The sequence below is a fragment of the Halopenitus salinus genome (genome assembly GCF_042662125.1).
Taxonomy (GTDB): domain Archaea; phylum Halobacteriota; class Halobacteria; order Halobacteriales; family Haloferacaceae; genus Halopenitus; species Halopenitus salinus.
Map to the genome: position 1 here is coordinate 1 of NZ_JBHSXL010000009.1, position 57,097 is coordinate 57,097.

Sequence of the window (57,097 nt, forward strand, 5' to 3'; positions counted from 1 at the left end):
ACAGCTTCAAACAGCGCTCAGCAATCGTTTCTTTGACTCACTCAACGAGCTTACAACAGCGATTGACACCGCTCTTGAACAACTCTCTATTCCAAAAGTGAGTAACTATTTCTAACATCTACTATAACTATCCAGGGAACCCCCCGTATTCTTCCCGTGTTATATCCAGCGCGTGTCCCACATGCCGCTTCGATCGGAGCAGGTTTGGCGAATCGATCTGTACAAAAGCTATTCCGCATCAGTCATCGAAAGTGAACTATGGTGAGCGACGAGCAGACGAGACGGACGGTCCTGGGATGTCTCGCGGGCGGAACGCTCGCCGGCATCGGTGGCTGTCTGCAGGTGTTCTCGGGGGACGAAACCCGTTCCAACCCCGAACGCGAAAGCTGGAAGACTGTCTCGCCGAACCCGTTCACCGCGGTTTCCCAATCCCGGTCTCCGGTGGCCACTCTCGGCGGGCCTGATCGATCGGAATCGTTCGGGCAGGTGGTCGCTACGACGGGCGATGCCGTCCTTGTCGGCGTTCCCCAGGCTGCTCGCGATGGCGTGGAAAAAGCCGGAATGGTGGCCGTGTTTGAGCCGTTGGAGAACGGTTGGGACCAGACGACGACGCTGACTGGTCGGCAACGGAAACGCGACTACTTCGGCGGGCAGATCGCGGCCAGCGAGTCGACGCTGCTGGTCGGCAACGAGTACAACTACTCGGGGACGTCGCGGATCCCCGTGTCGGTGTTCGAGCGATCGAACGGTGACGGCTGGCAGCTGCGACGGAGCTAACCGAGGGCGTCTACATCGAATCGATGGCGGTGGACGATGATACGGCCGTCCTGCGGACAGCGGACGGCGACGGGCTCGTAGACGTCTACGAACGCGAAAGCGGGGAATGGGGACGGAAACAGACGCTGTCTGGTGCTGACCGGGACGACGGACGGGCCGTCAGATCAACCGCGATCGATGGCGAGACGATACTGGTCGGAATGCCGCCGAAGTCAGGACCGAAACGTCGGCGCGCCGAATCGGGTGTCGTTCACGTCTTCAGCCGATCGAGCGGTACCTGGGGCCACCGAACGACCCTCTCCGGAGCGACGGGGGGAGACCACTTCGGCTGGTCGGTTTCGGTGGGTGATGGGACGGCATTGATCGGCGATTACAGCAACGATACAGCGTACGTGTTCGACCGTTCAGATGGACGGTGGTCTCGCGAACGGATGTACACTGCCCCCAGTGGCCATTCCGATTGGTATTTTGGTAACACTGTTGTGATGGATGGTGATGCGTTGCTAGTCGGCGCACCGCACGCTCGGTTCGACGACTCGGTCGGTGCGGTTTACGAACTGGATCAGCCGTCTAGTACGAACGATCCGCGAGGGGTATATTTCACTGCGCCCGGTTCATCCGAGCGGTTCGGCGACGCGATAGCGACCACAAACGGGACGATGATCGTCGCAGGCGAACGTTCCGAGGGGAGAGCGGTCTACATCTACGAGCAATGACTCCCGTCGCTCCCGGAACGTGGGTTTTCCGTATGCAGCAACCCCCGGACGACGTGGTCGAACCACTTTAGTCTTCAACAGCTCGTGGGTCCAGTCCCGATGTTGGCGGTGTTTCGACGGACGGGACTCAATGGGTACCAGCCGTTCAGTCCTTGGGTTCGATCTTGCCGGCAAACGTCTGGAACTCGATCGTCTCGGCAGGGATGTAGAAGGTATCCGTACAGAACTCATAGACGTTGTCCGGCGTTTCGCCGTGCCAGAGGAGATAGGCAAACTCGTCTTCAACGATCGTATCGATCACTTCGATCGTCGACCCCTCCTGTCCGAACTCGTCGAAGATGTCCGCGAACAGGCCCTCGATCTCAGTCATCCCGCGAAAGACGCCGAGGTTCGTGACGACGGTCGACTCCTCCGCGTAGTCGATCATGACCTCGTCTAAATCCTGAGTGGCGAACGCCTCCAAGTGATGGTCGAGTACGGCTTCGGTATCGCTCATTGGAAATCCACGTGAGAGTATGACAATCAATAGCAATAAGTATTGACCATCTCACACGACGGGGACACAACGATCATGAAAAGGAGATACTGCTGCCACGACAGTACTATTAATCGTGCGGATTCCGGATGGGTTGGGGCGGACTAATTTCGAGGTGCGCTAGTTCGCTTCTCCCCCGATTTCGGCCGCTTCACGCCTTCTACACGGGGCTCGTGAAAATAGAATGAGCGACAATCACGACCTCGATCCGATCGATCCGAGCACCGCGCGCGAGCTGTTTCTCGACCACAAGGCGACCCACTGTACCGAGAAGACGGTTCGGAGTCACAAGTACCGATCCAAGCACTTCAGCACGTGGTGCGACGAGAACGGCATCGACAACATGAACGACCTCTCCGGCCGGGACCTCCACAAGTTCCGGCTCTGGCACATGGAGGAGCACGACATCAACAAGATGTCGCTGCGCCACCAGATGTGCTCGCTGCGCGTGTTCCTGAAGTGGGCCGCTTCCATCGAGGCCGTCCCGCCGAACCTCTACGACAAGGTCATGGTTCCGACGCTCAGCCCCGGGCAACGGCAGCGCGACGACATGCTCGAGGCCGATGCGGCCGAGGCGGTCCTCGAACACCTCTGGAAGTTTCACTTCGCCTCCCGGGAGCACGCCATCATCGCGCTGCTCTGGGAGACGGGCATTAGACTGGGCGCGGCAAACTCCATCGACCTGAGCGACGTCAACGTCGACGACGGATACATCAGACTTGTGCACCGACCCGAGGAAGGAACCACTCTGAAGAACGGTAAGAGCGGCGAACGGCCCGTCGCGATTACCGACGAGCTCGCCGAGGTGCTTCGGGCGTTCGTCGAGCACGACCGTGCTGACGAGGTCGACGACTACGGCCGAGAGCCGCTCTTCACGAGCTGTTACGGTCGCTTGAGCCGAACCGGGATCCGTCGGGCAGTATACAAGACGACCGCACCGTGTTTCAGGGACGCCCCGTGCCCGGGTTGTGAAGACGACTCCGATACTCCCTGTCCGGAGTCCGTGAGTCCGCACGCGATTCGGAGAGGCAGTATTACGCACTTCCTGACTGAGGACGTGCCGACGGAGGTAGTAAGCGATCGAATGAACGTGAGCCGTGACGTGCTCGAACAGCACTACGATCGGAGATCAGAGGAGGTCAAGCTAGAGCAGCGACGAGGGTATCTCGAGAACATCTGAGAGTCTCTCGGTAGCTCCTCCAATTTTTAGAGTAGTACGACACTATGGAGGTAGATATCTTGTACAAGAACGAATTTCGTTGTTCTATCTCTATTGATACACTCCGCATCCAGTAGGAATCGCGTGCTATTCACGCCTTGATCCGGTAAGACACGTTTCCGGACGTCATACGTATCTCGGGGGGAATCCTTTTATCAACGATCTCCTAATTGGTAGGATAATGCCCCTCCTTCAAGGCGTCCCCGTCGGTCCAGAACTGTTGATCATATTTATCGTCACCGGGATATTCCTCATCCCAGCACTGGTCGTGACTGCGCTCATATATCGGGACGCAAAGGAACGGAACAGCAGCCATACGCTCGCGTGGGCGCTCGGCGCGTTTTTCGGAGGCATCATCGTCTGGATTCTCTATTTCGTCGTTCGAGATGAAGTTGGAACGGGGAGCCGATCTGCAAGCAACGGAACATAACCCGAAGAAATCGGGTGACGGAACCGAATCAGTCGGTCTTGTTGGAACCCTCACTCGGTGATAGTTCTCTGAGACCGTGCTGAATACACAGCGCAAATTCAGCAATTCTGATAGCCTGACCGACACTACATTTACCAGCAATAAGGATAATTGAATTCAGTATGCCGTTCGGTATTGATAACGTATTGAAAATGGCGCCACCTATGCTGTTTTGGCCTGCAGTAGTTGCATCACTTCTTTGGGTTGAACTGGGTGAGTTCATTTACATAGCTTCTTTTTTTGGTTTGGTAGTAACGGGCGGTATTAGCTATGTCTGTGCTAGAAGAGTCCGGGAATATCATGAGCGAGGTAAATATAAAATGTTTGGTAACATCAATTTAGATTTAATGTATGAATGGAAATTTAGAATGTTTATTGAAGAGTACAGTCCGCTTGCAGCAGCTTCCCTTCCAAAGACCTCCGGTCCCTTGGTGATCGCATTTATTTCCTTGTCCATAACATTTCTATAGTAACCGTTAGAACTTTTTGCTCGGAGACTGCTGTAAGAGATAGTGGAACATCTCGACGAGATCTCCGTCAAGGAATTGCAAGACGCTCTTGACGACGTGGACGGAAAGAAGCCGACACAACGGCTCTTAGCCGCAATCGCGTACAAGAACGGTGTCACGCAGACCGAGCTAGCCGAGTGGTACGATGTTCAGCGGCGGACGATCTACAGCTGGCTCAAGCGACTCGACACCGACGAGTCGCTTGAGCAAGCCGTTTCTGACGATAAACGAACTGGGAGAAACCGTAAACTCTCAGAATCACAGCAAGAAAAATTCGAAGAAACCGTTCACGAATCACCTGAAGAGGTTGGGATCGACGCGCCGGCGTGGACGCCGGCGCTTGCCCAACAGTATCTCGAAGAAACGTACGGCGTCGAGTATTCAATCCCCAGCTGCCGGCGGCTGTTGAAAGAAGCGGGATTGAGCTATCAAAAACCACGCCGCTCAGCCGCCGAAGCCGACGAAGACGAGCAAGAGGAGTTCCACGAAGAGCTCAAAAAAAGCGGCGGGAAATGGACGCCACCGTAGTCTGTATCGACCAAACCAAGAAATCCGTCCAAGTTGAGCCGCGTGCCGCGTGGTTTCCACAGGGCACGCGGCCCTCTGTCGAGCTTTCAGGCCAACGTGAGTGGACGTGTCTGCTGGGCGCGATCACCGAGGACGGTGATCGCTTCTTCTCTCGATTTACCGAATACGTCACGGCTGAACACGCGAAACATTTCATTTTGGCATTATGCGAAGAATTCGAAGATGACTTGATCGTCGTGGTGGACGGAGCGCCGTATTTTCAGGCGTCGGCGGTCACGGACCTGGCGGCCCGTGACGACCTCGCCTTCGTGACGTTACCCTCGTATTCACCGGAGTTGAATCCGGTCGAAGAATGCTGGAGACAGCTGCAAAAGGCTCTTAGCAACCGCTTCTTTGACTCGCTCGATGAGCTAACAACAGCGATCGACACCGCTCTCGACAAACTCTCTGTTCCTAAAGTGGGCAATTACTTCTAGTGCCTACTATATCATTTCCTTTATTTTGGTTTAAACTAGTTTTACATATCTATTACAACCCAGAACCAATGTCGGGAATAGTTATACTGGCTGTTATGCCATTCCTATTTTTGGGCGTTGTTGTTGGTGCTATAATCTTCCATTTTGATGAATAGATGCTCTGTATTCAGCACGTCACTCCTGTCAATATCAGTGGATTTCAACAGATCCAAAAATCTGTGTTATGACCTCCCAAACCACTATATATCGTCTCTCATATTACGCCCGTATGAATCGAAAAGTACTCGCAGCGGTTGCAGTAGCTCTTTTAGTAGGGCTTTCAGGATGTGCGACGATATCAGTGACTGCAGAGGTAGGGGATGCGAACACGATCGAACGGTATGATCTGAATATCACGACCTCGACGACAGTCTATGGCTGGCTGAATGAAGCAGCTAAGGAAGAGGGGTATGAGAGCCTCCGCGATCAAATGACGGATGATGTTGATGTGGAGTCTGATCGTATCGAGTATAGTGAGGAGATCGATGGAGATGAAGCGACGATTAACATCCAGCTATCCGAGATACCGAGTTCGGAGATGGATGCGATTACACTCGAAGAGGATGATGGTGAACTCACATACACAGATACTGCATTCGTGAATGAGTCTGCACAATCTGAAGAAACATCAGAACTCGGTGGAGAGGCTATGTCTGGCTTGGTTCTCGATTATACTCTACATATGCCTGGCAATATTGTAGAATCTAATGCGGATGAGGTAGATGGTAATACCGCAAATTGGACACGGACAGGGGGAGAAGCATATACAAATACACACATTGAGGCGCGCAGTGAGATGCCGAGTGCACTTCCAGTAACTGGTTTCGGAATCGTCGCTGCAGGCCTCGGTATCCTGATGTTTACCTTGCTACTCACTCGTACCCGTAAACAGTAGCACGAACTCGTGGTTGATGTCGACGACCTCAAGGACGCCCGCGTGTTCCTCGGCCGCGCGCTAGTCGAGCTCCCGGAGGACGTCCCCGGACGGGCTGCCGCCGAGGATACCCAGCTGATTCTCGAGGAGGTGCTCGATAAGCGCCCAGACTGAGCGATAGGATGAGGCAGGTGAGAAGCCGCCCTAGATAAGCAAGAGGAATCCGATGAGGATCCCGGCGAAGAACGCTAGTATCAGGAAGTTCCCGTACCACCGGAAGATCAAGAACGTCCCTTTCATGGCGGGGTTGTCTCGGGCATCCCGCGAGAGGTACTCGAGCGTTCCGTGACCTCTGACGAGATGGAGGATCGCCTCGGGTAGCGCGACCAGGAAGAAGACGTACGGAAACACGACGACGCCGAACACACCGAGCACAGCGCCGATATAGAACATCGACTCCCGGGACGTGTTGCTCGATCGATCAGCCTCTCGCTCGAGATCGACGTCAGAGCCGGCGACCTGCGTCTCCCCGATGTCGTCAAGCGATGTCCCGCATTCCGAACAGTACTGCGCTATGTCGGTCACGGCCGTCCCGCACGCGGGGCACTTGGGCATACGGTCATGAGCGGACTGTCAGATACTAAAGGTTCGGCCGGCTGTTTCTCTCTTCGCGACATCAAGTGGATGAGGCGGCTAGCCCCGGATGTGATTTCGTTCGTCTTGAGGATGGTGTATTTGAGGACTTATATTGAAGTACTGGTGGTATAATTATCTCTAGATATGAGACTCGAAGATCTTGTCGATCAAAACTGGCACCGGTTTGAGCGTGATCGGTTCATAAAGGCTGATACAAAACTCCAGGTTGGCGATTTCGACCCAGAGGAGTTCAAACATGATGGATTCGACAATCGAGAGGCCTATCTCGAGACACACGTCCCTGCGCTCGTATCCGAGACACGTGTCCGGGAGGAGCTGAACAACTTCACACCACCCCGTGTCGGCGAGATCAATGATTCGGCTTATCAAGCACTCACTATCCGATACGGTATCCTCCGGCAACTGATCCAGCAGTCCGACTACAGCATGGAGAAGGACGAGCTTCTGGATGAGGTTCAGGCCTGGCAGCGCGACTTGATTTCGTCATATGATGATGAATCATTCGCAGAGTCCGACGATCTACTTCACCTCTCGAAAGCAGCGGTCGATTACAAAGACCAGATCGATGACTCGGAGCTTCATATGGTGTATAGCTACTTTGAGCTACACAACCGCTCCTGTGAACACAAACGCGATTACTTCACGTGGCTCGACTTCTTCCAGCGGCTTTCTGCAATCGGACGATTTCCCAAAGTCTCCCGGTCAGAGAACCCCGAACACGCACTGAAGACGATCGAGAAAGGGCTCTGGTCGCTCCAAGAGCAGGCACTCGTATATGAAGTCAGCCCTGATGACGGCGGTGAACTCGTCGGCATCCCAGATGATTACATCGATTACGTTCAGGACTGGCTATACTATGAGATGTCTGAGTCGAACTTTCAGCGGATGCTGGATACACTCGATGTTTTCGACCGGCAACAGGTTCTCATCGACGCTCGTGAGGTGTTTGATGTCACCGGAAAGAACTATGGTAAGAACGCGAACCGTCGCGAAAACATCGTCAAATCGGGTGTCTACCCCAGCGAGTTGCTGAAAGAAGTGGTCCCGAAAGACGACCTGAAAGCGATCGTGGACGAGTACGGCTTGGATGCTCACAAGCGAAGGACTGACGAGATGGTGTCGGCGATTATCGAGTACTTCGAGCAGTCCCAGAAGACGGTTGACGATGACGATCCCGCCGTTGAGTTGTACTTAGATACCTACGAAAAGATCGCCGATGGGTCGGTGACCGAGATACCACCGCAGATCCAGGATCTCGTTGACGCAGACAACCCTCGTGAGAAGATGGATATTCTCTTCGAGGACGCCACAGCCGAGATCTTTAGCGAGGTGTTCAACCTCGAGGGGACGAACCAACTCGGTCAGCATTCGAGTGGTGTCGTCGCCGACGGTGAAATCGAACAAGATGAGGAGTGGTTGCTGTGGGACAACAAACGTCGACGTCAGAAATTTCGGCTCGGGAGCAGCACTCGAAGCAAAATAAAAAATTACATCGACACGAAAAGCCAGCAGCACGATGTCGAGTGGTTCCTGATCATCGCGCCTGATTTCACTGAAAAAGCGGAATCGGATGCGTTACAACTGGAGATGCAGGTTGGAACCCATATCAGGTTAGTCCGAGCACGCGATTTCCAAGAGCTAGCAACGCTCTGGAAAGAAGACTACGCACAGGAAGACCGAGAATTACCCTTGTCAGTGTTCCGAGGATCGGACGCGTTCGACGTGGAACATGCGGAGAAGCTCCTCGATACACAGTTCTCGTAACCTATGCACCGAGACGAGCCACGCCGATCGCGAGGAACTATACGAGCAGTTCCGAGAGGGAGCCCTTGAGGCGCTGATCATCTCCCGCGTCGGTGACGAGGGGATCGACCTGCCCGACGCGGAGGTGGCCATCCTCGCGTCAACGATGTGCTCCTCGAGGTCACAGACTGGCCAACGTGCGGGTCGGACGATGCGGCCGTTCGGCGACTCGCAGGTGTACTTGCTGCTGACGAAGGGGTCCGGCGAGGAGGACTGGGGTCGTGAGTCAACGCAGTATCTCGCCGAAAAGGGCATCGACATCACGAAACGAGAGGTTGGGAGTGTCTGACGATGGCGAGTGACATCTCAGCCCCATACTTAATTACTCTGGGGGCGTAGCATCGTGTATGACTGAATCGGCTGCCAACCAGATCGCGGATTCACTCTCATCCGAGGTCGACCTCGAGGAGACGCTTGAGGAGCTTGACGAGCTTGAAGAGGAAGCTGGATGGAGTCCGATCGACTTTCGAGAACCTGACGAGCGATCGTCAGACACCTCCACTAAGTCACGGGATCCGGAAGACGAGTTGCTCGATCGCAGTTAATGGATCTTTTCGATTCGAATATCTGGCTACACGGGTGTCTCTTCCGGGATTCTGAACCAGCAGACCTTGTCAATGAGGCTGCACGTGGTGAGCGAGATGTCTATGTCTCGGCCTACATCTTTAATGAGGTGATAAGCCGATTAGAGAATCCGAAGTCACGATACGAACCAGATCATATCGAGCGCGCAAAGCAACTGTTCACACAAATTGCTGTCCACTCCCCGTCTGTTGATATGCCGTCGCAGTCGAGTGTAGAGCGAATGGACCATCGGCAAGAAGCGATCGCACCTTCAAACTCGTTTCTCGGAGAATTGTTAGACATTCAGGCGAAGGACGCCCCGGTACTCGTTGCTGCGTGGGGACTAAATCGCCACATCGACCTCTACACGTGCGACCGAGCGTTTGCAGCGTGTGACCTTTCCAAATACGGTATCGACTATATCCCGATCTACCACGTTGAGCCACCCTAGATCATCGCTCAATTCGGCTGTCGATCGGCAGCAGCACCCGTCCCCACAGCTCGTTGAGCGGGGTCGGCACGGGTATCGAGTACTCGATGAGCGTGTTGTCGAGGACACTTCGTAGCGTCAGTCGTCATCCCTAATACCGGGATATTTAGACCTCGCTTGTCATTCGTGTTGTCGACGTGCTACCTCAACAACTGCTTTACATCCTCACTGGCGCTTTGTTTAGTGCAATCTCGACATACGTGCTGAGTACTCACCGCGAGTACAGGCAGTCGAGACGGACGCGACGCGCGCTTTACGGTGAGATGGAGTCGATGGAAGAACTCTTGAAATCGCTTGCGGAGGAAGAAAACGATATACGGTCAGTTCGAATACAGATTGAAGATCAAGTATCGACGAAGATGTACGATCAACACCTCCCGTATCTTGGTCGGTTAACTGATGACGAGATCGGCCATGTTATGGCATTCTATCGGCAGATGAGCTACATTCTCGACTCACACCAGACTTATAATCAAGCACGGGAAGCAGACACTCCAGATAATCGAGACGAACGAAAAAGGCAGAGTAGAGAGGAATGGTTTTCATCATATAATATCAGCCTCTCCGCAGAAAATGCACTTTCCAACCTACAAGACGCTCGAAATGTAAAGGAGGATGTCAATTTCTTTCGGTACGTAGTTGGTAGCTGAAACCACCGGTCTACCGGCCATCCGCAATCCATAGTCCAGCCGATCTCTATTACCTTAAGGGGCGAGAGATCATCGAGAAGTAGAACCGTGACGACGAAATGTGGGTCAACCTGAATGTCGACGGGTTCATCGAGGTCCGCAAGACAGCTGCTCAACGAAAGAAGACCGAGCATCTGATGAATGAGCTGTAGGGTTACTTGACACCTATTGGATCACCCATCACTCATGTTCTGGGGGCGATAGTATTGACATATGAGCGGAGATGAGGTCGATGTATACGGTGTGCTGGATGTGAATGACGAAAATGAGGTTCTTGCTCCGGACTGGTTCACTACCGATGGGGACTGGTTGGTTGTAACGCCGAACTCGACACATCAGGCGGGAGCGAGTGATCTCAACGTTCCAAGATCAAACGATATAGAAGAGGTAGGTCCATTCCCGATTTCCTTATCCGATTGGGAGGGGGTTGGGTTAGCACCGCCTGATCGAGAACATCTGATGCGTGTGAAGAACGAGGTTAAAGAAAAACTCCCTCCAGACAAGATTCTGATTGAAGTAAATGGAGAGCGACGGTTCTATCGAGTTCCTCGTGAAGATCCGCTCGGTTGAGAGAGTGACGATTGCGACCGACAATGCTCAACCGACGCTGTTTTTACACACAGATCAGGAGGAAAGATACAGCCCGTCGACAACATCCACCCACACCACTCTCACCACCACATCACCACTCACCACCGTCGCCGCCGGGCTGTGCTTTTCTAGTTCATTTCGACAAAGAGACTATATGATCACCAACTGTGAGTTCATTTATGCTCCTCCATTTTGTCGCAGATGACAGGTATGGGTATTATTTCCCAGATGAATCGGAATTTGACGAAACTTGGCAAGCAGCACAGAATAATCCCGAGAAAGAGTTCCATATCATGGCGAGCCTCCGGTCGGTGTTTGGTTGGATAGACGTAGCAGAAGATTTTGGCGATTCACCTGATGAACAGATCCGGGAATTGGTAGAGAATTCAAGTACCGGAAGTAGAGCCCTAGTTGCGGCCGGGGCCGCTGTTGAGTGGGATAAGAGAGACGAACAGGGATATAATAGCCGGGAAGCGTATAACAATGGACGAGCTGCAATCGCATTGCTAGATCTAGAGTATGAATATGCTCTGCGCCAAGGATGGCATTCTGTTGCAATTTTTTGTCTCCAAGCTATCGTAGAATTTGAGAGTCAAATCGATTCTGCAGGCCGATTAGAGGTTGAAAGGGCCGTTGAACTAATCGATAGGGTCACCGCTACGTCAGATATTCACCTAGGTAATTTACGTCGCTTGCTTCAGTTACTATTGGACAACGAATTTCTTCTCTCCCCGGATTCCCCTCCCGAAAAAAGGACATTTGGTCTGTGTGTGCAAGTGGTAAATGAATTGTCTGACAAAGAGCAATATTTCCAGGAACGCCAGGTGCTTAGCCATACTATGGAGTTAGCTGATGTGCTTAATATTCCCACCCAAGATCTTAAAGAACGCTATGTTGAGACCTATCGACTAAGCGCAGATCTTCAATCAGAAAGAGGGGCTGGTCTTGAAGCTAACGAGCTTGCAGAGGCCTTAGAGGACGAGGCTGTACGTGAATATCTATCTGATGACGAAATGCGGGAGTTGAAACAAAGGTTGCGATCCGCAATCAAATCTGCATCTCGTGAATTAAAACGAGAAGGTGCGGTCGTCGATTCACCCCGTCAGCGATACCTGCACCAAGATAGTGTAATCAAATTTGTTCGACAATTCAATCAGATCAAGTATGTATATAATACAGATGCAGCATTATTCTGGTTGTTAACTCGGGACGAACTTGTACCAGCGTTTCGGGAGGGTGGAGATACTTATGGTCTTCATAACGCACTCTCGAAAACTATGTATTCACTACAGGGACACTATATTGAGTTTGACCCCAAGGAGGCAGATCTTCCAGCAAGATACTCCATTGAGGCCCGAATTGCGACGTCAACTCTAATCGGTGTACTTGACAAGTTAATCTATGAAGGCGACCTAATGGAGGTAGACATTTACAGATTTATAAACTCGATACCGGATCTTGATTCTGACAATTTGAGTTATCTAACTCGGATTGTCACAAATGTATTCGAAGAAAACCATATGGAGGCTATTCATATTGGAGGTACTCAGATAGAGGCGGTACTATACAACCTTCTCCGTGAGAAAGGTGAAGATGTGGATGCTCTTATGGACGAAGGGACGGGGACTCGTACGCTCGGTAGCCTTATCCCGAGACTAAAAGGATATGTCGACGAGGATTTTCTGGAGTATATTCGATATATGTATAATGAACCCATTGGACAGCAATTTGGCGGAAATATCCGAAATAGGGTCGCACACGGGCTACTACGTTCGGGCGAAAATAATAGGTTGATCTCGTTCATCATTTTGAGCGATATACTCCGAGTACTCGCCCGTGTGAATCGTACTACACATCACGCTAAATATGGCATCCCTGAAACATTGCTAGTCCCAAAACTAGGCAGGTACATATTCCCAGTAGTCATCCGACCATATAGTTGGTCACGACTACCCGAACAGGAGAAATTCCTGAGATACGTGAATGGCGGACGAAATCTTCAGGAGATCTCGGAGTACTTCCAGATACCACACCAATTAGCGTTGGTTCGTGTACGTCTCTCCGAAGCTGAAGGGAGTGTCAGCTTTGATGAAGAATCAACGACAGTAGAACGTATCTAACTGCGGTCGAGACGTCCACACCTACCGGTCCCTCGGGTGTGACTCCGACAGCTAGATGGATCCACCTTCTGAAAGCAGAGAGTTCCACGCGGAACGAGTCATTCCCAAGGAGCATCATATCGAGGATCTCGGGACAGTCGACATCGATTGAACAACGCTGCATAGGGATTTATTCGCAAAGGATGATATGCTGAGTTATGGTCGATTCATACCTCGTACGTTCCCTGAAGCGTGTTCATGATCAAGCAGCTGAAATGCTGGAGGTGAAAGAACCTACCTCTTCAGAGACGGTAGCTGAACAGTTTAATCAGATTCTCGAGGACTTCCTGGATGAATATCCAGATAACGAACGTATACATCAAATTGATCCGGTAGAAGGGACAAGGGCATCACTACGGCGTGTGCAGACAGTTGAGGCTGCAAATGAGGATATTCGGAAAATCAAACTCCAAACAGAGCAAATTGCAGATATATTCGATTTAGATGTTGCTGATTTTGAACAGATCGATGAAGTCACAGAGATGCGCCCGATCATTATCCAGCAAAATACCGATGTAACTCAGGAAACAGAGGTCACACAATCACAGGCATACACTCAAATCATCAGTCAAGTTGACGATGCAATGCTTGAAGATGAGGAGGCAGAGGATTTGAAAGACCTAATTCGTGAATTCAAGAATGAAATCGAAGATGCGAACACAGATGAGTCTCGTCTTCGCGACCTCGTTGGGCGAGCAAAACAGTATGGTGCTGGTATCGGAACACAGGTTGGTGCGAAGCTGACTATGGAAGGACTGCAGGCTGGTTATGACCTCATTCCATGATGTACGATGGCGACGTCGACGATTTTGAGGCCGCCCACGTATTCCTCGTGAGGATCCGCTCGGTTGAATCACCTTGAACCTGGGTCAGACCGTGACCATCTTGGCAATATGTTTATATCATGTTCGTCCTTGTTATTGTATGTCAAGCGATAACGATCGGGGGTGGAATATCGTTAATGGTGTTCCGCGATCTGCGATAGTCACATGGCTTCTTGGTAATAGTAAAGATGGTCAGCTAGGAGTTGGTGACCTGATTCTACTAGTCACGATCGGGATAGTGATTGGTTCTATCACCGGTGTTATCTAATTGATTCAGCTATTCTGGAGTGGTCACTGATCGGTGTCCTTTTTATCACCTACAAAGGAACAAAACTCGCAGCCGGCCGGTGACTTTCCACATCACCACAAACTACCACACCACTCACCAGGTTCGGTCGGCTGCTTCTCTCTTCGCGACGTCACGAAGACCTATCCACGTTGCTCACGAACGAGCGCGTATGTCCGAGGAGCCACGCCAGTCTCGCGAGCGGCCATCCAAGAAGTTCGTTCGGAGCGTCGTCAAGCACAACCGTGGGTCGCCGGCGACGTCGATCAGCGTGATCGCGACGCATGGCTACTACGACGGGTCGCAGGTTGCGGACGTCCTAGAGGAGCTCGTCGACGAAGGCGAGATCGTCGAGCGAGACGGGAAGTACTGGGTGGCTGAAGACGTCGACGATGCCGAGTGACGACGTCGACGCGATCGTGGAGCTGGTTGCCGAGCATCCTGGATGCACAACTGACGAACTCGTGGACGTCGTCGACGAGAAGGAGGTTGCTTCGGAGCAAGCACGCGAGTTACTTGAGATCGCCCTGAGACACAACCGTGTTCTCGAAGCGGACTCGAAGTACTGGGCAATCCGAAAAGGGGAGTACGCGTTTCAGGAGTACGACCATCCAGAACCGTAGAGGTTCAGTACCGGTGTACTGAGTGATGAAAGATGTTTGTGTCCCTCGGTCGGCTTCACGGACACATCGACGCGAAGCATCACGGATTCGGGGCGTTCAACCTGATCCCAAACCCCTTCGCAATCGGGGACTTTTCCCACAGTATGGAGATGATCGATGTACATTTGCTCCTGATAGGGCATAAATGCAGTTTTAGATAAACTGTTGGATACACTCTCTGTCTCGGTCACACCCTTTCTGACCGAGGTTGAGTAAGTGACAAACACACTGCTGAATAGATCCTCTGTATTCAGTACGCCTCTCCTGTCAATTCCAGAAGATTTCAACAGAGTCAATCAGTCCTTATTCTCGTCCACAGGTCGACCGCCGTCCGTCATCGCGTACTGAGAAAGGTTTGCTTCGAGCGCTTCCCGTCTCCGACGCGACTTCCGTTCCTCCGTCCGCTGGTCGTAGTGCTTGTCCAGAACGGGCACGGAGACGTCGACGCGGTCACTGAGCAGTTCCTTCGGAAGGCCGGCGTCGAGTTGCGACATGATTGCCCACTTCCGGAGCGGATGTGTACTGAACGAGGAGGGACAACTGGCAGCCTCGGCGTTCTGGACTGCATCGCAGTCGTCGATCTCCCGGTCGTGGGGACACTCCGGTGCGTACTCGCACGGTCGACTCAGCTTGTAGAAATCCCGCCGAATGGTCGTCGTCGAGACACGCCCGTTCGTCGTCGTGAAGAGTGGTTCGCGATCGAACGTATCGGTACCGTCGTTGCGGTTGTGACCGATGTAGGCCTCGAGCAGGTCCACCAGCTCCGGCGGGATGTTGATGATTCGCTCCCCGTCCGCGCCGTTCTTCAGCGGCGTCCCGTACACGTCCGACGATTCGGGGCGATGCTGGAGGTGGATGACCGCCTCCGTTGTCTCTATATCGTGGAGGTCGATCGCTCGAAGCGCCCCGAGGCGGATGCCGACCTCGGCCACGAGTTCGAACTGGGCGTGACGGCGAGAGGCGTATTCGAAGCGGTGATAGAACGATCGAATGGCTTCGACGGCTTTGTCCTCGGGGACGTCGGTTCGGACTTCCTCGTTGGGCGGCACGTTGGGCAGTGGGACGCGGTCGGCCAAATCCTCCTCGACGGCGTCGATCGTCTCACAGAACCGGAGGAAGCGTTGGATAACCGCGAGCGTCCCGTTCAGACTAACCGTCTTGATGTCGGTCTCCGACTTTCGCCAGGTCTTGAACGCCACGAGATCCCGACCACCGAGGTCATTCAAATCGGCAAGGTCCGCTTCTTCCGTCCAGTCGTGGAAGATGTTGAGCGCGGAGCGATGCGTGTACCGGGTCGCCTTCCGGAGTTCGTCGCGACGGTGATCGAGATACCAGTCGATCGCGTCCTCCGGTGTGATTGGTTCCAGTTCTCTACCGGCCATCATCCGTCTCAATCTCTCCCTAGTATAAATACGGTCCAATTAATTGGGATTGGTGAAATTGTCAGAATTGGTGGCTGGGTAGAATAATTGGTGAACTGGCTTCCGGAAATTCGACTTCTCCGACAGAATGCTTGCTTCAGCTCCCGTCTCCGCATTCAGGCGCGTGAGTGGTGTCCCACTATTCGATAGCTAACTTGCTAACCAGGTCGTGACCTGGTGCTGTGTCGTCCCGGCGCGTCACGACTTTGGTTGTTGAAGTGATCTCGGGTACCCAGCCCTTGGTAATCCTGGATTATCGTCCAATGGCAATTTCGCGACATGGACGTTAGCAATCTCGGGATACGGACGTTGGCAATTTCGGGATACGGACGTTGGCAACTTCGGGATACGGGCATTGGCAATTTCGGTATTCAGATATTAGCAATTCCGGGATTGCTGGTGATGGCAAACGGCGGACTGCTACTGTCGGCAGTCCCTGATTATATAGGGACTCGGATTGGAATCCACGACGTGCATCGAGACTTGGAGTTGCGAATCAGGGGCCATCTCTACGAGATCGCGGCGGTAAACGATGAGGTGCTCGGCTCCCGTCAGGGATTTCCGGCATCGGAGACGGGCTATCGAAAGACGTTACAGAGTGTTACCGACGTCGCAGGACCTGATCTGATGGACGAGGTGGCGGCCTCGATCAAAGAACACATCCGGACACACGAGGAGCGTCCCGCGAACCAAGCCGTCCGGAAGGACGCACGGAAGCTCGTCTCGAAGGCCGGGTATCCCCCTGACGACTACCTCAACGCGGCGTAGGTCCGGGGGGAACACGCATCAGCAAGGGGGAGGCCGCCGGCCGACGCATCGGCGTCGCCGACCGGTCCGGGGAGAATCACGCAACAGCAGGGGGGTCGTCGACGATCGGGATTGTAACACCGCACGGAGTTCCGTTACCGACGGTTCCATACTGAAGCTATTTCTAGACGCTGGCTGATACGCAAGCCATGTATCGGTTCACCCCGGACGAGATCGATCACGAACGAGCCCACCACCAGGCGGTCATTCAGGGAGCCGACGACCTGGACGTCAAGCGGATCGGCAACCTCGGTGAACTCGCCTTCGAGCAGTTCTGTCGCGAGTATCTCCCCGTCGAGATGTGGGAGTGGAAGAATGAGGAGGCGATCCGGCGATGTAACCCCGAGAGCTTTGCCGGGCACGACTTCGAGGTGTTCGGGTACTCGATCGACGTGAAGTCGTCCCGAGACGTCTCCGCCTTTCTCCCCGAGTCCCTTGTCGATCGGGACCCCGACGACGACATCGTCGTGATGGTCTGGCACCGGGACAACGAGGACAGTCTGATGCTGCTCGGGTGGGAACGCCTCGAGACGTTGACGTCGAAGGTCGAAACCGAGGCCGCCTTTTCGGGCGACTCCCCGGAGAAACTCGACCACCTCGCGGCTCGACCGATGAACGAGCTGCTCGACCTCGGCCCCAACACCGCACACATGAACCAGAAGCCGGAGAACCCGTTCTCACCGGGGGATCGGGTAGTGAAGGACGGCGACGCGGAACCATCGGTAGGGATCGTCGTCGAGGTACTCCCGCCGGAACAGAACACCGGGGCGTTCGGACACGAAATGGACGGCGAAGCGGTGCGAGTCGCGTTCCCGAGTACGCTCGACGAGGGACCTGGTGCATGGCGTGACTACCACCCCGCGATCCTCGCGTCGTACTGCGATGACCAGGACGTCAAGCTCTGGACGTACAAACACGAGAACCTCGCGTTCGCGGAGAATCCATACGTTCCGGGCGATCAGGTGATCAAGACCAGCCATAGTGATCCGGACACGGCGGTCGTCGTCGAAGGCTTCGAGGAGCGCAGCGATGGCAACGTAACAGTCGCATTCTTAGGTGACTTCGAGGAGGAGGATGTCTCGCCGGGGGAGCTTACGAAGCACTGTGAGGCGAACGGGATCAAGTGCTACACGTACGAGTATTCGGAACTAGATTTCTTAACACAAGACTGATCCAGCTGCTGTAACGTACTGTTTACTCTAGCGAGATGTTCTGTTTTAGATTTCGACATACCTTACGCAGGTCAGACTGCTTGAACAGGGTAGAGGGACTTATTTGAACACTCTCCCAAGTACCACCAGTAGCCTTTTGCGAATCGGCAGGTGAGATCTGGTATGAGTCTCACCTCGGACGACTTCGAGGAGTACGTTTCCTCGGATCCTGACGATGACGAGCGTTGATGAGAACCTTCACGACCTCGTGTCCCGAAAAGGTCCGTCTCCCCATTTATTTGAGCACGTCCGGGGGTTCTTCATCGCCCGTCGTGTTGTCCGCCGGATCGATCCCCAACTCCTCGAGCTCCTCATCCGTCGGTTCGTGCCCGATCTCTCCGCGATGGAGTGCGACCGCTTCATCGAGGTTCTCGAGCGCAGCGTCGCGGGACTCTCCTTGGGTTGTCACACCTGTCTCGACGTCCTTGGCGATCCACCAGTCATCCTCCTGCCAGAGGCGGATCTCGTCCTCGTGTGCGGTCCCGTCCCGTGTCGACGTTGCCATGTTTGCACTGCATACGTGCTGAAAGAGGAATAAGCGTTTGGCCACCGGGACTGTTCGCGGGCGTCTGTAGCCACGTATTTGCCTTTCATCCGTGATCGGTATGCAAGAGATGACCGGAATCGTGATCCTCCCCGCTGGTCGGGACGACGCCTTTGCGGACTACGAACAGTACATCCAAGTTGGACACCCGATCGACGACATCGAGTCCTTCCTCAATGACGAGATTGTACTGTCCGGGTATCTGTCCGGGGATTGGCATTATACAGACAACAGGTATCTGGGGTCAAAAAGGGATACGTTCGGGCGCTCGAACACTGCGACGGATATTCTACTCGCCCCAAAAGGCACGCTGTCGGGTTTCGATCTCCGAAATCACCATCGAGAGCACATCGCGCCAATCAGCTGGATGTGACGTGTCATCACCAGGCGTCGGTGCATCGGGCCCCGGATGAACGTGGTCACGGGCGTTATGGCTGGATGGGTGTCTGTCCCATCTGTGATCGAACTCACCGGTCTCGTCTTCCTCGTGGTAATGAAGCGAGAAGTCCCCGTTCTCGAACCAGACGACCTCCAAGCGAGCAGCACGAACTCGTTCCGGGTAGAATCGTTGATCGTACACACACACCAGACGATCCGGCGCAAACGCCGGTTGCTCATCGATTCGCTCGAAGCGATCATCAGCCGAGAAACGCTCTCGGATCGCGTCGATCCGGTCGAAATCGATCGGCGCACCGCAAAGAAGGTCAGACGAGTTTTCGTCGCCGCCACTCATACTGCAGATTGTAGATCAGCGCCGTCACCGGATTTGGTCGTGAGGGCTCGTTCGAGCAGCGCCACCCGACGACGCGCTGTTTGCCACGCGGAGAGACGCTCCCAGACATCCTCGATGGATCGATCGGTCTCGCTCGCATATCGCGCAAGCGAGATCTCGTCCGGCGATTCGACGTCGAATTCGCTCTCCAGTTTCGCTGCGCGCTCCGACTCCGTCTTCAGAAGGTCGAGAAGCTCTTCAGTGGCGTACTCCTGCCGGAGTTTCTGGACCCGTCGCCAATTCAGGTACTCCTGATTCCGTTCGTAGGTGGCTGGTGAGTCCGTGACCTGTGTCACGATTCCCATTCGTTCGAACCAGTCCAAGTACTCGCGTGCGGCATCGACACCGTGTCCCGCGATTTCGGCGACGTCGTTCGCCGTCGCTGGACTGTGGAGTGCGAGGACGGCGTCGAAGAAATCGTCCCGCGTTCGATCACCGCGCACCAACTCCTCCGGGGGAGTCAAGGCCTCGAAGTCCGGTGCCTCAGGACGCTCATCGGCATCGGCCGCCAACTCCTCGCGCGGTTCTTCCATACGCTGTTTTTCGACCTGAGACGGGATAAATCTTCTCCACGCGTAATAATCCGTACCACTCACAGACACCGACGGGTAAACGTCGTCGGGGGTGTGACTCGCTCCAAGAGCGTTTCTCCATCAACCATCCAAGGTTCCATGTCACGGGGCAACCGATCAATTATCGAGCGTTGAGGTGCTGCGTGGAGCCTGTGTGACCATGTCCCGGAAGCCCGGCGGCACAAGCCAATAGGCGTCGAAGACGGACGTGGGCTCAGGAAACGCACCTGATTTCTCACGCTCGGATCGCCGAGACCGGTCGCTCGTCAGTCACGCAGCCCGTTCTCACCGATCCGATCGATCACGGCGCACTGCCGGCGTCGACGGTGACGACTCGATCGGAGTTTTGACCCATTCGAACGCGTCCTCGTCGCCGCAGACGAACGTCCGGTTGGCAGCGTCGTGTGCACCGTCAAGTCGAGGCGTCTCGATGTCGGTGACGGCACACACCGACAGGCAGCTACCGATCCCGTTCAGAACTCGGAGAGGCTTCGTTGAGACGCAGTGTCGGCAAAATCCGCATCAAGAAACATCTCTGAGTCGGCTTTCGTAATGGGTTTTATAGTGAGTTCATCCGGCCCGGTCTGAATAAGTCGTGTATTGACTGCCTCGCGAGTCTCCTCCGAGAGCAACAGCTCCTCCAAATCTGATATCTCAAGGGCACCGAGTTGGTAATCCAACGATCGGGGCTCAAGTTCAGAGTGACACGTTCGACACAGGGAAACGAGATTCACCGGAAGGTGAGCATCGAATCGGTCGGGCACGTGCGAATCTGGAATGAGGTGATGGACACTCAGTCGTTCCTCGCCTTCCGGCGTCCCGCATCGACGACATCGACCGGCGTCCCTATTCCGGACCGTAAGCGCGATCTGTTCGAATCGGTCGTTTCGGTCTTGGTGAGCTGTATTGGACATATCGGTCGGTACTATCGGTCGGGTTGGAGGGATTGCTGTGACGACACCGCGATCGAGGGCTGATTCCCGTCGATCGCCGGAGCGAATCAGTCCATCTCATCCGACGAACCGTTGTTGACACCGCGACGGGTGATGATCGGATCCGTGACTGATCGATCGCAGCGCGTGAACCGGACAAACCGTCTCGGATCTCGGTTTGCCCGCGCCGTGTACATCTCGAACGCCTCCTCCCACTCTACATTGAGGGCGACACCCCGACGACGTGCTCGTCGTGCACGCGCTGCAGTCTCGGATGGGGCAGCGAGATCGCGGTCAAATCGGTCGGGCAGTTCGGTGCTCATACGCAGCTGTCTACCTGTACACCCCCAACTGACTCAATTGTTTCGGGCGTAACCGGCTACAAAGACTCGGCGAATGCGGACCGACGCTCAGTAGCTGGTGATGTCGCGATCTCCGAGCACTCGCGTGTACGTGTCGTCGCCGGTCACGTCGGCGAGTTCGCGAAGGTCGTCGTCTGAGACAGTGGTGTCAAACTCATCAAAATCAAACTCAGTCTTTGCGTCGGAGGCCGACATTAATGACGGCTTTCGCGCCCGATGACATGAAAGTGTGTGTGCGTATCTACACAGCCGCCGGAAACGTGGTGTCGAGCGGTCGCGCAAGGCAATCCACGAATTGGATACAGAAGGCCGATCTACAGCCCACGGACGGTCGAAGCCCGAATCACGTTGCGATTCACGAGACCGTGATTCGATTCAATGATCAGCAATTCTGGCTGTACGCTGCAGCTGATCCTGAGACGAACGATCTGCTGCATCTCCGATTATTTTCGACGACAACGACCGCATTAACCGAGATCTTTCTCCGAGAACTTCACCAGAAACACGATATTGACTCCGCCGTATTTCGCGTCGATGTCGCTCAACACCTCCAAACTGCGCTTGCCAGAGCTGGGCTCCGATTTCAGACAGAACGCCATGGGAATCGGAATGCCATCGAACGAACCTTTCGAGAACTCAAACGCCGAACATCGTCCTTCTCGAACTGTTTTAGCCATGTTGAGCCTCAAACCGCCGAAAATTGGCTCCAAGCATTTGCTGCCTGGCTCAATGCTCCAAACTAAACACGACCGTTTCGTCCCCCTCAAATACTAAGTTAACAGCAACATGAGTGCCAGTAACAGAATGCTTTCCCTCCCCCCTCTAGTCGACAATTCCGATAGAACACTCGAAGATATTTATAATAAAATCATTCCTCAGATTGAGGAAGCGCGTATCGCGACAGGGTACTTCTATCTCTCCGGTTTTGATTTGTATCGCGACGATCTCAAACAACTTGCCGATCCCGAAGAACTCGGACACGCCCCAATTCGCATTCTCATGGGACGCCAAACGAATCAGAGTACAGCGGACGAAATCGGGGAGGGGCAAAGCCTGCGAGCTGACCTAGAGCAGGGGGTGGAAGAGAGTATCGAGGGGCTCAACAACGCTCAACTGGACCGACTGGACCGGCTCCGGGACTTCATAGCCGAAAACAAGGTCAGTGTCCGTGTGCGCAATCCCAAAAACGGTTACTTCCACGCGAAGGGCGCATCGTTCCGCGCTCCACAAGACGATGCTGACTGGGAAGACGACGATACCGATACGCGACCATGTGCGACTGTTGTGGGGTCCTCGAATTTCACCGCGAGTGGGCACCGGAACAATATCGAGCTAAACCTTACGAGTCAAGATCGCCCCGAAGCAGAGGCGTTCGAATACTGGTACGACAATCAGTGGGCCAACGCGGAGGACTTCAGCGAAGAACTCATCCGAATTATCGAGAACAGCGAGAAGTACCAAGACTGGCAGGACCAACAAGAAGACGACTCGGATGATGACGATGCGCCCGATGACTTGGGGACTTACATCGAGCCCTTCGAGTTGTACAAGCTGCTGGCGTACGACGAACTAAGCGGCAACGTCAACATCCGCGATAGCCCGCTCTACTACTTCCAGACACTGGGATACGAAAGCGCGAAGGAGAAGCTCAGCCAGTTTAATGGCTGTATCATCTCTGACTCCGTCGGCCTCGGGAAATCTTTCATCGGCGGGGAGCTCCTCCACGACTACCGCCAACGGGGTGACCACTGTCTGCTCATTGTGCCGGCGAATCTAACCGAACAGTGGGAAGACCTCCTTCAAGACGATACTGACGAAGACGGAAATCCGTATTTCGGTCTCGAAGTCGATGGGACGCACTTAGATGTGATGAGCATCAGCAAGTTTCAGAATCTCACCTATGGGGAAGTTCAGGACTTGAAGGACACGTTTGATGTCCTCCTTATCGACGAAGCCCACCGATTCCGGAACCACGGGAAGTGGCGACCTAACCCAGAGGACGACGACGATTACAAGGGCACACGCCGGCACGCCAACCTACGCGAACTCCGGGGGAAGACTATGATTATGTTGACGGCAACGCCGATCAACAATTCAGCGACGGATTTAGAGAATCTTATCAGCCTCTTCACGAGCGCCGAAGAAATCCGCAACAAGTCCTCCCTGGATTTCGGCGCATTCGAGGAGTACATCGAACTCTCCGAGACGCGGAAGAAAATCGCCGCCGGAAAAGAAGACGCCAGTGAGGCCACGCAACAAGAACTCACGGAGCAGCTCCAGCGCCACTCCGAGGAGATTTCGAAGATCTTGAATGAGGTGATGGTTCTCCGGACGCGAAAGCACGTCAAGGACCAAATTCAGGACGAAGAAGACTTCGAGATGAGCTTCAAACCCCCCACGCTCAGCAAGGAGCAATACTCCCTCCCGGCGGCATACCAGCCCGTCTATCAGATGCTTCCGGACGTGATGGACGCACTTCACTTGCCACACATTACGGTGAAGAATCCGAACGCAGGGGGGACACTCAAAGCGCTATACAAACTGAATTTACTCAAGCGGCTGGAGTCCTCAACGTACGCGTTCGTCCAATCGATCGAGACACTCCACCAGAGCGAACGCCAACTCCTCGGCTTACTCGATGGCCTCCCAGAAGACGAGGACATCGACATGCTACGGACCGTACAGAACGGAGACACGCCGGAGACAATCGATGACTTCATCGAAGGAGAGGACGCTGCCGAAGATCTTGAACAGACACTCGAGGAGTTTGGATTCGACACAACCGCCGTGCGTGCGGATGATGCTGGCGAAACCGACAGTCCGGACGAATTAGCTGATGCGACGATTGGTGAGGTCAAGACCTACATTCGAGAGGACCTAACGCTCTTAGCGTACTTCCTCTCGCAGTTCATCGGTGACGTTGCCCGTGACGCCGGTGGCGTGAACGATCACGCTGTGTCGACGCGACAGTGGCTTCACGACCACAATGCGGGCGTCCTCCCGACTGTCCCGGAGGACGAAGTCAATCCGATCCTATACCCGCGAAGTGACCTCAGCGACATCGACGACGCAACGCGGGAGTTCTACGAAACGGTCTTCTCACTGCGGGAGTTCCGCGACCCGAAAATCGACCGCCTTGCGGATGTGCTGAATGGCTACGATCATGAGAAGGTACTCATCTTCACGCAGTACCGCGCAACGGCGGACTACGTTTATCGGACGCTGCGAGATAGTCCCGATGCACCACTCACGGAGGCAAACAGTGCGGTCGTGAAGGGTGGCGACGAAAACAAACAAGATGTCATTCAGCGCTTCGCCCCTGAGGCCTCTGGCTATCAGCAAACACTATCTGAGTCAGGGGAATCAGAACTCCAGTACGTCGTGGCAACTGACACCCTTAGCGAAGGGGTCAACCTACAGGACGTATCGGTCCAGGTCTCGTATGACCTGCCGTGGAATCCGATGCGAATCGTCCAGCGCGTAGGACGTATCGATCGGATCGGGAGTACCGAGGAGAAGTACGTCCACAACTTCTACCCGGACGGGGATATCGAAGCGGCGATTAAGCTGCTAAAGCGGCTCCAAGCGAAAATTAACGACATCGCACTCATCGTCGGGAAGGAGAACAATATCCTCGACCCGAACGAAGACCAGCTTTTGGAGCAAACCGGCGTTGATACCGAGAAGACGATTGGGGAGCTACAGGTGGACGAAATCGAGGACTCACTCCAGAAATCGCGGGAAGTTGAGGACGTTAATGAACTCGATGACACGAGTAAGAATCCGCTGCTCCGGAATGCTGGCAGTAACGAACACGCGGCGTACGAGCGGTATTTGCTGAAGAAGGAATTGAACGAAGATTTCGGCCTCTCAGAAGACGACTTTGAGTACGCCGCAGACTACTTTGAGGAGTCCCCGGAGGAACGCGAACGTCTATACACGAACGTTACGGACCATGATTCAGGACCACGCCCGGGTGTGTTCGGGCTTGCGCACCTCTGGTTCGATGATGACGACCACGAATCACCACTGGGGCGTGTACGACGGGCCTTCTACTACAAGCCATTCACCGACGACGTGAAGGAACGACCAGTCAGCACGCTCAAGATTGATCCTTCAGTTAGTGGTAAGCCGATCACAGGGGACGCGGAGAATGTGATGTCGAATCGTGAGGCGATTCAAGATGTTCTGAATAGTCGTCTGGAGACGATTCGGGAGGGCCAAACAGAACAGATATTCAAGCAGGGTAATAGCATCTCGCCGGAACAAGAGACGATTCTGAATTTCATCGACCAGCATCTCCAACCAAAATACGCCGGGAGGTCTGCTCCGGTGGACGAGTACGAAACACTCGAAGAATGGGCTGACGACCTTGGGGAGCGCCTTGAAGCGGTGAAGCTGGCGAACACTGGCGAGGATCGGATTCTCCGGGATACGTTCCGGTATAACGATCAGTATGACTCGTTCCCAGATTGGCCGCCTGAGGAATTCCTAGAAGCGCTAGAAGACTTCCTAAAAGAGAACGTAGAGGGGTCGACGGAGTACCAAGCGAAACTTGTAGGCGAAAGCGATGTTCAGGCACAGTTGATGTGCTGGGGTGTGGTAGGCCGCTAATTACGAGAGCGGACCGTTCTCTGTAAGTTGTTCGTATTTCTTCTGGACCTGGTCAAAGTACTCTTCCGTCATCAGTCGTGGGTTAGAAACCTGGTAGAAATCGTCTAGGATGAACTCCATATCCTCATGTTCTAGATCATAGGCGTGGAACGCCGCAGCGTCAAGTTCTACGCGAATGCGCTTTCGAGCTTCCTGATCGGTTATCGGGTTGAGTCCGCCAAGACGCTCCCGCATTTCTTCGAACTTATCACCATAACAGTTGAGTCTCGCGGCCCGCTCGGAAATATACTCAAACCAGTCGTCACCTTTGGTCAGCCGAGGAATCTGGGACTCATTGAACTTGTACGTAACAACGGTCGTGTCGATTTTGGTCCGCATAATGAAGTCAAACGGAATACTATTCAGCAGACCAAGAGCCACGAACAGCTCCCAGCCAGTGAATGCCTTATTATAGGCTCCGTGGAGTGGGGATTCTTGGAGATCCTCTTCGGTAGGGGAAATTTCGTAAGGACGAACCGTGATTAGTTTGTCGTGACAGATAACATCCTTCGGAACTACAGACGCAATCATCGTCCGCTCATTCGTTGAGTTTGTGATGTTCCGGAAGACTATCCGATATTCCGACGAATCAAGCAGGATATCATCCATAGACAACGGTTCACCTCGGTACTGCTCTAATAGGTCATTCACGAACTGTTTCTGGGATTTACTCGTTTGCTTACCACCAAACTCAGTATAAATCGCCTTTTTAAGATTCCCACTATTGAATGCGCGTTCACGGGCACGATGTTTGGCACTCTTGTCGGGCGCATCGTCTTCTGCCAGGCTCCAATATTCAGCTGGTTCCGCTGACCCGGGTATCTCACTATTGTAAATAAACTGGTGAATGTTCCGACCACCGTAGACTGGATACTCACCCTGTTCAAAGAACCGGTCGGCATCGCGGGCACTATGGATCTCTCGATGCGGATGGATGCGCCATGTACCTTCCACGTCATCTTGAATTGATGGATGGTCTAGCAGCTTCGTGAGGACATCCACCTCCTGCTGGCTCGACACGAATGGGAAAATCCGTGCTTCGGGGGAGTACTCTTCGAGAACCTCGCGGGGAATTTTCGCAGTCTCCTGTTCAAGGTTTTGGAGGATAGATAGGTCATGCTGCTCAAAGATGCCCTTTAGATTTTCAGTGTATCCATCCTGCTTGAATGTCACTACCGCGAAATTGTACCGATCGTCAATCCCGTCGAAGATACCCTTATTTTCGAATCCGACAAGTGACGTAATTGTGGATTCGTTGAGCATCTTCATCCGCATATCCTTCGAGAAAGACCCGTTGAAGATGACCCCTGGAAGAACCTGAGCTATGTATCCGTCTGCCTTGACGAGGTCGAATACTCTCTCTACGAACAGTCCAGCGATGTTATTCTCATTCGGATCCTTTCGGCCGGCAACCTTCGGTGTCTGGAGTTGGTATTTCGGACCATCCGTGAAGTACCTCATCTGTACCTCTATGTTTTCTTGGTACTCTTCCCACTGTTGAGCTACTTCGTCATCCTCCAACAGCTCACTCTGAATCTCATCTTTCTCAGAGGGACGCCGAGTTCGGAACCGTTCGTCGTACTTTGGGAAGAAATCGTCTCGACTTGGCCGTATCTGATCCCATGGAGGGTTTCCGATTACCACATCAAACCCTTCTTGTGCGAAGACATTGGCGAACTCCAACGGCCAATGGAGCGGTTCCCATTCACGTATTTTACCCACCGTGATTTCGTCCTGCCCTGCGTCTTGGAACTCTCGTCGAAGAATATGGTCAAACTTTCCACGGTGTTCTTCAATCCGTTCTTCCGCTTCCTGACGCCATTTACGCGCCTCTCCGCTGCTTTCAGTATTTTTATGTTTTTGGATTGCTTTTTGAACGTCCTCAAACCGAGCTTTCTGCTCCCAGGAATCAAGATCGCTATCGCCATTATCATCTCCTTCAATCTCGATTTTTGCCTGGCCGAGGAGACTATTCCCCTGTCGAATATTGAAGTCGATGTTCGGGAGGGGTTCCACCTCGTTCGGCTCGTCTTCGATGTCCGCAACCATCGACAGCCACAGTCGTAGCTTACAGATATCAACTGCTCCGTCGTCGATATCGACGCCGTACAAATTATTCAAAATGACTGTACGCTTCGCGTATAGCGATGCCCCACCCTGCCCTTCGGTAAACTTCTCCAGTTCATCGCGGGTACGAGCGTCTAACTCCCAGGCTTTGCCTTCTTGTTCGAGTTCTTGGAAGTACTCAATGCTCTGGAGGTAGATATCAACGAGGACATCTTGGGCGGCGAGAAGGAATGCCCCACTTCCGACTGCCGGGTCAAGGACATGCACCTCTTTCAGAATATCGTGATAGAGCGTTTCGACGTGCTTCGTCTCGACATTTTCAGTCGGAACTTGCTGAGTAATCGCTCCACCATCCGCTACGGCTTCGGTCCCACCCCTAGCTTTCGCCGCCGGGAAGCCAAAGACATCATCAATTTCGTCATAGTCGGCATCAACGGCCTCATTGAGTTGGTCAAGCAGGTACGGGTGGATTGTCCTGCGAGACATGAACCCAGTAATTTCTTCGGGCGTATAGTACGCGCCCATCTCTTTCTGGTTCACCGTCTGCTCGAAGATATGGCCCAGAATCGCCGGGGAGAGATTCTTGGGATCAACAATATCGAGGCGTTCGTCTACGTTCCAGTTCCAGTCCGATAGGAAGTTTAGAATATCATCGAAAAGGGCGTTTGTCTCTCCTGCCGATTCACCGAGCTTGGCGTCTGGGAATTCCTCTTCAACTGGATTCTTCGCGAATAGCCCACCGTTAAGATAGGGGAGACTTCCGAAGGCGGGGTTCTGACTGTCTTCTGCGAGGTAGTCAAAGAACAGCGGGCAATAGAAGTTCTCGTATCGGTCATTACCTGTGTCAACGACCTCATTTGGCTGTTCGTGGAGGTAATTCGGATTACGATCGAGGAGTCGCTTTTCCTGGATGAAGTACAGGAATATCATCCGGTCGAGAATAACCTGTACGTAGCGTTGCTTTGCGCCACCACGGTCCTCGGGGATTCCCGAGACTTCCTGAACGAGGTCAGTCCGTAGCGCTTCAAACTCCTGGTAGAACTCCTTGACGACCTTTTGTGTATCGTACAGCGTATCATAGATTGCCGTAGAAGAGCCCTTTTCGATAGAGTTGAGCTTTTTTAGGATAGTGTTCTTCTCCCCGTCCTCACGGGTGAATTGGTCCTTGGTAAAGGACATCTTCTGATGTTTGATGCGACCGTGTTGCTGCCCTTCCCAACTCCGCATCCGGGTGAGAAACGTGAATTCCTCAAAATTGTCCGTGGCGACGAGGTTCGTGTGCTGAGACCGATTGTCCGGTGTATGGTCTGTTGCTGTTTCTCCAGGTGAAGCATTCACTAAGCGAATGAACTCATCATCAGCAAGTTTGAGCACAAGTTCGTTGTCTCCGCCTAGATCCGGACGCCGTTCTAGCCCCCGTTTCTCGAATGAATCCGCAATATCTCCAAGCGAAACCCAGTTCGCGATATCGTCCGCTGTGATCTGCTGGAGAGTCATATTCCCACAAAGCCACGTCTTGTTATCAATGTTGTCGGTGACTTTTCCCTTAGTTCTGACTGGACTGGCCGTGCCGGTGTGACTAAAAATCGAGAGTAGAACCCAATATCTTAGAGTGTTATTTGTTTTCTACTGTAGAATAGTATATTATAGCATATCATTGGGTCCTCCAGAGCATTGAGTACTTCCAAGAACTCGAACAAGAAGGCAAAGCCTGGGAGTTAGACGCTCGTACCCGTGATGAGCTAGAAGAAATTAACGAAGGGCGAGGCGGAGCGTCGCTGTTCGCAAAACGCACAGTGATACTGAACAACTTGTATGGCGTGGATATTGATGAGGGTGCGGTCGAAATTTGTAAACTGCGGCTGTGGCTGTCAATGGTTGCGGACATCGAAGATGAGCCGAGCGAAGTAGAACCTCTCCCAAACATCGACTTCAACATCCGTCAGGGGAACTCGCTCATCGGTTTTACTGAGGTTCAAGAGATCGCCAATGATGAGGGTGATGCGTCTCTGACTAACTATGGTGGTGGGGTGGGTCAGAGTGTCCGAGAAATGTATGACGATGTTATTACTGCTGTAGAACGCCATCGGGATGCTAGATCTACAACTGAGGCGACAAATGCAAGAGATTTAGCGGAGTCGCATATTGAAAGACATAGCCGAAGTCTCAATAAGAAGATTCTAGAACAGTTCCAAACAGCAGGATTAGAAGACGCCACGCTTAGAGAAGTTGAAAACAACCATCCCTTTCACTGGGTGCTGGAATTCGCAACCGTCTATCGGGATGGCGGGTTTGATGTTATCATCGGTAATCCTCCCTGGGAAGTCCTGTCGCCAAATCGTGATGATTACTTCGTAAAATACGATGAGGCATTCCGCACTCGGATGCCCGATAGCAAAGATTCAAAAATGGAGGAACTCCTCCAAGAAGATTCCATAGCAGAGGGGTGGGAGGAGTACAAAGAGGAACTGGAACGGGGGGCAGCATATTTCAATGAGAGTGACGAATACCAACTTCAAACTCCCGAAGTGAACGGAAAACAAGTACAGAATGAAAATGACCTATCAATGCTCTTCTTTGAGCGTGTTTTTGATTTACTAGGTGGTGGAAGTTACACGTCTCTGATACTACCTGGGAACATCTTTAACGGTGCTTCTGCCAAGGACTTGCGCAAGCACGCATTAGACCATACTGAAATCCAAGATATAATCGGATTCGAAAACAAGGGCATATTCAAGGAAATCGACTCTCGATACCGATTCGGAATTATTTCCTTGAGGAATGGGGGGAATACAGAAGAGGTGAGAGGCATATTTGAACAGAACAGCCTTGGCGTTCTTCGGAATGTTGAACAAAACACTTTCCTTATTCCAAGTCGTGTTCTGGATCAATACTCTCCAGAAGCTCGAATTTTTCCAAATATAACCTCTGAAAGAGAGGTGGAGGTACTCAACAAAATCCTATACCATCCACCCGTTTCTGCGGATATTGATAATACCTGGTATGCGTCAATGTATGCTGAAGAGCTACATCGGGCAAAGGAATCTGACTACCTTGTCGAAGAAAAAGACAAAGGCGATTATCCTGTCTTCGAAGGTAAGAATATCTATCAATATTCGTATGATGATACATATGCCGATGACTTGGCTCCAATTTCTCTCTGGAGCGTTAACGAAAATAGACCTGAAAAGAGCGGAAAGCATCGGGTGAGGATGAAAAATTTCCGATCACATAATCCAGATATTAGCATAAAGAAGGCCATCTATCAGAAATTCAATGGAACCGGGTCACAGAAAGGATTCGTAAATAGTCTACTAGAGGAATACGACCGGCCAGAACTATCAAAAGAGGATGTTCTTCTAGATTGTACTGAATACCGTATAGCAATACGTGAAATAGCGAACTCAACAAATGAACGAACGCTGGTCGCGTCAGTCATCCCAAAGGGCGCAATCACAGTTCACACCCTCTCAACAATTCGCCCATACAAAGTAAATCCTACTGAGGAGGATCTAAGCGAATATCCGATGCACGATATTTATGAACGGGTGTTTACTGACCAGGAATTATTCGCTGCTCTCGGGGTCCTCAATAGTATCCCATTTGACTATCTGATGAGGACGAAGGTGGATACTCATATTGTTAAGTATAAATTCGAAGAATCACAGATGCCGCGTCTCACAGACGGAGACAATTGGTTTAATTATATTTCTGATCGGGCTGCAAAACTCAACTGTTATGGTGATCAGTTTAAGGAAATGCGCCAGCGGCTAGGCGATATTCAGCCAGCAACCATTACCAAAGAAAGGCGTCGTATTCAGGCCGAAATTGACGCGGCAGCCATGCACGCCTACAACTTGGACAAAAAAGACGTTCAGTTTATTCTCGATGACTTCCATCGGGTGTCAAATCCTCGGATTATGGACAGGGACTACTTTGAAATGGTCTTTGAAAAATACGATGTGCTCGAACAGAATGGTCCCAAGCCATAATCGCTAGTGGATAGCGTCGAGTGCGCGTCGGGTCATTGCGCCGTCGACATTGAGATACTGCCGTGCGGTGTTGATATCTTCCCAACCGAACATTGCCCGAAGCGCGGCTAAATCCAGCCCGCGACTGGCATGATGTGACGCCGCTGTTGCCCGTAATCCGTGTAACGACGTCGCATCGCTGGAAAGTTGTGGCGCGCAATCCAGTGCCGTGTTTAGTCGTCGCTGTAAGGTCGAAAAGGAGTACGGCCAGCCGCCGTGTTCCGCCACCAAGAGTTCGATAGCAACCCGAACCCGGTACGAGAAATGAAACGGGATTGCTCGAGTCGCCGCCTCCGTTTTCGGGAGCCAATATTGGGCTGCGATATCGTCAAAGTCACGTTCGGGGTTGTGGCGTACTCGCTGTTCGACCGCTTGTCGGCAATACCCGCAGATGTCGCCGTCTCGTCCTTTGGTACAGGTATGGTGGTCAGGGATTTGGATCATCTGTCGCTCGAGGTCCACCCATGATTCGCTTAGATGAGTCGTCTCCCCTGGGCGTAAGCCGAGTCGGCCTCCGATAAGAATCGCAGCGCGGGCTTCGAGTCGACGCGTTGGGTCATCAATGCGTCCTGCGCCTTCTAGCAAGAGTTCAAATTCCCGCTCGCTAAGTGACTTTTCACGTGTGGGCGCCATACTGGGCGTGGGTGAGCGGGCAGTAACGTTGTTCTGAATAAGAGTTGTAAACGGTTATTAGATGATATCGGACAGATGGTATTCAGATAGAGCGGATATGCGAACTAGTTAATCTTCAGAATTTCGGTTATCGTCCTGGTCTTCGTCAACAGTAACACTATGATCTTCTGGCTCGTTATCTGACGCATTTATCCCGAAATCGAATCGGCCACTATCCCGAAGCTTGTGGATATTGGCCTCGGGGTCCCGGTATTTTGTCATAGGTAGGTCAGAATACTTGGTGATACCATCATCAAAAAGGGAAACATCTTTTAGACTCTTTTTAGATCTTCCAACACTAGCAACGACACTATTCGTTTTTAGACCGGTGTCTTCAGTAATCTCCCGAATCTCTTCATCGGTAACATGCGGGTTTGGCTCTCGTTCTCTGATATTTTGTGCTTTGATGAATTGATGGAGCAGCACCAAACTTCACCACAACTGGCGACCTCATTTCTAAAACCTAGTCGATTGACTTCGTGAGAGAGAACACGAGGAAGGGGATCAGAAGCGTGGCAATAACGCCCTCAAGACTTGTCAGGAATCGACCGGGCAATCCATAAAACGTTTCACTCGGACCGAATACCAGTGTCGCAAATGCTTGAAAGCTTAGCGTAATTCCGGTGAGGAAGTTGTCAGCTGTTGTCCCAGTGCCGCAGAGCATCCATGTGTATATCACGGCAAATATGCTGATCGTTCCAATCGCAATCAGAACCGGGCGACCAGGATCCTCGCCATAGCCGCAAATCCAGTCCAGTAACCGCAACTCGAGCCATTTGAACAGGGAGTCCCAGTGCCGGTCCTCACTCCACCTGTCTCGAAGAATATCGCCTCGATACTGCATTTCACGTTTGTAAAACCCGGCGCGGGCATCTTCTTGGTTGGAAGCTCCCGCACTGGCACGGGCTGATTGGTACGTCTGGTAGGCTTCCAGTTGGCCGGGATCAAAGTCAGCGTCTTCAAACTCTGGGGTAACATTCAATCGCCAGGTAGGGGCGAGTTCGGCTGTGTAGTCGTCGAACGGGAAATTATCGAAGTCGGGTGCAACAAAATGTGCCTGCTGTAGATCGTCGCCGTTGATATTGTGGAATTGAATATTTCCAACGGTGGTTTGGTAGAAAGCAAATCGGAAACAGCCGCTGTCTGGTTGGTGAAGATCGCCTTCCTCAAGAGATCCACCAATAAACCTGATTTCGGCGTTCCTGTCTACGGGACATCCTCGCCAGCTAATATCGTGTACATCGGTGTTTCTAAACCTCGCATCCCCGATTTCGTTCTGTTGATGATCGCCGTTGATTGTAACCTCAACGAGGTTCAGCGAATGAATCTCACAGCCGATGATGGCGAAATCTCTAATGACGGAATCAGTTACCCCGATTGAGTCATATTCGCCATCGCTAATGTGGAGTGACGGGAGATCGGAGGACTTGATATGGAGTTCGTCCACGTGATCAGCTGAGATGACGAGTTGATCGACATCGATATCAAAGATATCCACTTTGTCCGTTGTGACATCGCTAAACCATGCCTTCTCGCAGGTTATCTTAGAAGCCCGGAGCGTTTCCCCGAACATTGCTTGAACCCACAGTTCCTCGTCGATGGTTGCGGCATCTAGGACCAGTGTGTCTATTGTACAGTCTGAAATCCGCAGATCGCCGGCCACATCTGCATACGCTAGCCCTACGCCTTGGAGTGTCGAGCCTTCGATTTCGAGACCGTCGTCAAACGTTGACTCTTCCAGACGGAGCTTGTCCGTGAACTCAGCCTCACTGATGGTACAAGAACACTCGAACGTAGTCTCTTGCCCATCAACTACAGTCTCAAACATCGCATTATCAACAGTAAATTCCTCGTAAAATGTCGCCTCAGTCAGAATTACGGAGAGATTGGCGTTGGGGCAGCGGAAGACATCGATATGTGCTTCGTGGAACCCGGCACGGTCGATCTCGGCCTCTGCAAGGTCGATTTCGGCAGCTGTCAGTCCTTCTCCGTATATTCTGTCTAAATCCGCCATCACTGCCGAAAACGTGCCGTCAATTACGACGCGTTGGAGGCCTAATGCGTGGTCAAACACGGCGTGGGAGACATCAAAATCAGTAAACGTACTGTAGTCTAGCAGTATGGCGCTTCGTACCTGAGCATTCGTAAATGACAGTTGTTGAAATGTGTTCGCCCGCAAGTTGATCGGCCGGTCTGCTGTGTTCCGAAGTGAAAGAAAATCCAGCGGTAAATCGTCAAGAGTCGCTCCATGTAATTCATTTTCCTCTCCCCGGAGGATGTCCTCGATAAACCGTTCCCGAAACTCCCCCTCACCAATCCCTGCAGCATCTCGAGCATGGCTCGACATGTGGAATATACATCGCTCAGTGTTCTCTCCGTATTGCTCGTGGGGACAGTCCCACGTCCAGTGATCAATAATATCTACCCCGCGCTCCTTCTGCCAGTCCTGCGAGTCAAATGAATATGTACACGAGGCCATGTGTGCCGGAAATGCGATGTTACCACTGAGAACATTCGGTGTTCACATAAAACCCAATAATTGACAGTTAGAGCAATGGATGTTCGCGCCCGCGTATCGTGTTGTCCAGCCTCGGTATGTAGGCGTCTCTATTGTCAAAATCCAAGTAGATTGGTGACTGGGGCGATAGCGTGCTCCTCTGTATCTACTAATCCGGACGACAAGCGTTCCCGCACATTCATGTGGCTGATTCGCACCCAAGTATCTCGCACGACTATCAGCCTCTCCTTGAGCTGGTAGAACCCTCGACAGGCAGTAAGCACGCATCTGATCAGATAACACACGACAGACCCACCGAAATAGACTCCCTAGGAACGATTTTAGCACACCCTAAGGAACTCGTTCAAACCTCCCCTAAGCTTATTACTCTCGCCGGGTTTGTACATTACGAGTCCCAGACGGAGGCGGGGTCCGTACGCAGTCCGCACGGTTCCAACGAAATCACGGGGGATTATACGTTCCCTCGAAACCTGCAAAATGGCTCGCAGGACGTTGAAACACGAGAAAACCGGACTGTTACGGACCGTACGGACTGCGTATGGGTTGGGGCGGATTCGAACCGCCGGCCTGCTCCGTGTGAAGGAGCCGTCATAACCGGGCTAGACCACCAACCCGCACCGATCGCTACCCGACGTTCCGACTTAAGGATTACCTTGTCGCGACCGGCGGCGACGCCGGTTACTCCTCGTCGGCGTCGGTGCCGCGATAGTCCGCGAGCTTCTCGCGAGCCGAGACGACGGCCTCGCGCGCCTCGCCTTCGGCCCGCTCCTCCAGCTCGCGAAGGTCATCCCTGATCGCGTCGATCCGCGAGGGCTCCGGCTCCTCTTCCTTGCCGACGAGGTCTCGAACCCGCGCCTCGATCGGCTCCAGTTCCTCCTTGATGCCCGCAGTCGCGTGTTCCGCCGCACGTCCCAGGTAGTATCGAGCGTCCTCGAAGTGCTTGCTCATACCTGCTCGTTGGCGGCCGACGGATATAGTCCTTGTGGGGACGACAGAATGTGGTCCTCTCATGTCCCCCTCGCCGGGATCGCCGCTCAGTACGTCGGCGGATCGCCGCTCAGTACGTCGGTGACTCCTCGCGTTCGCCCTCGCGGGCGTTGACCACGCGAGCGAGGGTGAAAAGCGCGTCCGAAAGCCGGTTCAGATACGCCACGACCGTCTCGTTGATCGACTCCGCACGCGCGAGTTGGACGGCCCGACGCTCCGCCCGGCGGACGACCGCCCGGGCGTGATGGAGGGCCGCCCCCGAGTCCCCGCCGCCGGGGAGGACGAACGACCGGAGCGGCTCCAGCTCCTCGTCGAACTCGTCGATCGCGGTCTCCAGCGCGTCGACGTGGTCATCGTCGATCCGGGGATCGTCCGGATCGGGATCCGGATTCGCGAGGTCGGCCTGGACGACGTGCAGCTGGTTTTGGACGTCCGCGAGCAGGTCGTCGACGTCGTCGTGTCCGGTCGGCCGGACGGTCCCGATCAGGGCGTTCGCCTCGTCGACGGTGCCGTAGGCCTCGATCCGGGGGTCGGTCTTCGAGACCCGCTCCATCGTCCGAAGGTCGGTCTCGCCGGCGTCGCCGCGGCCCGTGTAGATGCTCATGCGAGCGTCCGCTCCACGTAGGTCTCGATGTTCGCGCTCTCTGCCATGGTCACGCCGCGCTCCTCGTCGACGAGCACGGGCACCGCACGCTGGCCGCTGACGCGTTTGACCTCGTCGCGATCGGAGTGCAGCGGGTCGACCCACTCGATCCCGTATTCCACCTCGGCCGCATCGAGCGCCTCCCGGACCGCCTCACACCACGGACAGCCCTCGAGCGCGTACAGGGTGATCGCCATGGCGGGCCTTGGCCCGCGAGCGTATCAAGGTTGGCGGCCGGATGACCGTGATCGTTGACGGCCGGATGACCGTGATCGTTGACGGCCGGATGACCGTGATCGTTGACGGCCGCACATCGCAATTGCCGGCGGTGCGATCGGGACGGCTCTCCCAATCGACCTACTCGTCGTGATACTCGCGGATCGTGGAGCGCCAGTCGTCCGGGATCGGTACGGAGGTCTCCGCCTCCGTGTCGTAAAGCACCTGCACGGATTCGGCCTCGGCCGCGACGCCGCGGTCCGTGCGGACGGTGTACTCCATCGGGATGCTGGAGGTGCCGACATCCGGAACCGTCACCTCGACCGTCGCCGACTCGTCCTCGAGGAGGATCGGATCGCGGTAGTCGATGGAGAGCGTGGCGATCACCGTCGACGTCTTCGCGATGTCCTCCTCGAGAACCCGACGAAAGTAGTCGGTTCGAGCCTGTTCGAGATACGTCGCATAGACCGCGTTGTTGACGTGCCCCATCGCGTCGATGTCGCGAAATCGGACGTCGATGCTCGTGACGAAGGCGTCCATACCGGGGTGAGACCGGGCGGGACCATGTAGCCATCGGCCGCGGATCGAGCGATCGTGTTTCGATCCGACACCCATCCGCGGTCGCCCACTTCCCATCCGCGATCGTTCAGGTCAGTCGTCCGCGACCGCAGCAGGAGCGATCGGCTCTCGTCCGTTCGTCTCGTGCCGTTCGAACGACGGCGTCCACTCCAGAGCGCCCTCGTAATGGAACGCGCGGTGATCCCGCGTCGGGTCGACGACCGTGAGGGAGAGCCAACCGTTGTCCAGTAGCTTCGCCACGGTCTCCTGGTCGGCGAGGACGTCGTTGACGCGTTCGACGGGGGCGTGGACGACCGTCGAGAGGCGAAGCGGCTGGTGGTACGGTTCGTCGGAGGCGGACATCACGGACTGCTGCGGGAGGCCGGTCATCAGGTCGCCGCCGTTGCCCTGATAGACGCCGATGTTGCCGACGGGATTGTGGGTCACCTTCGACCCGCTGCCGTACGCGGCGTTGTCGACGGTCGAGAAGTAGTACTGGGCGTTTATCCACTGGGTGACGACCACCGGCCCGGCGAATATCGCTTCCAGCGCCTCGCCGTCGGGATCGGTCGACCAGTCGTACGAGTGGAGGAACGCGCGACCGTCGAGGTCGAGATCGCTCGTGAGTTCGCGGGGGCCGACGACGAAGCCGGCGTTGCCGGCCAGCCCCCACTCGGGACGGGTCTCGGCCCAGTCGGCGGCGCGACGCTCCGTCTCGCGGACGCCAGAGGATCCGTCGCCGCCCATCGACTCGACGCGCTCTGCGGCCGCGTTCGCGCGAGCGGCGTCGAGGTCCTCACGCAACCGCTCGAGGTCGTCCGCGTGACTCTCGGGCACGTCGCGGTCGTACAGCTCGATCTCGTCGGTCGTCGTGTTGTGCTCGCCGGCGAGGAAGACGGTGTCCTCGGGGACGTCGAAACCGCGTTCCCGGAGCGCCGTCTTGACCTCGGGATCGTTGCAGATGGCCGCGAGTACGCGGGCGTTCGGTCCCCCGGGGCTGCCGGCACAGGCACCGCAGTCGAGACTCGAATCGTAGGGGTTGTTGGTCGTCTCGCTGGCGTGGCCGGTGAAGACGACGAGCCGGCCGAACTCGGTCCAGCCCATCAAATCGAACGCGGTGGCGGCGTACTCGACCTTCTCCTCGGTGGTCAGTCCCACCGGCAACTCGCCGGCGTACGTGTTCGGATGGTGGACGAGCGGGTCACAGAACTCGTGGTCGTCGGGCGCCAACCCGTCGGCGACGTCGAACAGGTCGCGAACGCGCTCGGGGACGAGCGTGCGGGCCGCGAGCGCGAGGCCGTACCCGCTCCCGGCGCTCTCGACGTAGCCATAGGCCGTGGTGGCGTTGGCCTGTAGCGTCTCGATGACTTCGTCCGCGGCCCCGCGGATACCCGACCAGCGGTCGTATCTCCCCTGCGTGTCGTCGTCGATCGGAACGTCGGTGATGTGGTGTTGTGGCTCGAGGATGGGCGGGCACGCATCGACCGACACGTCGGCGTCGTATCCGTGGTACTCCATCGGAATGCCGAAGAAGCCGGCGTATCCGTGGGTCTCGTAGTTGCCGGTCGCCTCGACGTGACGCCGGATGACCTCCGAGCGGGTGTCGATACAGAAGACCAGTTGGGCGTCCGGCCGATCCGACGTATCGCCGTCGTCCAGCGATCGGCTCTCCGCGGCGACGGTTTCGACGAGGGTGTCGCGATACGTCGCCTCCCACGCGCGCAGGAACGCCCCGGCGAGTTCGTCGGCCGGGGTCACGTCGACGGCGTCGTTCGACGGCTCGATGTCGGCGCCGACGGCATCCAGCAGTGCCAGCCGCACCGCCAGGTAGCCCTCCAACGAGATCGGGTACGTCGACTGCCAGGATCCCTCGTCGTCGACCCGCTGTTTGATGAACCCGGTCCAGCCCGGAAGGGCGGCCAGTTGCTCCTCGAAGATCGACGCCCACCGGTCCTCCGGGTGCGGCTCGAGCACCGTCCCGATGGCCTCCGTCGGCGTCGCGGGCAGGTCGGCGAGGACGCCTTCGTCGGGGATCTCTCCGTCGTATTCGGCCACCTCACGGAAGGCAACGTAGAATCCCGAATCGCGGTTCGGCATCGACCAGTGGGCGCTGCCCTCCTCGAGGAAGGCCGACAGCCACTTCGTCAACGCGCGGTCGACGTGGTCCTCGACGGTGTCCGAATCATCCCCCTCGGCGTTGGCCGCATCGGACATGCGGTCGAGAAGCACCTCGGGATCGTCGTCGTAACCGGCCTCGTGGAGCTCCGATTCGAGGGTTTCGGGGTCAATCCGGCCGCGTTTCAGCGCCTCCCGGAACGTCTCGGGGTCGGGGTAGCCACGGCCACCCCGGAGGTCGGCCGCCCGTACGACCGCCTCGTCGAACGGCCGATGTTCGAATCCCGAGAGGGGGTTCGCCGTCACGAACGAGTGGATGGGCCAGAGGGATCCGACGGTGGCTGCCGCTTCGTCGATGGCGTCGGAAATGGTGGATTCAGTGCTCATTGTAGTCCTCCGTGGAGGTCAACACCGTATCCGATGACGGTTGGCTGGCGTTCAACAGAGCCACGTAGAGACGCCGGCTGTGTTCGTGGATGCCGGTCTCGATGCCGAGGTAGATCCCGACGAAGACGGCGGCGATGACGCCGTGTATCAGGGTCAGTTCGGTGGTTGCCGTGTCGACGGCCAAAAGCCCCGAGACGCCCTCATAGACCACGCCGTAGACGGCGATGGCGGGAAAGAAGACCAACGGAACCGCAACGTAGCGGGCCGTCACGGAAAGCGTGGTGTGCTGGACCGCGCCGCGGGCCGCATGGAGCGTGGTGAAGACCACGAAGAATATCAACAGGAGCCCGCTGTCCGCGTTCGCTCCCTTCCCCGTCAATGCCGCGAACAGGACGCCGCCGCCGAGGCCGGTCAAAAGCGCCACGACGATTCCGACGACGCTCGTCACGTGCCCGACCGTGTGCTTCGTCGTCCCGCTCGGGGCGGCGTGTTCGATCTGTCCGCCCGCGCCGAGGAACTGGTAGGCCTTGTAGAAGCCGTGCAGGATGAGGTGGGTGATGGCGGCCCCGAAGAAGCCGAGTCCGGCCTGCATGATCATGAACCCCATCTGGCCGACCGTCGAACAGCCGAGCTTGCTCTTGACGTCAGTTTGGACCGACTTCAACAGCTTCCCGCCGATGGCGCTCGCCCCACCGACGGCGACGACCGCGAGCATGAGCGCGTGATCGACGGTGATGACCGGCGCGAAGCGAGTGAGCAGGATGCCTCCAGCGTTGACGAATCCCGCATGCATCAGCGCCGACGCCGGCGTCGGTGCCGTCATCGAGGAGAGCAGCCAGCCGTGAAACGGGACGAGAGCGGATTGAATCATCGCCGCGAGCACGAGCGCGACGGCGGCGACGAGCCACGCCGGACCGCCGAGCGCGCCGTCGGCCGCAGCGATCCCGGAGACGGTCGTCGCTCCGGTCGCCCACCACAGCGCGGTCAACGCGATCCCGAGGAGCGCGCTGCTGGCGAAAAAGTACTTGCGTGCGACCGTCCCGGCCGCCCGCGCCTGGTCCCAACCGCTGACGATGCCGACGAGCTTCGCCATCAGCACGCCCATCGTCAGCCACAGGAGCCCGAACAGGGCGATGTGATCGGCCGCGACCAACCCCATCACGACCACGGTGAAACCGAACACCGTGGCGAAGAAGGTCGTTTCGTGGGCGCTTCCCGCCATGTAGCGGCGCGAGTAGCTGTGAACGATGCCGCTGAAGAAGGTGACGACCACCCACATCAGCGCGGTCAGTCCGTCGACGACGACCAGGCCGGGGATCTCCCACGTGGCCCCGGTCCGGATTCGGACGCCGAGCGTGGCGATGCTCGCGAGCAAGAGGGACCACGCGAGCCACGTGAGTGCGACGGACGCGAACGGCGACTTCGCCGTCGCGTCCGGAAGTGCTCCGACCGTCGTGGTTGAGTCGTGTCCTGACATCGTTCGGCACGTCCGTGATCCGTCACGACAACCGAGGAAAACTCGGGAGTCGTTTTCCGTCTTCATCACCACTACGAACATACTGGTTATTAAATCCACCTATATTACCAAAACGTTCTTTAGAAAGTGTATTATAGAACGTTATGTTTAGAAAAGGGATGACGTGACCAGAGAGGAAGGAGAAGCGGTCGCCATCGGTCGTACACGGCCGGTTCGACGCGATCGCATGGCGGATCGAGACCACGTGGAGGACGCCGCGAACGACGACGATCGCGGGTTTCGAGATCGGACGAGGTCACGGAAGCGAGCAGGACCACGAAATCGAACTGGGCCCCGGGATCGAACTGGAACCACGGGAACGGCGCTTCCGGTAGACGGGTCGTTTCGCCCCTCTCGAGGCAGCTCGGACGACTGATCCGGTCGATCCGATACGTACCGTTCGGTGTGTGACCGGGCGGGTCCCGGATACGTCGCCGGCTACTCGTCGTTTTCGGGGTCGAACTTGCCGAAGGGGGTCGTCTCGTGGCTCCGAACCAGCACCTCGTCGGCGACCGTCAGTCCCATGTCGAGGAGTTCCTGCGCGACGGGCGTGATGTCGCTATCCGACTCGCCGATGACCGTCACGAGGAGGTTCTGTTCGCCGGTGACCAGTTCTTGAACCGATACGACGCCGTCGATCGCCAGGATTTCGGGGATGAGGTCGCCCCGTTCGGATATCGAGGCGGTACAGTAGAGCAACATCCGAAGCGGGTAGCCCGCCGTCTGATAATCGACGCTGGCGCTGTATCCCTTGATCACGCCCTCGGACTCGAGGCGCTGGATGCGCTTGCGGACAGTGCTGTCCGAGGTGTCGGTTCGCTCCGCGATGTCCCCGGACGACATGTTTCGAGCGTCCTCTTGTAATGCGTACAGAATCGCTCCGTCCACGTCGTCGATCTCCTCGTCAGCCATGCAGGTGTCAACAAAGGTACCGGACCTTTATAGATTCGCAAGGCAGGGACCGACGGCTCGCCCGTTTGCGGTCGCGAACGATGAACCGGCCTCAATCGCTGGACCAGCACATTGTATATTGCGTTATCTGATTTATAGACTGCCCATCGACGTGAGGAGACGCCGCTTTCCCTCGATCGACGACGGTCGGGTCGGGCTTGGGAGACAGACGTCCCCGCCGAAACAACATCTTCAACATGATTCCCCGTAAATCCGCGATCATGGCGCTGGAGAAATCCGTCGACTGCCCGCGTTGTGAGGAGGCGCAGACGTTCTACAGAACCGCGGCGATGACGCTACACCTCGGCGAGAAGCGGAAGTGGCGGTGTCCCGAGTGTTCGTTCGGGTTCATCGAGGTGAACGGGATCGACACGCTTCCGGCCTGAGTCGAACACGACGATCGGCGATCGCGCGCGACTGTTCTTTTCGCGGATGACTCGAACGGGGCTTTGGCGGATGATGCGAACGAGGTGTATCCTGTTCGCGACGACTCGAACGAAGAACCACGGTTCGAACGGATGACGCTCGTGCGTTTCTCGTGGGAATCCGATCGTGGCCAATCCACACCGCGGCACCGATCGAATCACGGTCACGGGGGAGCCGGAGAGTGATACCCACGCGGCAGAGCCGGAGCGTGGTCTCACGACGGCGTCGAAGGATTCGCTATCGCTCTCGAAGGCGAGCGGAGAGTCCCCGAGATCGGCGTGAAACCCCCGGGATCGACGGCCGTATTTACACGGATCCGGCAAAGCGGCGCGAATACGGCGAGCGTGTGCGTCCGGATAAATCACATAGAGCGATATCAAATGTGGAATTCCGTATCCAGACCGACTGTATCAATGCAGATGGCTTTGAGAACCTCTCCTCCTTGCTTCGTACAGTCACGCCTCGGCCGTCCGTACCGTTGAGGATCCGGGTTAACGATACGGGTTTCCGAGAGATCCGTGAAGTGGCTATTCCATGTTCGCGCGAACCGATGTCCCGACTGGACATGGTGGGACTACAAATGAGCAACTCAGAACAACGAATCTCGACCGAGACGGCACTACGGCTGCTGATCAAACAGCAGCGACGACAGATCCTCCGCCGGGTGGGTGACGCTCCAGGCGCGACGACCGTCGACCAGCTCATACGACATCCGGAAGGGACGGATTCACAGCAACCAGAAGAAAGCGGCTCCGTAGAACGTCGGGATCTCGAACTTCACCACGTTCACCTGCCGATATTACAGGACGCGAACGTGATCGAGTACGACGCCAACCAGGGAACCGTGCGTCGAAGCCGGGAGTTCCAAGACGTCCTCTCCCTGCTTGAGGCCATCGACGATCACCGAGAGGACGCATCGCCTTCCCCCTGATCGCGGACTCGCTCGATTCGATCCGGATCTCGATCGGTTCGTGTTGAGTATGCGGGTGATTACTCGTCGTGCGAGTCGTGGTCGTCGTCGAGTTGCCAGGTGAACAACGCTTTCAGGACGACCACCAGGCTGTTCGTCCGGCCCGCACCCCAGATCGCAGTCTCATCGCGTGGTTCCGGCGGATGCTCACCGTTACCGTCGACGAGGACGCTCACGAGCGTCCTCTCTCGATCGACCATCAAAAGTCGGCCGGCGGGCGTGTCCGACCAGTCCCAAAGCGACTCGAAGGGTCGTGCGCCGGGGACGGTTCGTTCGAGGCGGTCCTCAGTACCGTCCGACATCTCCGCGAGGCGGATCGACACGCCATCGTCGCTTGCACGAGCTAAACTTTCGACGATCTCCTCCGTGAGGAGCTCCTCGGCGGTCATATAGACGACTTCGTCGTCAGCCGCCGAAATGAGATCAACCACGCGCTCGGCCACGGTTTCGCGGCCGGTCACCGTCCAGACGCCCCGTTGTTGACTGGACCGGTTCGTGGTTTCGAGCCCATCGAGGGCGTCCGTGAGGGCCGTCACGCGGCGGTCGTATTCCTGTTCAAAGTGCCGGCCAGCCGTCTCCGTCGAAATCGCCCAGAATCGTTTGGGGTTCGATCGCTTCACGTCGACGAGGCCGCGGTCACGAAGTTCGTCAGCTGCGTCGTAGACGCGTGTCCGGGGGACATCGGCGAGTTCACTCACATCTCGGGCGGTTCCTTGGCCGAGACTGACGAGTGCAACGAACGTCCGGGCGGCGTAGGCACTGAGCCCGAGGGCCTTCAGTTGCTTGATAGCTGTGGACCGTGCGTGGTCTGATGGGTCGCCGGACATTAGATCCTCACCAATCCCGTGAAAATCACCAGGTGTGGTGATTTCTGGCGTGTAGCGACAGAGAGGTTGGGACCAGATCTGCGACTACACGCCGACCTACTGTCCGTGCTACCCCCACATAGATGTATTGTGATTAAGTGAGTAAATGGGTGTATTGTACCGTTTTCGCTGGTCTCGAAAAGCTCGATTAGGCCGCTATCGTGTGATCATTCGAATTACACGGGAGAATCTCGGTACGACGTACTAAACACCCAGGGAACGAACGGGACGATTGCAGCCGAGGTTGGGACCAATGGATGATGTTACAAACCAAGAACAAGCGATCGAATTGCTCCAGGAACTCGGGCTCAAAGAGTACGAGGCCAAGTCGTTCGTGGCGCTCACACGCAGACACCGCGGGACGGCCAGGGACATCAGCGAGACATCCGAGGTGCCCCGAACGCGGGTCTATGACGCGATTCGCGTGTTGGAATCGAAAGGACTGGTGGAGACTCAACATTCAAACCCACAGGTGTTTCGAGCGGTCTCCATCGACGAGGCCGTCAATACCCTCCAGTCGGAGTACGTCGAGCGCACCGAGTCCCTTCGAAGCACCCTGAGCGATCTCGAGCCGACCGATGATGGAGAGTCGACGGAGGCCACCCACGAGGTGTGGGCCATCTCGGGCGACCAGGGCATTACCAGTCGGACACGACAGTTGATCGAGGGTGCGACGGAGGAGTTGATCCTCGTGATCGGCCACGGAAGTATTTTGACCGACCGATTGGTCGAACAGTTGCGGTCGGCCCAGGAACGGGGCGTGAACGTCATTATCGGGACGGTTGACGAGGATCTCCGGACCGCGGTTCGAGACGTCCTTCCGGATGTCGAAGTGTTCGTCTCGGGGTTGGACTGGTTGAGCCGGTCACCGCTTCCAGGTGACGATACCGAGATCAGCCGGCTGTTGCTGGCCGACCGCGAGGCGATCCTGGTAAGCTCGTTCACCGAAACTGGGGGAGACGGCCGTGAACACGAGCAGGGGGTCTTCGGCCGCGGATTCAACAACGGGCTGGTCGCGATCGTTCGACGGCTGATGGCCACGGGGCTGCTGTCCGGGAACGACCCCGAGGTCGAGAAGCCAGAGTCCGGCTCGTGACCGTCGGAGCGGGCGGAATTTGCAGTGTGACGAGATCGGCCGTTTGAGGGGGGATCTGAGGAGGTTTTCGCTGATCGAACCGGTCAAATTCGCGCATTAGGGGCCGCTAGACTCGTTGTAGTCTCAATTTCCGTTTGTAGTCTCGACTTCCGCTCGTAGTCTCAACTTCCGCTGGCTTCACCGATCGACACGTCGCACGAGCGAAACGACGACCAGACGCGGCCGAATCGGGCGAAACGAGCGAAGTCGATCCAACATGCCGGATCGACGACCACGATCGGAAGATGAGTGTTATTGAAGAGAAAATATTATCAATATGGCGTATACAGGAGTGGATAGGATATAGAGTCCAGACGATGCCAGAGTTACAATCCGTCGGGATAGACACCGACCTCAGCCTCTTCAAATACGATAATCTAGAACAGTTACCCGTTCAATATCGAGAGTTGGACGAGGAAGATCGAACGGAACGGATCGAGAGCGCACGCGAACGACTCGGCGACGACGTCGTCGTCCTCGGTCACAACTACCAGCGACGGGAGATCGTCGAACACGCCGACTTCGTGGGCGACTCCTACGAGTTGAGCAAACGCGCCGCGGCGGCCGACGCCGAGTACGTAGTCTTCTGTGGGGTCACGTTCATGGCCGAGTCGGCGGACGTCATCACCGACGACGACCAGACCGTGATCCTCCCGAGCATGGAGGCGTCGTGTCCCATGGCCGGGATGGCCGAGGCGCTGCAGGTCGATACGGCCTGGGAGGAGCTGACCGCCGCCGCGCCGGACTCGGAGATCGTTCCGGTCACCTACATGAACAGCTACGCCGACCTGAAGGCGTTCTGTGCCGACCAGGGCGGACTCGTTTGCACCTCCTCGAACGCCCACGAGGCCTTCGAGTACGCGCTGGATCGCGGCGACACCGTGCTCTTCCTGCCGGACAAACACCTCGGAGAGAACACCGCCCATCGTCTGGGGATGGCCGACGCGATCGCCGAATGGGACCCCTGGGATCCGGACTCGAAGGACGCCGCCGCGGTGGCGAAGGCGGACGTCATCCTGTGGGACGGGTACTGCCAGGTCCACGAGCGCTTCACCGCCGACCACGTGGCGAGCGTTCGCGAGCGGTTCGACGACGCGAACGTCATCGTCCACCCCGAGTGTCGCCGGGAGGTCGTCGAGGCCGCGGACGTGGTCGGATCGACGGCGACGATCCGGGAGACGGTGGCGGACGCCGACCCGGGCGACACCTGGGCGATCGGCACGGAGATCCACCTCGCCGAGCACCTCGGACGGTGGCACCCGGAAGTGAACGTGGTGCCGCTTTGCGGGGACGCCTGCATGGACTGCAACGCGATGCGACAGGTCGATCCGAACTACCTGACCTGGGTGCTGGAGGAGCTCGTCGCGGGCGAGGCGCGAAACGTGATCGAGGTACCCGAACGCGAGGCCGAACTCGCCGGGCTCGCGATCGAACGGATGCTGGAGCTTTGAACATGGACGACCGAACCACCGACCTGCTCGTGATCGGCAGCGGAATCGCGGGCTGTGCGGCCGCGCTCGCGGGGGCTCGAGCGGGCGCCGAGGTGACCCTCGCGACGAAGGCCAGCCGACCCGGAGATTCGACGAGCTACTGGGCACAGGGCGGGATCGCCGTGACCCGCGGCGATCCCGAGGCGCTCGAGCGCGACATCCTGGCGGCCGGCGACGGCGAAAGCGATCCCGAGGCGGTCGAAGTGCTCGCAAACGAGGCGGACGGGGCTGTCCGGGACGTCCTCGTCGACACCCTCGACGTCGAGTTCGATTCGGACTACGGACGGGAGGCCGCCCACGAGGAGGCGCGCATCCGACACGTCGACGCCTCGACGGGAAAACACGTCCTCGTGCCGTTCCTCGAACACCTCGCGTCCCGCGAGGAGGTCACGCTGCTCGAGGACGCCGCGGCCCTGGAGCTTTGTACCCACGAGGGGCGCGTCCACGGAGCGATCCTCGAACGAGGGGACGAGCGGGCGCCCTGCTTTGCGGGCGCGACGATCCTCGCGACCGGCGGGATCGGCGCCTGCTACCGACGCTCGACGAACCCGCGGACGGCGACCGGAGACGGGATCGCGATGGCCGCCCTCGCCGGTGCGGACGTCGCGGACATGGAGTACGTGCAGTTCCACCCGACCGCCTTCGCCGGTGGAGCCGGCGATCGGGACGCCAACGGTGGAGCCGGCAACGATACCGACCGCGACGACGGCGGGACCTTCCTCCTCAGCGAGGCCGTCCGCGGCGAGGGTGCGGTGTTGCGGAACGCGGACGGCGACCGGTTCATGCCCGACTACCACCCGGACGCCGAACTCGCACCGCGCGACGTGTTGGCGCGTGCGGTCGCCGCCGAGCGCGATCGAACCGGCGAGGTGGTCCTCGACGTGGAGCCGATCGACTTTACGGGTAGCTTTCCCGACCTCGCGGACGCCTGCGCGCAGCGAGGCGTCGAGATCGAATCGGGAATCCCGGTCGCGCCCGCCGAGCACTTCCTGTGTGGCGGGATCGACGTCGACACGGTGGGGCGGGCGTCGCTGGATCGCCTCTTCGCGGTCGGCGAGTGCGCGCGGACGGGCGTCCACGGCGCCAACCGGCTCGCGTCGACGAGCCTGCTCGAGGGGTTGGTGTGGGGGCTACGCGCGGGCGAGGCGGCCGCAGGCTTCGAGCCCGAGCCGATCGAGGCGCCCGAGCTCCTCGATCGCGATCCGGACCTGCCCGAGCGGTTCGCCGCCGAGAAGTTCACCAGGCTGCGGCGGGTCATGGACGAGCATCTCGGGATCGTCCGGGACCCGGGCGGAATCTCGCGCGCACAGGCGGTCCTCCGCCGGCTGAAGGGCGAGGTCGACGCCTACACCCGGACGCGAACGAGCCGGGAACTCTACGAACTCCGCGGGGCGTGCGTGACGGCGCTGCTCGTCGCCAGAGCGGCGGCGGAAAACGACGAGTCCCGGGGGTGTCACCACCTCGAGACGGAAGCGGAGGGGGAGAACGGCACCGAGAAAGAGGAGGCGCCCCTCGATGCGGATTGAACGGTCGACGGTCGAGGCGTGGCTCCGCGAGGACGTCGGGCATCACGACGTGACCAACGACGTGCCGGGCGAGACGACCGGGCGGCTCGTCGCGAAGGAGCCGGGCGTCGCCGCCGGGATCGATGCGGTCGCGGCCGTCTTCGAATATCTCGACGTCGAGGTGACGGACGCCGTCGCGGACGGAACGACGGTCGAACCGGGTGATGCCGTGCTCTCGGTCATCGGGCCGGCTGCGGACGTCCTGCGCGGCGAGCGCGTTGCGGCCAACGTCGCCGGCCACGCGTCCGGGATCGCGACGCGGACGAGGCGGGCCGTCGACGCGGCCCGGACCGTCTCGGAGTCGGTTCGGATCGCCGGGACGAGAAAGACGACGCCGGGACTGCGCGGACTGGAGAAACGGGCGATCGTCGCGGGCGGCGGCGACACCCACCGGCTCGACCTCTCGCACATGGTCATGGTGAAGGACAACCACGTCGCCGAGATGGGGCTCGAGACGGCGATCGAGCGCTTCCGGGAGCGGGCCTCCTTCGCGACGCGGATCGAGGTGGAGGCGGAGGATCCGACCACGGCCGAGCGGGCGGCCGCGGCCGGCGCGGACGTCGTCCTCCTGGACAACATGGAACCCGAGGAGGTCGAAGACGCCGTGGATCGCATCGAAAGCGCCGGAGAAACCGCGGCGATCGGGGACGAGGTGATCACGGAGGCGAGCGGCGGGATCGCCCCGGACGACGTCCGCGAGTACGCGGCCACCGGCGTCGACGTGATCTCGATGGGATCGCTGACCCACAGCGCGCCGGCGCTCGATCTGTCCTTCCGGACGGGCGGGTCCGGTGATTCGGACGGCTAGAGCCCGACTAAAGACCGGACTCGTCGGCGTGCGATCGGACCCACAGCTCGCCGATGCGCGAGAGGCGCGTCCGGTAGGACTTGCCGTGTTCCTCGCGTTCGATGTAGCCCTTGCCGCCGGGACCGAGCTGGTCGACGTTGTAGATGACCTTCGAGCGGAACGAGTCGGTGTACTCCTCGCCGAGCTCGCGCGCGAGCGTCTGGGCCAGCTCGGAGACGGACTCGAAGACGCCGTGTTCGCCGAGGGTGAAGAGGATGAGCTCCTCGAAGGGTTTGACGTTCGAGAAGGAGGCGACCGGCAGCTCGATGATGTGGTCGTCGCCGAACTGTTTCGCGCCGATCGTCGTCCCGCGCTCGTCGAACTCGGCGAGGAGGTCGCGGGCCTCGGCGAGGTGTTCGGCGAGCCGGTCGTCGCTCCCGTCGACCTCGCCGTCGCGCAGGTCCTCGAGGAGGTCACACTGCGTCCGGAGCGCCTCCGCCAGCTCCGTCTCGAGGTACTTCTCGGGGACGGTGTAGTAGGTGTGGATGCGGTCGCGATCGCCCTCGCGTTCGACCATGATCGAGTGGGCCGCGGTGGCGAAGGCGAACGAGACGGTCCGCGGCATCGCCGAGACGTTGACCCACACCTCGCTGCCGGCGTCGAGCTCGTCGTTGATCAGCCCGTAGGCCTGCTCGAAGGCGGCGTCGTAGTCGTAGACGTCCTCGACGACGAACCGCTCGGTCTCGGCGCCGAGCAGGTTCCGGAAGTCCTTCTCGAGCTTCTCGGCGAGCCGCCGGGAGTACTCGACGTTGGCCTCGCTGCCGACCGCGCCCTCGAGCAGCACCACCTGGTCGACGTCGAGCTGGTCCCGCACGAGCGGGGCGATGAGCCGGTCGTAGTCGAAGCCGACCGGGACGATGTGGGTCTGCATACGCTATACTACGTCGGGGCGTTTATATATCCCCTCAAGTAGCATACCGTTCAATTGTACATCGTTCGTGTGCGTGCCTGCTCCCGTCACGGGCTTCGTAAGAATCGGCAGGTGTTACGGTGTTAACTCTACGTGTTCGAACTCGGCAGGAAGGAGCTCTTAGAAGGAGAAGGTCGACTCAGAAATCGCCGATCGTCCGATCGCCACCGAGGATACGTCGATAGACGTCGTCACCGCTTGCATCGGCTAGCTCACCACAGAGTTCCCGCAGGTCGTCAGGTACCGTCCACTTTTCGAGGTAGTTCTGAATCGACTTGCCTTGCTCGTAGCGATGACGAAGGAATTGGGCTTTGTCAAGCGGGGTCAATCCATTGTCGCCCTCGCCGTTCACCCGTTCTTGGATGTACGCCTGCCGCTTTTCGTCGTCCCACGTTCCGAGGATGAACTCTCCGGCAGCCATCCGGTAGAGAAGCGTCTGTTTCATCTTATCGGGGTTTGCACTCGTTCCTCGCGTCAGCATATTCAGGTCGTTGTACGTGGGGTCATCTATCTCAAGCAGGTCAAGGAATACATCAACCTCGCCAATATCACTCCCCTGTTGGATGATACCATAGATTTCGTCCACAACCTCTTTGGCGCTCATCACTTCCCCGCCACGCTGTACTTCCCCGTGATGTTTCGAGTATTCGTGGAAGGCCCGTCCCATCTCGATAACCCCAATGTTGCCCTCGGAGAGTTCGCGATTTTCGGTGAGGCGCTGATGAGTTTGCTTGGCCGTCCGAACGATATTCCGGCGGAGCGAGTTCCACGAAATTGGCTGTCTGTCGCCCGCAGGGCGGGCAACAATGATAATGTCGAACTCAATTGATTCTCCCCCGATGAACTTGTTCATATCCGCAGAGATGGGATAGGTTGCAGTTACCTCGAAACCAACTTCGCAAAGCGATTCAAGTAATTCACCCCACGATTCGGAATTGCTGTGGTGGTAAGTAAACGTGAGAACGCCGTCCTCTTTGAGTGCTTTGTGAATTGCAGAGAACGCTTCGTGAAGTTCCGACTCGAACTCTTCCGACCCCTTCCCGAGATACGGATTGGCAACTATACTCTCGGCTCGTGGCGTTTTTTCTTGGTCGAACCCTTCGTATTCGTCTTCAAGCAAGATTTTCTGCCAAACATAGAAGAAGTCAGAAACTTCTGAATAGATGATATTATCGTAGTAGGGTGGGTCAGTAATGACGGCATCATATTCATCTTCAGCCTCAATCAATCGCATATCTCCCTGATGAACGCTTGCGTCCTCTCCAATCGGCTTGTTGAATGGCGGGCTTTCTTTTGTGTCTCCGCCTTCTACGTACCTTTCTGTTGGTGAATTAGCGTACTCTACTCCCTTCTTCACCATTTCCCACATTGAGGTGAAAGTTCCTGTACCGTATTCCGTTCCCCAAACGTTGTTTTCGATTGGTTCTGTAGGCGGGGTAAACGAATTATTCTTAAATATATTCGTGTTTTTATTATAATTTGGATTGTATATATTCATCAACGTGTTGTAATTCAACGCTTCAGAAAATGTTAGGAGAAGAAATTCTCGGGTATTAGAATCCTGAATCGTGCTTATAGATCTCAGTATACTTCCGAGGCAGAGCAATTGTCTCTCATTGTACATATCCGACCAATGTGTGTAGTTGTGTTGGAAAACATCGTTTCCGGAAACTTCGGATGCCGCTGTTATCGCCCCTTCAGGTATCTCCTCTTCGGGAATGTACTCTCGTAGGTCTTCACGCCTTTCCCACTCCGATTGTGCCTGTTGAACCCGGTCAAAGTCGGCCTGTTCGGCCTCTTTGTATCCCTTGTATGTACCTCTTGACTCACCCGCTTCATCGCAGACCTGGCAGTAATATTCTATCCCATACAATCGGAGATTGTAGCCCTCTTGTTCCTCAATCGCATCTACAATATTGTACTTCTGCCCACATTCAGGACAGGCGTATTTTCCACCCCGACTCGTGTTACCCTCACTTGGAATCCATTCAAATCCGCAGTTTTCGCAGGTTGAATCACTTCGGTAATCCTCAACGTGTACGACCTTATCGCAATCCGGACACACACAAACGTCTTCATCATCGTGTTCATATCGCCCTGCCGCTAACCGGAAGTCGTTGAAGAGAGGAACGTCGTGGCCACAAGAGACGCAATCAACTTCCTTTACCCAAAAGTTGTACATTACGTCGGCATCGTGGTCGCCATGCGGACACGGGGTCTTGTAGTAGTCAAGAATCTCGTCGGCTACGTCTTCTTTGACTTGCTCGAATGCTTCTTCAAGTTCCTCAACGTCGCTCTGCCCCGCGTCAAGTTGCTTCTTCGTGACGAACCACGCGACCGGATTTAGGTCGTATCCATCCGCTTCAATACCGAAACGTGAGGCTTCGACAAGAGACGTGCCACCGCCCATAAATGGGTCGAGAATCTTCTTGTCTCCAATCCTCACATCTTTTGGATAGAGTTCCCACAGACTCTCCGGGTCGGCCATATCGACGCTTTCAATTAGATTCTCAACCTCGCTGTGGCCCCCACCGAAAGCCCCGAGTGTTCCGTTCTCGCCCGGCTCGTGAACTTCGACCTTATCAGAGTCATCCAAGAGGGAATACAGAGAGATAGACCGAAAGACACAGCCGAGACGCCGTGCCCACCACTTGTGCATCGTGTAGATAGGCCGGTAGTACTGCTTTGCGCGCCCTTCTTTCTGTGCGATTTCATTCACTCGCTCAATCGGGAACCCCCGTTCAATCGGGAGTTCCTTCCGTTGACTTCGCTCAGAAGAGCGACCCGTTTCCTTAGACATAGTGGATATGTCCATCCAACCTGTCCGAGTGTCATAAATCCCGCCGACTACTCCGGCCCGCGACCGCGTCTTTGAGTGTAAGGCATCTCCTGATGAAGCGAGGGTTCACCTATAATCCAACAGGATCTGCATACGGATGCCGCTCTCCGAAAACCGGACGACATTAGCCTGTCAGAAGAGTACGCTCCGCGACCTTCGTAGTCTGAAGCGTGGCGGAATCAGTTACGCCGAACTCCAGCAACAGATGATATACAAACCGACACTAATCGCAACCCGTGCCCAATAGTTAAGAGCTCTCAGCGGATATTTGCGATCGAGATGGCTAAGAAACGTGACGTCCCCACGGCTGAGAAGGTTGCCACAGTGGTTGACGGTGACGTAGTGACCGCTCAGCGTGCGCTCCGTGCTGTCAAATTCAACGACGACGCGGACGAATAGCGGTTTCTGTGTCCTCTGATTCTTCATCTGAGTGCGAATTCCAAATACAGGAGATCGCCGGACTAGCCGTAAGGCCGGATAGAGGGATCAGCGATGGCAACAGAACGCGTCTGAGCGTAGCCAAGCGTACCCTTGATCAGAATTACTTTGAGATAGATGAGTATGTTGACGGGGATCTCGAGACGAATCCAATATTCATCTGCCACAATGATGAGCGGGAAGAGGAAGGGTTTGAAGCACTCCGACTCCTCCACAATTACCTCGCATCGCTCTATTCGTTCAATGAGACGATTCGGGTACTCTTCAATCAGCATTCCCCCGATGGAATATCTCTAGCAAGCCGTGACTTCACCCCGACTTCAGGGGGGACAGACCGACTTCTCTATAGCAGAAAATTGGCCTTCCTTCGCGGGTTGAGAACTGATTTCCAACACGGTGGGTTCTCTTGTTTTGCCTTCAATAAAGCGGGAGATCTTGGGGATTTCGCCGGCTATCACATCGTGTTTGAAAGAGAGGCGTTTATGAATGACAGCGGCCTGAGCGACCCAAATCGCTTCCTACGACACACCAACACAAGCGAACAGCAGTATCCCCTGTGTTTCCTTGGACTATTCCATAAGAATACTCTTCAGACCTTTTATGAAGATACTGACGAGTGGTTCTGTTCGTACTAAACAGAATTTCGTCCGATGTTCTCTCTCCGCGTGAAGACGACGTGGGTCTGCATACGCTACAGTTCGTCGGGGTCGTTAAATATCCCGTCACGTCACGGAGGTAGCGATCGCCGACCGCCCGCGATTCGGACCCCTGCTGTTTCGAACCCCCCTCACTCGTGTATCTTCTCGCCGCGGTGGAGACGATCGGCGATGCGGAACGTCTGATCGCGCTCGCGCCGGGTCGGGGTGTGTGCGGCGAGGTAGCGGGCGGTTCCGATCAGGTAGCGGTCCGAGCGCTCACCCGCGGTCCGGCTGCCGCGGAACGCCGCCTCGACGTTCTGGAAGACGTGGAATCCGACGTCCTCGCGAACGAGCGCGTGTCCCAGCCGCTCCCTGAGACGGGCCGGATCGCCGCCCGCCGCGAGGAAGTCCGCCACGCGTTCGCCGGCCGCGTTCACCTCGCCCTCCGTCTCGAACGTCTCGAGGAGCCCCCGGAGGGCCGCCTCGGAGTCGACGCTCGCGTCGCCGTCGGGCATCGGTGCCGGCGGGGTGTTGAGGAAGCGGTCGAGGTAGACGTTCATCGCCGCGTCGAAGACGCCGCGGTGGAGCTCCCACGCGTCCGTGCGACGCGTCGCGAAGTACACCGCGTTCGCGTAGGTGAAGGTGTGGTGAACCGTGTTCCAGTCGCCGAACTCGTTCCCCGTCGAGAACCGCACCACCCTCGTGGCGGCGGCGTCCCGCACGACGCCCGCGAGGTCCCGCGGCGTCGCGCCGGCATCGACCGCATCGAGCAGCGCGTCCGCGATCGCCTCGGGATCGTCGCCCAGCAGGGTCTCGAGGAGGTCGTCCGGTTCGGTCCACCCGTCGCCCGACGCGCGCTCTGGAAGCTCCTCGAAGGCGTCGTCGAGGAGGGCGGCGAGGTCGACCGGCTGGCGCCACTCCGCCGTCTCCTCGGCGCGCTCGGCATCGGTGAGGCTCGACACGAGGCTCGGGAGGACCCGATCCGCGCGATCCCACCCGACGTGATCGAGCGACTCGAACGCCTTGTTCAGGAAGTCGAGCGTGTGCCCGCCGTCGAGATAGCGGTGGTCGGTCGCCGCGGCGAAGAGGAGGTTCGCGACGGTCGCCTCGTCGAACGCCTCGATCGCCGTCCGGAGACACCGCTCCGCGCCGTCGCGATCGCGCACCTCGACGGTCTCTCTGAACCACGACTTCAATCGCTCGCGCGAGGGGTCGCGCGTGTCGAAGGCCGGCTGGTCGAACCGCGGCGGCTCGCCCGCGCAGTCGCCGGCCACCTCGACGATCCCCTGATAGAGCGCCCGTCGACGGTCATCGTCCGCGAGGTCGTCGAGAACGTTCGCCATCGCCGTGTGGATCGTGAGCCCGGACGACCACCCGGCCTCGCGGAACTCGGTCCCGAACGTGAGGGCTTGACCGAACGGCTCGACGTAGTCCACGCCCGCGTCGTCGAGGCCGACGACCGACTTCGCGATCACGAGCCGGAGGTTCTCCTCGAGGCCGGTGCGCAGCCGCTTGCGCCAGTGTACCCGGGGCGGGTCCTCGCGCTCCTCCTCGGGGCGGACGTAGACGTCGCCGTCGCGCACCGCCACGGGATAGGTCGGCACGTCGTCGGCCCACGGATCGAAGGTGTCCCCACACGAGAGGTCGAACCGGGCGTGGTGCCAGTGACACGTGAGGATCCCCTCGTCGACCGTCCCCTCGTCGAGCGGGAACCCCATGTGGGGACACCGGTTGTCGACCGCGTGGACCTCGCCGCCCTCGTAGAAGACGGCGATCGCCTGCCCGCCGGCAGCGAGGAGGCGTCGCCCCTCCCGGGCGAGGTCGTCGAGCGAGGCCACGTGGACGAACTCCGTGTCGTTCATGGTACCAACTACCATGCCCACGGGCAAAGCGTTGCTGCCGCTGGCTCGATCCCGACAGGCTTTTAGGTCACCCTAAAAGGAGTGGAACAACGATGAGTCAGGACGTCTGCGTCGTGGTTCCGACGATCCGCGAGTACGAGTGCATGCGGTCGTACTTCGAGAACGCGCGGGAACACGGCTTCGATCTCTCGCGGCTGCACGTGGTACTGGTCACCGAGGACTTCTGTGATACCGAGGAGATGGCGGCGATGCTCGCCGACGAGGGCGTCTCGGGGGAGGTCTTCGACGGGACGCGTCGCGAGGAGTGGT

Annotated in this window: 53 protein-coding genes, 1 tRNA gene and 3 pseudogenes (1 of these 57 cut by a window edge); 32 read left to right on the plus strand and 25 right to left on the minus strand. The window is 56.5% G+C overall.

What is annotated here, in order from left to right:
- From ACFQE9_RS09435 to ACFQE9_RS09445, 3 genes and pseudogenes are all read left to right on the plus strand, one after another.
- Nucleotides 1–115, plus strand: a pseudogene (locus tag ACFQE9_RS09435) (IS630 family transposase); the annotation flags it as partial.
- A 143-nt stretch (nt 116–258) separates the two neighbouring features.
- A complete protein-coding gene (locus ACFQE9_RS09440) occupies nt 259–777 on the plus strand; it encodes a hypothetical protein (RefSeq protein ID WP_379743760.1) in 519 nt (172 codons plus the stop codon).
- Nucleotides 778–800: 23 nt separating this feature from the next.
- On the plus strand, nt 801–1,493 hold the full coding sequence (locus tag ACFQE9_RS09445; protein ID WP_379743763.1) for a hypothetical protein: 693 nt from the start codon (nt 801–803) through the stop codon (nt 1,491–1,493).
- Nucleotides 1,494–1,638: 145 nt separating this feature from the next.
- Here the strand turns inward: ACFQE9_RS09445 and ACFQE9_RS09450 are convergent, their stop codons facing one another.
- Nucleotides 1,639–1,989 carry a nuclear transport factor 2 family protein gene (locus ACFQE9_RS09450; RefSeq protein WP_379743766.1) on the minus strand — a complete coding sequence of 117 codons (351 nt, stop codon included), beginning with the start codon at nt 1,987–1,989 and terminating at the stop codon, nt 1,639–1,641.
- Between the two features lie 223 nt (nt 1,990–2,212).
- On the opposite strand from ACFQE9_RS09450, the gene ACFQE9_RS09455 reads away from it, so the two are divergent.
- The 6 genes from ACFQE9_RS09455 (at nt 2,213) to ACFQE9_RS09480 (ending at nt 6,316) form a co-directional block, all read left to right on the plus strand.
- Nucleotides 2,213–3,208 (plus strand): tyrosine-type recombinase/integrase, encoded by a 996-nt coding sequence (locus ACFQE9_RS09455; RefSeq protein ID WP_379743769.1) that lies wholly within the window; start codon nt 2,213–2,215, stop codon nt 3,206–3,208.
- Nucleotides 3,209–3,428: 220 nt separating this feature from the next.
- Nucleotides 3,429–3,677, plus strand: coding sequence for a hypothetical protein (locus ACFQE9_RS09460; RefSeq protein WP_379743772.1), 249 nt, complete (start codon nt 3,429–3,431; stop codon nt 3,675–3,677).
- A gap of 161 nt (nt 3,678–3,838) precedes the next feature.
- Nucleotides 3,839–4,186, plus strand: coding sequence for a hypothetical protein (locus ACFQE9_RS09465; protein ID WP_379743775.1), 348 nt, complete (start codon nt 3,839–3,841; stop codon nt 4,184–4,186).
- A gap of 42 nt (nt 4,187–4,228) precedes the next feature.
- Nucleotides 4,229–5,229 (plus strand): IS630 family transposase gene (locus tag ACFQE9_RS09470; RefSeq protein ID WP_379743778.1). Its coding sequence is split into 2 segments (ribosomal slippage): nt 4,229–4,721 and nt 4,721–5,229, totalling 1,002 coding nucleotides; the frame shifts between segments, so codons are not numbered across the junction.
- A gap of 268 nt (nt 5,230–5,497) precedes the next feature.
- Nucleotides 5,498–6,163, plus strand: coding sequence for a hypothetical protein (locus tag ACFQE9_RS09475; RefSeq protein ID WP_379743781.1), 666 nt, complete (start codon nt 5,498–5,500; stop codon nt 6,161–6,163).
- A gap of 9 nt (nt 6,164–6,172) precedes the next feature.
- Nucleotides 6,173–6,316, plus strand: coding sequence for a hypothetical protein (locus ACFQE9_RS09480; RefSeq protein WP_379743784.1), 144 nt, complete (start codon nt 6,173–6,175; stop codon nt 6,314–6,316).
- Between the two features lie 30 nt (nt 6,317–6,346).
- On the opposite strand, the gene ACFQE9_RS09485 is transcribed toward ACFQE9_RS09480, so the two are convergent.
- Entirely contained in the window at nt 6,347–6,757 is a 411-nt protein-coding gene (locus ACFQE9_RS09485; RefSeq protein WP_379743788.1) for a zinc-ribbon domain-containing protein, read from the minus strand.
- A gap of 165 nt (nt 6,758–6,922) precedes the next feature.
- Here ACFQE9_RS09485 and ACFQE9_RS09490 point away from each other — a divergent pair, with 165 nt between their 5' ends.
- From ACFQE9_RS09490 to ACFQE9_RS09535, 10 genes are all read left to right on the plus strand, one after another.
- Nucleotides 6,923–8,563, plus strand: coding sequence for a hypothetical protein (locus ACFQE9_RS09490; RefSeq protein WP_379743791.1), 1,641 nt, complete (start codon nt 6,923–6,925; stop codon nt 8,561–8,563).
- Nucleotides 8,529–8,891 carry a helicase-related protein gene (locus ACFQE9_RS09495; RefSeq protein ID WP_379743794.1) on the plus strand — a complete coding sequence of 121 codons (363 nt, stop codon included), beginning with the start codon at nt 8,529–8,531 and terminating at the stop codon, nt 8,889–8,891. Before ACFQE9_RS09490 ends, ACFQE9_RS09495 begins: the two co-directional genes overlap by 35 nt.
- Before the next feature lie 58 nt (nt 8,892–8,949).
- Nucleotides 8,950–9,147 carry a hypothetical protein gene (locus tag ACFQE9_RS09500; protein WP_379743797.1) on the plus strand — a complete coding sequence of 66 codons (198 nt, stop codon included), beginning with the start codon at nt 8,950–8,952 and terminating at the stop codon, nt 9,145–9,147.
- Entirely contained in the window at nt 9,147–9,617 is a 471-nt protein-coding gene (locus ACFQE9_RS09505; RefSeq protein WP_379743800.1) for a PIN domain-containing protein, read from the plus strand. Before ACFQE9_RS09500 ends, ACFQE9_RS09505 begins: the two co-directional genes overlap by 1 nt.
- Nucleotides 9,618–9,928: 311 nt before the next feature.
- A complete protein-coding gene (locus tag ACFQE9_RS09510; RefSeq protein WP_379743803.1) occupies nt 9,929–10,306 on the plus strand; it encodes a hypothetical protein in 378 nt (125 codons plus the stop codon).
- Between the two features lie 252 nt (nt 10,307–10,558).
- Nucleotides 10,559–10,915 carry a hypothetical protein gene (locus ACFQE9_RS09515; RefSeq protein WP_379743805.1) on the plus strand — a complete coding sequence of 119 codons (357 nt, stop codon included), beginning with the start codon at nt 10,559–10,561 and terminating at the stop codon, nt 10,913–10,915.
- A 200-nt stretch (nt 10,916–11,115) separates the two neighbouring features.
- Nucleotides 11,116–13,056 (plus strand): hypothetical protein, encoded by a 1,941-nt coding sequence (locus tag ACFQE9_RS09520; protein WP_379743808.1) that lies wholly within the window; start codon nt 11,116–11,118, stop codon nt 13,054–13,056.
- A gap of 197 nt (nt 13,057–13,253) precedes the next feature.
- On the plus strand, nt 13,254–13,880 hold the full coding sequence (locus ACFQE9_RS09525) for a hypothetical protein (protein ID WP_379743811.1): 627 nt from the start codon (nt 13,254–13,256) through the stop codon (nt 13,878–13,880).
- Between the two features lie 497 nt (nt 13,881–14,377).
- Entirely contained in the window at nt 14,378–14,608 is a 231-nt protein-coding gene (locus ACFQE9_RS09530; RefSeq protein WP_379743814.1) for a hypothetical protein, read from the plus strand.
- The gene (locus tag ACFQE9_RS09535) at nt 14,598–14,828 is read left to right on the plus strand and encodes a hypothetical protein (RefSeq protein ID WP_379743817.1); all 231 of its coding nucleotides are present in this window, start codon (nt 14,598–14,600) and stop codon (nt 14,826–14,828) included. Before ACFQE9_RS09530 ends, ACFQE9_RS09535 begins: the two co-directional genes overlap by 11 nt.
- A gap of 335 nt (nt 14,829–15,163) precedes the next feature.
- Here the strand turns inward: ACFQE9_RS09535 and ACFQE9_RS09540 are convergent, their stop codons facing one another.
- Nucleotides 15,164–16,249, minus strand: coding sequence for a tyrosine-type recombinase/integrase (locus ACFQE9_RS09540; protein WP_379743820.1), 1,086 nt, complete (start codon nt 16,247–16,249; stop codon nt 15,164–15,166).
- Nucleotides 16,250–16,690: 441 nt separating this feature from the next.
- Here ACFQE9_RS09540 and ACFQE9_RS09545 point away from each other — a divergent pair, with 441 nt between their 5' ends.
- Both ACFQE9_RS09545 and ACFQE9_RS09550 read left to right on the plus strand, forming a co-directional pair.
- Nucleotides 16,691–17,056 (plus strand): hypothetical protein, encoded by a 366-nt coding sequence (locus tag ACFQE9_RS09545; RefSeq protein ID WP_379743823.1) that lies wholly within the window; start codon nt 16,691–16,693, stop codon nt 17,054–17,056.
- A gap of 188 nt (nt 17,057–17,244) precedes the next feature.
- The gene (locus ACFQE9_RS09550) at nt 17,245–18,267 is read left to right on the plus strand and encodes a DUF7961 domain-containing protein (RefSeq protein WP_379743826.1); all 1,023 of its coding nucleotides are present in this window, start codon (nt 17,245–17,247) and stop codon (nt 18,265–18,267) included.
- 274 nt (nt 18,268–18,541) lie between these two features.
- On the opposite strand, the gene ACFQE9_RS09555 is transcribed toward ACFQE9_RS09550, so the two are convergent.
- The 6 genes and pseudogenes from ACFQE9_RS09555 to ACFQE9_RS09580 form a co-directional block, all read right to left on the minus strand.
- Nucleotides 18,542–18,811 carry a type II toxin-antitoxin system HicB family antitoxin gene (locus ACFQE9_RS09555; RefSeq protein ID WP_379743829.1) on the minus strand — a complete coding sequence of 90 codons (270 nt, stop codon included), beginning with the start codon at nt 18,809–18,811 and terminating at the stop codon, nt 18,542–18,544.
- Nucleotides 18,812–19,139: 328 nt separating this feature from the next.
- On the minus strand, nt 19,140–19,583 hold the full coding sequence (locus ACFQE9_RS09560) for a toxin-antitoxin system TumE family protein (protein WP_379743832.1): 444 nt from the start codon (nt 19,581–19,583) through the stop codon (nt 19,140–19,142).
- A complete protein-coding gene (locus ACFQE9_RS09565; RefSeq protein ID WP_379743835.1) occupies nt 19,580–20,155 on the minus strand; it encodes a DUF7342 family protein in 576 nt (191 codons plus the stop codon). Before ACFQE9_RS09565 ends, ACFQE9_RS09560 begins: the two co-directional genes overlap by 4 nt.
- 512 nt (nt 20,156–20,667) lie before the next feature.
- Nucleotides 20,668–21,108: an HNH endonuclease gene (locus tag ACFQE9_RS09570; protein ID WP_379743838.1), complete on the minus strand. Its 441-nt coding sequence runs from the start codon at nt 21,106–21,108 to the stop codon at nt 20,668–20,670.
- Between the two features lie 86 nt (nt 21,109–21,194).
- The gene (locus ACFQE9_RS09575) at nt 21,195–21,449 is read right to left on the minus strand and encodes a hypothetical protein (RefSeq protein WP_379743841.1); all 255 of its coding nucleotides are present in this window, start codon (nt 21,447–21,449) and stop codon (nt 21,195–21,197) included.
- 87 nt (nt 21,450–21,536) lie between these two features.
- Nucleotides 21,537–21,623, minus strand: a pseudogene (locus ACFQE9_RS09580) (adenine-specific DNA methylase); the annotation flags it as partial.
- Nucleotides 21,624–21,750: 127 nt separating this feature from the next.
- Here ACFQE9_RS09580 and ACFQE9_RS09585 point away from each other — a divergent pair.
- Nucleotides 21,751–22,231: pseudogene (locus ACFQE9_RS09585) on the plus strand (IS6 family transposase); the annotation flags it as partial.
- Between the two features lie 43 nt (nt 22,232–22,274).
- On the plus strand, nt 22,275–26,102 hold the full coding sequence (locus tag ACFQE9_RS09590) for a helicase-related protein (RefSeq protein WP_379743843.1): 3,828 nt from the start codon (nt 22,275–22,277) through the stop codon (nt 26,100–26,102).
- On the opposite strand, the gene ACFQE9_RS09595 is transcribed toward ACFQE9_RS09590, so the two are convergent.
- A complete protein-coding gene (locus ACFQE9_RS09595) occupies nt 26,103–29,705 on the minus strand; it encodes an Eco57I restriction-modification methylase domain-containing protein (RefSeq protein ID WP_379743845.1) in 3,603 nt (1,200 codons plus the stop codon).
- A 299-nt stretch (nt 29,706–30,004) separates the two neighbouring features.
- On the opposite strand from ACFQE9_RS09595, the gene ACFQE9_RS09600 reads away from it, so the two are divergent.
- Nucleotides 30,005–32,200: an Eco57I restriction-modification methylase domain-containing protein gene (locus ACFQE9_RS09600; RefSeq protein WP_379743847.1), complete on the plus strand. Its 2,196-nt coding sequence runs from the start codon at nt 30,005–30,007 to the stop codon at nt 32,198–32,200.
- A 3-nt stretch (nt 32,201–32,203) separates the two neighbouring features.
- Here ACFQE9_RS09600 and ACFQE9_RS09605 read toward each other — a convergent pair whose 3' ends face one another.
- The 11 genes from ACFQE9_RS09605 to ACFQE9_RS09655 form a co-directional block, all read right to left on the minus strand.
- Nucleotides 32,204–32,872: a tyrosine-type recombinase/integrase gene (locus ACFQE9_RS09605; protein WP_379743849.1), complete on the minus strand. Its 669-nt coding sequence runs from the start codon at nt 32,870–32,872 to the stop codon at nt 32,204–32,206.
- A 108-nt stretch (nt 32,873–32,980) separates the two neighbouring features.
- On the minus strand, nt 32,981–33,340 hold the full coding sequence (locus ACFQE9_RS09610; protein WP_379743851.1) for a hypothetical protein: 360 nt from the start codon (nt 33,338–33,340) through the stop codon (nt 32,981–32,983).
- Nucleotides 33,341–33,374: 34 nt separating this feature from the next.
- Nucleotides 33,375–35,390: a hypothetical protein gene (locus tag ACFQE9_RS09615; RefSeq protein ID WP_379743853.1), complete on the minus strand. Its 2,016-nt coding sequence runs from the start codon at nt 35,388–35,390 to the stop codon at nt 33,375–33,377.
- Nucleotides 35,391–35,968: 578 nt separating this feature from the next.
- Nucleotides 35,969–36,043, minus strand: a tRNA-Val gene (locus tag ACFQE9_RS09620).
- A gap of 64 nt (nt 36,044–36,107) precedes the next feature.
- Entirely contained in the window at nt 36,108–36,377 is a 270-nt protein-coding gene (locus tag ACFQE9_RS09625) for a DUF7553 family protein (protein WP_379743855.1), read from the minus strand.
- 109 nt (nt 36,378–36,486) lie between these two features.
- Complete coding sequence (locus ACFQE9_RS09630) at nt 36,487–37,020, minus strand: cob(I)yrinic acid a,c-diamide adenosyltransferase (protein WP_379743857.1); 534 nt, start codon at nt 37,018–37,020, stop codon at nt 36,487–36,489.
- Nucleotides 37,017–37,256: a glutaredoxin family protein gene (locus tag ACFQE9_RS09635; RefSeq protein ID WP_379743859.1), complete on the minus strand. Its 240-nt coding sequence runs from the start codon at nt 37,254–37,256 to the stop codon at nt 37,017–37,019. Before ACFQE9_RS09635 ends, ACFQE9_RS09630 begins: the two co-directional genes overlap by 4 nt.
- Nucleotides 37,257–37,416: 160 nt before the next feature.
- Complete coding sequence (locus tag ACFQE9_RS09640) at nt 37,417–37,815, minus strand: acyl-CoA thioesterase (protein WP_379743861.1); 399 nt, start codon at nt 37,813–37,815, stop codon at nt 37,417–37,419.
- A 111-nt stretch (nt 37,816–37,926) separates the two neighbouring features.
- Nucleotides 37,927–40,335 carry a DUF2309 domain-containing protein gene (locus tag ACFQE9_RS09645; protein ID WP_379743863.1) on the minus strand — a complete coding sequence of 803 codons (2,409 nt, stop codon included), beginning with the start codon at nt 40,333–40,335 and terminating at the stop codon, nt 37,927–37,929.
- Nucleotides 40,325–41,812 carry a proton-conducting transporter transmembrane domain-containing protein gene (locus ACFQE9_RS09650; protein WP_379743865.1) on the minus strand — a complete coding sequence of 496 codons (1,488 nt, stop codon included), beginning with the start codon at nt 41,810–41,812 and terminating at the stop codon, nt 40,325–40,327. Before ACFQE9_RS09650 ends, ACFQE9_RS09645 begins: the two co-directional genes overlap by 11 nt.
- A 477-nt stretch (nt 41,813–42,289) precedes the next feature.
- On the minus strand, nt 42,290–42,763 hold the full coding sequence (locus ACFQE9_RS09655) for an Lrp/AsnC family transcriptional regulator (protein ID WP_379743867.1): 474 nt from the start codon (nt 42,761–42,763) through the stop codon (nt 42,290–42,292).
- A 260-nt stretch (nt 42,764–43,023) separates the two neighbouring features.
- Here ACFQE9_RS09655 and ACFQE9_RS09660 point away from each other — a divergent pair, with 260 nt between their 5' ends.
- Nucleotides 43,024–43,188 carry a DUF7838 family putative zinc beta-ribbon protein gene (locus ACFQE9_RS09660; protein WP_379743869.1) on the plus strand — a complete coding sequence of 55 codons (165 nt, stop codon included), beginning with the start codon at nt 43,024–43,026 and terminating at the stop codon, nt 43,186–43,188.
- Between the two features lie 620 nt (nt 43,189–43,808).
- Complete coding sequence (locus tag ACFQE9_RS09665) at nt 43,809–44,159, plus strand: DUF7344 domain-containing protein (RefSeq protein WP_379743871.1); 351 nt, start codon at nt 43,809–43,811, stop codon at nt 44,157–44,159.
- 59 nt (nt 44,160–44,218) lie between these two features.
- Here the strand turns inward: ACFQE9_RS09665 and ACFQE9_RS09670 are convergent, their stop codons facing one another.
- Nucleotides 44,219–45,025, minus strand: a complete 807-nt coding sequence (locus ACFQE9_RS09670) for a TrmB family transcriptional regulator (protein WP_379743873.1) — start codon at nt 45,023–45,025, stop codon at nt 44,219–44,221.
- Nucleotides 45,026–45,317: 292 nt separating this feature from the next.
- Here ACFQE9_RS09670 and ACFQE9_RS09675 point away from each other — a divergent pair, with 292 nt between their 5' ends.
- The 4 genes from ACFQE9_RS09675 to nadC all read left to right on the plus strand — a co-directional run bounded on the left by ACFQE9_RS09675 (nt 45,318) and on the right by nadC (nt 50,062).
- Complete coding sequence (locus tag ACFQE9_RS09675) at nt 45,318–46,160, plus strand: TrmB family transcriptional regulator (RefSeq protein WP_379743875.1); 843 nt, start codon at nt 45,318–45,320, stop codon at nt 46,158–46,160.
- Between the two features lie 356 nt (nt 46,161–46,516).
- A complete protein-coding gene (gene nadA / locus ACFQE9_RS09680) occupies nt 46,517–47,650 on the plus strand; it encodes a quinolinate synthase NadA (RefSeq protein ID WP_379743877.1) in 1,134 nt (377 codons plus the stop codon).
- Nucleotides 47,651–47,652: 2 nt separating this feature from the next.
- Nucleotides 47,653–49,215 carry an L-aspartate oxidase gene (locus ACFQE9_RS09685; RefSeq protein ID WP_379743879.1) on the plus strand — a complete coding sequence of 521 codons (1,563 nt, stop codon included), beginning with the start codon at nt 47,653–47,655 and terminating at the stop codon, nt 49,213–49,215.
- The gene (nadC, locus tag ACFQE9_RS09690) at nt 49,205–50,062 is read left to right on the plus strand and encodes a carboxylating nicotinate-nucleotide diphosphorylase (protein ID WP_379743881.1); all 858 of its coding nucleotides are present in this window, start codon (nt 49,205–49,207) and stop codon (nt 50,060–50,062) included. The genes ACFQE9_RS09685 and nadC overlap by 11 nt, the downstream gene beginning before the upstream one ends.
- A 7-nt stretch (nt 50,063–50,069) precedes the next feature.
- Here the strand turns inward: nadC and ACFQE9_RS09695 are convergent, their stop codons facing one another.
- Nucleotides 50,070–50,972: an HFX_2341 family transcriptional regulator gene (locus tag ACFQE9_RS09695; RefSeq protein ID WP_379743883.1), complete on the minus strand. Its 903-nt coding sequence runs from the start codon at nt 50,970–50,972 to the stop codon at nt 50,070–50,072.
- Nucleotides 50,973–51,150: 178 nt separating this feature from the next.
- Entirely contained in the window at nt 51,151–53,811 is a 2,661-nt protein-coding gene (locus tag ACFQE9_RS09700; RefSeq protein ID WP_379743885.1) for a DUF1156 domain-containing protein, read from the minus strand.
- Between the two features lie 446 nt (nt 53,812–54,257).
- Between ACFQE9_RS09700 and ACFQE9_RS09705 the strand changes: the two genes are divergently transcribed.
- Nucleotides 54,258–54,923, plus strand: a complete 666-nt coding sequence (locus ACFQE9_RS09705) for a hypothetical protein (RefSeq protein ID WP_379743887.1) — start codon at nt 54,258–54,260, stop codon at nt 54,921–54,923.
- A gap of 152 nt (nt 54,924–55,075) precedes the next feature.
- Here the strand turns inward: ACFQE9_RS09705 and ACFQE9_RS09710 are convergent, their stop codons facing one another.
- A complete protein-coding gene (locus ACFQE9_RS09710) occupies nt 55,076–56,788 on the minus strand; it encodes a Rieske 2Fe-2S domain-containing protein (protein WP_379743889.1) in 1,713 nt (570 codons plus the stop codon).
- 92 nt (nt 56,789–56,880) lie between these two features.
- On the opposite strand from ACFQE9_RS09710, the gene ACFQE9_RS09715 reads away from it, so the two are divergent.
- A protein-coding gene (locus ACFQE9_RS09715) for an alpha-1 4-glucan-protein synthase (protein ID WP_379743891.1) crosses the window boundary here: on the plus strand, nt 56,881–57,097 show its start. Its footprint extends 944 nt past the window's final position; the window shows 217 of its 1,161 coding nt (coding positions 1–217); its start codon is at nt 56,881–56,883; the stop codon falls past the right edge of the window.

Excerpts from the sequence above, each read along its gene's own strand:
- ACFQE9_RS09440 (WP_379743760.1), top strand. The coding sequence starts at position 259 with ATGGTGAGCGACGAGCAGACGAGACGGACGGTCCTGGGATGTCTCGCG.
- ACFQE9_RS09445 (WP_379743763.1), top strand. The coding sequence starts at position 801 with ATGGCGGTGGACGATGATACGGCCGTCCTGCGGACAGCGGACGGCGAC.
- ACFQE9_RS09450 (WP_379743766.1), bottom strand. The coding sequence starts at position 1,989 with ATGAGCGATACCGAAGCCGTACTCGACCATCACTTGGAGGCGTTCGCC.
- ACFQE9_RS09455 (WP_379743769.1), top strand. The coding sequence starts at position 2,213 with ATGAGCGACAATCACGACCTCGATCCGATCGATCCGAGCACCGCGCGC.
- ACFQE9_RS09460 (WP_379743772.1), top strand. The coding sequence starts at position 3,429 with ATGCCCCTCCTTCAAGGCGTCCCCGTCGGTCCAGAACTGTTGATCATA.
- ACFQE9_RS09465 (WP_379743775.1), top strand. The coding sequence starts at position 3,839 with ATGCCGTTCGGTATTGATAACGTATTGAAAATGGCGCCACCTATGCTG.
- ACFQE9_RS09475 (WP_379743781.1), top strand. The coding sequence starts at position 5,498 with ATGAATCGAAAAGTACTCGCAGCGGTTGCAGTAGCTCTTTTAGTAGGG.
- ACFQE9_RS09485 (WP_379743788.1), bottom strand. The coding sequence starts at position 6,757 with ATGCCCAAGTGCCCCGCGTGCGGGACGGCCGTGACCGACATAGCGCAG.
- ACFQE9_RS09490 (WP_379743791.1), top strand. The coding sequence starts at position 6,923 with ATGAGACTCGAAGATCTTGTCGATCAAAACTGGCACCGGTTTGAGCGT.
- ACFQE9_RS09495 (WP_379743794.1), top strand. The coding sequence starts at position 8,529 with ATGCGGAGAAGCTCCTCGATACACAGTTCTCGTAACCTATGCACCGAG.
- ACFQE9_RS09500 (WP_379743797.1), top strand. The coding sequence starts at position 8,950 with ATGACTGAATCGGCTGCCAACCAGATCGCGGATTCACTCTCATCCGAG.
- ACFQE9_RS09505 (WP_379743800.1), top strand. The coding sequence starts at position 9,147 with ATGGATCTTTTCGATTCGAATATCTGGCTACACGGGTGTCTCTTCCGG.
- ACFQE9_RS09510 (WP_379743803.1), top strand. The coding sequence starts at position 9,929 with ATGGAAGAACTCTTGAAATCGCTTGCGGAGGAAGAAAACGATATACGG.
- ACFQE9_RS09515 (WP_379743805.1), top strand. The coding sequence starts at position 10,559 with ATGAGCGGAGATGAGGTCGATGTATACGGTGTGCTGGATGTGAATGAC.
- ACFQE9_RS09520 (WP_379743808.1), top strand. The coding sequence starts at position 11,116 with ATGCTCCTCCATTTTGTCGCAGATGACAGGTATGGGTATTATTTCCCA.
- ACFQE9_RS09525 (WP_379743811.1), top strand. The coding sequence starts at position 13,254 with ATGGTCGATTCATACCTCGTACGTTCCCTGAAGCGTGTTCATGATCAA.
- ACFQE9_RS09530 (WP_379743814.1), top strand. The coding sequence starts at position 14,378 with ATGTCCGAGGAGCCACGCCAGTCTCGCGAGCGGCCATCCAAGAAGTTC.
- ACFQE9_RS09535 (WP_379743817.1), top strand. The coding sequence starts at position 14,598 with ATGCCGAGTGACGACGTCGACGCGATCGTGGAGCTGGTTGCCGAGCAT.
- ACFQE9_RS09540 (WP_379743820.1), bottom strand. The coding sequence starts at position 16,249 with ATGGCCGGTAGAGAACTGGAACCAATCACACCGGAGGACGCGATCGAC.
- ACFQE9_RS09545 (WP_379743823.1), top strand. The coding sequence starts at position 16,691 with ATGGCAAACGGCGGACTGCTACTGTCGGCAGTCCCTGATTATATAGGG.
- ACFQE9_RS09550 (WP_379743826.1), top strand. The coding sequence starts at position 17,245 with ATGTATCGGTTCACCCCGGACGAGATCGATCACGAACGAGCCCACCAC.
- ACFQE9_RS09555 (WP_379743829.1), bottom strand. The coding sequence starts at position 18,811 with ATGGCAACGTCGACACGGGACGGGACCGCACACGAGGACGAGATCCGC.
- ACFQE9_RS09560 (WP_379743832.1), bottom strand. The coding sequence starts at position 19,583 with ATGAGTGGCGGCGACGAAAACTCGTCTGACCTTCTTTGCGGTGCGCCG.
- ACFQE9_RS09565 (WP_379743835.1), bottom strand. The coding sequence starts at position 20,155 with ATGGAAGAACCGCGCGAGGAGTTGGCGGCCGATGCCGATGAGCGTCCT.
- ACFQE9_RS09570 (WP_379743838.1), bottom strand. The coding sequence starts at position 21,108 with ATGTCCAATACAGCTCACCAAGACCGAAACGACCGATTCGAACAGATC.
- ACFQE9_RS09575 (WP_379743841.1), bottom strand. The coding sequence starts at position 21,449 with ATGAGCACCGAACTGCCCGACCGATTTGACCGCGATCTCGCTGCCCCA.
- ACFQE9_RS09590 (WP_379743843.1), top strand. The coding sequence starts at position 22,275 with ATGAGTGCCAGTAACAGAATGCTTTCCCTCCCCCCTCTAGTCGACAAT.
- ACFQE9_RS09595 (WP_379743845.1), bottom strand. The coding sequence starts at position 29,705 with ATGACTCTCCAGCAGATCACAGCGGACGATATCGCGAACTGGGTTTCG.
- ACFQE9_RS09605 (WP_379743849.1), bottom strand. The coding sequence starts at position 32,872 with ATGGCGCCCACACGTGAAAAGTCACTTAGCGAGCGGGAATTTGAACTC.
- ACFQE9_RS09615 (WP_379743853.1), bottom strand. The coding sequence starts at position 35,390 with ATGGCCTCGTGTACATATTCATTTGACTCGCAGGACTGGCAGAAGGAG.
- ACFQE9_RS09625 (WP_379743855.1), bottom strand. The coding sequence starts at position 36,377 with ATGAGCAAGCACTTCGAGGACGCTCGATACTACCTGGGACGTGCGGCG.
- ACFQE9_RS09630 (WP_379743857.1), bottom strand. The coding sequence starts at position 37,020 with ATGAGCATCTACACGGGCCGCGGCGACGCCGGCGAGACCGACCTTCGG.
- ACFQE9_RS09635 (WP_379743859.1), bottom strand. The coding sequence starts at position 37,256 with ATGGCGATCACCCTGTACGCGCTCGAGGGCTGTCCGTGGTGTGAGGCG.
- ACFQE9_RS09640 (WP_379743861.1), bottom strand. The coding sequence starts at position 37,815 with ATGGACGCCTTCGTCACGAGCATCGACGTCCGATTTCGCGACATCGAC.
- ACFQE9_RS09645 (WP_379743863.1), bottom strand. The coding sequence starts at position 40,335 with ATGAGCACTGAATCCACCATTTCCGACGCCATCGACGAAGCGGCAGCC.
- ACFQE9_RS09650 (WP_379743865.1), bottom strand. The coding sequence starts at position 41,812 with ATGTCAGGACACGACTCAACCACGACGGTCGGAGCACTTCCGGACGCG.
- ACFQE9_RS09655 (WP_379743867.1), bottom strand. The coding sequence starts at position 42,763 with ATGGCTGACGAGGAGATCGACGACGTGGACGGAGCGATTCTGTACGCA.
- ACFQE9_RS09660 (WP_379743869.1), top strand. The coding sequence starts at position 43,024 with ATGGCGCTGGAGAAATCCGTCGACTGCCCGCGTTGTGAGGAGGCGCAG.
- ACFQE9_RS09665 (WP_379743871.1), top strand. The coding sequence starts at position 43,809 with ATGAGCAACTCAGAACAACGAATCTCGACCGAGACGGCACTACGGCTG.
- ACFQE9_RS09670 (WP_379743873.1), bottom strand. The coding sequence starts at position 45,025 with ATGTCCGGCGACCCATCAGACCACGCACGGTCCACAGCTATCAAGCAA.
- ACFQE9_RS09675 (WP_379743875.1), top strand. The coding sequence starts at position 45,318 with ATGGATGATGTTACAAACCAAGAACAAGCGATCGAATTGCTCCAGGAA.
- nadA (WP_379743877.1), top strand. The coding sequence starts at position 46,517 with ATGCCAGAGTTACAATCCGTCGGGATAGACACCGACCTCAGCCTCTTC.
- ACFQE9_RS09685 (WP_379743879.1), top strand. The coding sequence starts at position 47,653 with ATGGACGACCGAACCACCGACCTGCTCGTGATCGGCAGCGGAATCGCG.
- nadC (WP_379743881.1), top strand. The coding sequence starts at position 49,205 with ATGCGGATTGAACGGTCGACGGTCGAGGCGTGGCTCCGCGAGGACGTC.
- ACFQE9_RS09695 (WP_379743883.1), bottom strand. The coding sequence starts at position 50,972 with ATGCAGACCCACATCGTCCCGGTCGGCTTCGACTACGACCGGCTCATC.
- ACFQE9_RS09700 (WP_379743885.1), bottom strand. The coding sequence starts at position 53,811 with ATGTCTAAGGAAACGGGTCGCTCTTCTGAGCGAAGTCAACGGAAGGAA.
- ACFQE9_RS09710 (WP_379743889.1), bottom strand. The coding sequence starts at position 56,788 with ATGAACGACACGGAGTTCGTCCACGTGGCCTCGCTCGACGACCTCGCC.